Raw genomic sequence first — 57,671 nt, forward strand, 5'->3', positions numbered from 1 at the left:
GAGAAAGTTTGTCAGAACCTCACGTCTTATTCCAAGAAATTTCCGACAAAAAAACGTTCTGCGCGAAAGCACAGAGCATCCGTCCCAATGCCAAGCCACGCCCGCTTGGAAGCGTATGGTAATTACGAACTCCCTCTCCTTACAAGACCTCTTCCTGTCGCCCACACTTTCGCTTAGACTAGCGATTAGCCCAGAAGATAGACGGAAAACCGTTGGAGTTTGTCGGACGATTATGTCCACACGACAAAAAAAACGTCCACTTTTCAGCTTGATTGCCCTGCTTTTTCTTCAACAAATCTTGAATATCATAAAACGCATGCAAGATTACAGTCAGATGGATCTCCCACGCTCCCATCGCCCTGCACGTATTTCAACTATTGTCGGCAGAACGCAAAAAAACCGTAGCAGTCTTTCGACTGTACGGTTTTCCGTGTATGGTTGATACGGTTGTCAAAGTGAATTAAACACGCTTCGCGCCGCGTCCTCCGCGTTTACCTTCGGTGTTCTTTTTCAGCGACGAAATGCGTTCCTCACTATCTTTCAGGAAGCGTGACATTTTATCCTCAAATGAAGGTTTACCCGGTGCAGGCTTGAACGAACGGCCTCCACGATCGCGGTTGAAACCACCGCCACCACCGCCTCCGCGTCCTTGACTTGGACCTGAACCTCCACCGCCGAAACGGTCGCCTCCGCCTGGTCCTCCTGTGCGCTCCGGTCTTGGAGCTCTTGGCGGACGGGCTTCACTTGCCGGCTTGTCAATCGTTTGCTTAATGGAAAGTCCGATTTTTCCGTCTTTGTCAACATTAATGACTTTCACCGTCACGACATCATTAATCTTCAGGTGATCGTTAACATCCTTAACGTAGTTATCGGCGATTTCCGAGATGTGAACGAGACCCGTGACACCTCCAGACAAATCCACAAATGCTCCAAAATGCGTGATGCCTGTCACTTTGCCCTCTAACTTGGTGCCCACTTCAATTGCCATAGAATAAAATGATCCTCCCTTAAAATATACAACCGATTTTTTTGCAAAAAAATCCCGCTGTGGTGATTTGATTATACAAAATGGCGGAACCAAGGTCAACTAAGCATTGGCCCGATGATGCGCCTATTTTTGCTCCCCGATGATCGGCGTCTCTTCCGGTTTGTAAAGACCGTACTTGCTTCTGGCAATTTCTCCGATATACTCGGGGTCCTTGAGACGATTGACTTCAGTTTGGAGCTGTTGTTCCGTTTGTGTAGCAGCTTGCTTCTGTTTTTCCTTCTGGGTGAGCTGTTCACTTCGATCGGCCATAATCATACCTTGAGAAAAAAAGGTGAAAATAGCCCAACTACCAAAGGCGGCAAGCGATAGCAACCAAATCATGATTCGCCTGCGCCCGCCGGCGTTGGACTTGGACGTAGGAGACGAATGGCGATCTACAGACGAATTACGCATGATACTACCTCCTTCCAAACCATCTTTTTGCTGTGTTTTTCAGTCTGATGCCGATCTTCACAAGCAATTCTGGAGTCCTCCAGCGCGCTTTAAGCGGACCGATCAGCCAAACGAGCGGCTTCCAAACCGGCATCAGGATGTATATCAGCATCCTTCCCAGGAACACAATGAGTGCCCATGTCCATCCGACCAGCTTGCGTACCAGCCGATACAGCGCCAACACCGGATGAACAATCAGGATGCGCAGTATGCTGTTCACGATCAACGTCAGTCTGCGGACTATCTTTAATAACATTACCACAAAACGTTGGGTTGTAACACTAAAGGCCCAAAAATAGAGCCAAACCCCCAAAAGTAGTCCTAAAAAGACATAAAACCGCAGCTCACCGCGATTACTCGCGTACAGCACACGGAAAATAAACAGGGCCGAGGCCACCCAATACAGCACGTCCAACATATGAATGCTCCAACGGGCAAAATGAAAGCGGATGGACAGCACCCGGTAGCTGTCGAACACCACTCCCATGGCTATGCCCGACAGCAGCATCCACGTCAATGTCAGCCATTGTGTGTGAGGGTTCATTTGAAGAGCTTGCCGAATAGGCTTTTTCCGTTTTTGGCCGGGGCCCCGGGCTCCAGGTAGACGAGGGAAGTAATCAGACCTTCAATGGACAGCAGCCCCTCTTCCAGACTGAGATTTTTGATATGTAAATGCTGTCCGCGAATGGTGAGATGACCCAGCTCGGTCTGAAGCAGGAACTCTTCACTATCGAAGCTCTCCACATTGCTGACGCCTGAAATGTCGAGCTGCTTTCGGCTTTGCATGCGCAGGTCATGGTGCTTGGGCTTCCCTTGTTCAATCATGGCATGTACCCCTCCTTCTGTTCTTAGCTTATGAAGGGGACAACGGGATTTAGAACTGCACGAATAAGAAACTGCATAAGAAAAAGCATCCCTTCATGTAAATATGAAGGGATGCTTTAATGTACTGCATATTAGAAAGTCAGATCCAGTTACCAGTTCAAACCATTGTCTCTGGCAATGGGCTCTTCCTTCACTAATGTGTACATACTTGCAGCCTCGTCCTTGCGTGTAGTGTCGGCGAGCCGTTCCACTCGCACAGTCACCAGCTTCTGGCCAAACTGGACGGTAATTTCATCGCCTACTTTGACCGCACTGCTCGGCTTGGCTTCGCGTCCGTTCACCACGACTCTCCCCTGTTCGGAGACGTCCTTGGCTACCGTACGCCGCTTAATCAGCCGCGAGACTTTCAAGAATTTATCAAGACGCATTAGTTAACGGCTTCTTTAAGCTTATTACCGGCTTTAAAAGCAGGAACGGTCGATTCTGGAATCTCAATCGTGTTACCGGTTTGTGGATTGCGGCCTGTACGGCTGGAACGCTTGCGCGTTTCGAAAGTACCAAAGCCGATCAGTTGCACTTTGTCACCGCTGGCGAGTGCATCTGTAATTTCACCAAGAACGCCATTCAATACAGCTTCAACGTCACGTTTGCTCAAACCGCTTTTGCTGGAAATATTGTTGATCAGATCTGTCTTGTTCATAAGTTAAAAGCCTCCCAAATATCAAAAAATAATCATCGCGCTGCATGTCCATGAAATGGGGCAGACGTGAGGTCAAACTCCGGCCGAAGCCGCTCTGAACACAACTGGAATACGGTTGCCCGTAGAAAACAGTTATTTTCAGAATTACTACAAGTTATTCTGGCTTGGCCTTAAAAATCCTGCAATGGCAGTCGTTTTTTAATTCGACCCCAGTTAAGCCAACATCCTACTACAAAAGCCTCCCCATTGGCAAGTCTTCTCAAACCAACACGCTTCACAAGGGGATTTTCAGCCTTTACGGCCTAGTGTCTGCCAAGAGTCTTTTTCGCTTCCTGCCAGTACGTCTCCATCTCATCTACGCTGCTGTCCTCGGGACGTCGTCCCTGCTCGCGTAATCGTTCCTCAATGTACTGGAATCGGTCGACAAATTTGCGGTTGGTGGCCGACAGCGCCTCTTCCGGATCAACTCCCATAAAACGGGCTGCGTTCACGGCAACAAATAGCACGTCGCCCAACTCCAGCAACTGCGCATCCACGGAATGTCCCTCACGAACTGCTTCCTTCAGCTCAGCCACTTCTTCGTCCAATTTATCGAATACACCTTCAATGTTCTCCCAGTTAAAGCCTACTTTTGCCGCCTTTTTCTGGAGCTTGTACGACTTCATGAGAGCAGGCAAATCACGCGGGACACCATCCAGTACGGAAGGTTGTGCTGACGCTGTGCCTTTCATCCGTTTTTCCTCGGCTTTCATCTGTTCCCAGTTTTGCAGCGCCTCTTCCGCATCATTCGCCTGATTGTCTCCAAACACGTGCGGATGGCGGAATATCAGCTTGTCATTCAGCCCTTGAATCACATCATACACATTGAAGGTTCCGACTTCCTCTTCCATCTGGGCATGCAGCAAAATTTGCAGCAGCAGATCACCCAGCTCTTCCTTCATGTGCTCAGGGTCGTCCTCATCTATCGTTTCGATGACTTCATAGGTTTCCTCGATCAAATTTTTGCGGATCGACTGATGTGTCTGTTCCCGGTCCCATGGACAACCTTCCGGACTGCGTAAAATATCAACAATCTCATGCAGACGGTCAAAAGAACGCCGTTTCAGCGCCTCATTTTCACTGCGCGGTATGTACACCAGAGACAAGTTTCCGTAGCCCTCCACCCGATCCAGCTCGTACAGTGGCACTTTATGCACCGCTTCCTCGCCCTCCACACCAAGCGCATGACCTACATAGACCTCATAGTCGTCAGGATAGCGCTCCATTAAACACAGCTTCACATCCGAAGCCGTAAACGTGTCATATACTTGTCCGATCAGCGTGTGCAACTGAGGTTGAAGCCAGCTCGCATCCAGCGTACCTGCGTCCAACAACTGGAAACCTTCAATCGGGTCAAAACCCAGACGCACAAAAGCTTCATCCAGAAAACTTTCGCCGCCAAGGATGTTCAGTTTAATGTCCTGCGCAGGGCAACGCTCTTTGAGCAATTGTACCGCCGCTTCCGCTACCATCGGATGACCCGGAACGGCATAGACGATTTCGCTTCCGTCCGCTGCTTTAGCAGCTGCTATCAACTGACTGGTAATTTCCTCGTATACCTCTGGAAAAGATTCCTTTGTCTCATACACGGTGTCAAACGACTCGAAGGCCACTCCAAACTCATCCAGTACCTTAACTGCCGGGTGCTCCTTCGTCCGCAGATACAGCGCCGAAGCGCCCCGCATTTTGTTCAATATCCCTATCGTAAGCTGATCCGGGTCTCCCGAGCCTAATCCTACGACTGTTAGTACTGCGCTCATGTCCAATCCTCCGTTCCGCAGAAACGTGGCACACACTCCGTAAATATACGGTGCGTTGCCTGCTTCCGCTTCCTTTGCTTTGGCACTACTATACCACAAAGTATATACAGGCTCATAAAATGTCTACCCCACCGCTCAACCGCAAGCGGCATAGCCACAAGGCTACGCCAGCACGCGCAGTCTGCGCAGCAGGGCTGCCAGTGGGCGTCCGAGCTTGGGCACCGCCGCAAGCTCCGCCTCTGTGATCAGCCTCAAGCGTGCGAGGCCGATCACGAACACCACGGCGCCTGCGGCTACGCCCAGCAGGCTTTCCGCCGCCGCCGTGGCACGGCCTCCGGCGACCCACCCCAAGGCACCCAGCGCCGCGCTGGTGCCCCACATCGCCGCCGCAGCTGCGCAGGCCAAGGCGGCAAGCAGTGCCGCCGGCTTGAGCACGCTGGCGGACCAGCTCCAGCGCAGCCCCGCCAGGCGGGCGAGCAGCGCGATGTTGATCGCCGCCGCCAGCAGATAGGCGGCGGCTCCCGCGATGGCGGCGCCAGCCGTGCCCAGCGGCGGCACGAGCAGCCAGTTCAGCAACGCCTTGGCTGCGGCTGCGGCGAGCATCGCCAAGGCTGGGGCGCGAACTGCGCCCAGCCCTTGCAGTAGCGCCGCCGAGATGATGCTGAGCGTGCCGCCTACGGCAGTCAGCGCCATCCAGCGGATGACTCCGCTACCGGTGTCATCCGCGTACAACATCACATTGACGGGTACCGCCAGCACAATTAAGCCTGTCGCGGCGGCTAGTCCCAACAGCCAGAACCAGCGCAGCGATTGCTCACACTGGCGGCGCGCCAGCTCCGTGCCGCCCGTTACCCGGGCTTCCGCCAACGACGGAATGAACAGTGCCGACAGCGTGGTGGCAAACATCATCACCAGTTGTACAAGCGGTAGTCCTCGGTTATAGACACCGAAGGCCACCATAACTCCTGTATCGTCCAATCCCTCCTGCTTTAACAAGCGAGGCACAGTAAAGGTGTCTACCAAACTAATCAGCGGAACCGCCAGCGCTCCCAGGCAAACAGGCAGGGCATAACGAAGCAATGCTTTTAGCAAAGCACCGTAGCTCTCCGTCCGGTGGGCTTCTCCAGCCCGTTCCTGCGCTGTCCCGGCTGCACTCTCTAGCACACCTGATACGACAGCACGACTGCCACTCACCAAATCGTCCGTCGTTCTCTCTATGACGCCAGAACGTCCAGACGCAGTCTCCTGTATGCCCATCTGTTCTGTCTTCCCAGCGACCCGCAAAGCCTGCTCAGACAGCCTCCCTTGCCTTCTGAGCTTCTTCCTGTGGTTGCGCCAGAATAGCACCATGACGACCAGACCCGCTGCCCCGCCAGCCGCAGAACCAAAAACAGCCCCGGCAGCAATCATATCGGGTCCGGCTCCTTGCGACAGCATGAGCAGCAACAGCATGATCATCACACCCACTCGTACCGTCTGCTCCGTCACTTGGGAAACAGCGGTCGGGATCATATTTTGCAAACCCTGAAAATATCCCCTTAGCCCCGCCATAACCGGCACGAACAAAAAGGCAAAGGCCGCCGCCCTCACCGAGGGAATGACATGAGCATTGTCGATCCACTGACCGATCAGCGGTGCGCACGTATACATCAGCACACCCAGAATCACACCAAACATGCCCAATACAAGGGAAGATAACCGGGCTACACGTTGCCCTGCGGCTCGGTTTCCCACCGCCTCATACTCTGCTACAAATTTGGATATCGCTGCCGGAAATCCAGCAGCAGCAATGGTAATCAACAGCGTATAGAAAGGATAAACCGTATTATAAATACCGAAAACGCCGTCACCGCCGATATTTTGCAGCGGGATTTTTTGCAATGTGCCGATCAGCTTGCTCGCTACCGCCGCCAGTGTCAAAATGACAGCACCCCGTAGCAGCCGCGATGCGGCGCGATTTTCCTGCATCGTCCGTTCCCCACTCCTACCTGAAATATGCATCTTTCACGAGTCCTATTATACCGCCTCTTTCTCCGGAAAGAAAAAAACCCTGCAAGACGACAGACGGCTTTCGCCATTCAATACGTCTTACAGGGTCGGAACGGGGGATTACTGTTCCATTTGTTTGCCGAGGAAACCAGCGGCTGTTTCAGCCATTTTGATCTCCATTTCGGCCATCTTCACGTTTTCGTCCTTGTTCAGCAACACAACGGAACCAATAGGATCACCACCCGAAACAATGGGAGCCGCCACAAAGGACGAAAGTGTTTCTTCGTGGTCTCGGGTCAGCTCATAGGAGCCGCTGGCTGTTTCCAGTACCGTTTTGCGATTATCCATACTGCCTTCGATAATGCTGCCGACCGGCTTGTCCAGAAACTCTTTTTTGGAGCCTCCGGCCACCGTAATAATGGTGTCGCGGTCGGTGATCATCGTAATATGGCCTGTGCTTTCAAACAGGGACTCAGCGTATTCTTTGGCGAAATCACCAAGTTCACCGATAGGTGAATACTTTTTCAAAATGACTTCTCCGTCACGATCCACAAAAATTTCAAGCGGATCTCCTTCACGAATTCTCAAGGTGCGGCGAATTTCCTTAGGAATAACTACCCGCCCCAGATCATCAATACGGCGAACTATACCAGTAGCTTTCATTTCACATGTTGCCCCACTTTCTCAAGAAGAATTTAGTCAACTACTGACGGTATCGAAAGACGCTTCCGCTCCCCCGGAAGCGGTCACGAAGAACGTCACGGTCATGGTGTTTATGGTGATATCTGACCATAGTATTCATCTGTTCCCAATTCCTTATGCATGTTCAGTTATTTACCTTCGGTTGTAGCTCCGTCCTTGGTTGTTCCTGCTTTGGTATCACTGGTACCACTTGTTGTGCCTCCAGGCGCAGTTGTGCTGCCAGTGCCCGATGTGGTGCCACTTTTCTCTTGCGTAGCAGGTACTTTCGGCAGGTTGATTTTCAAATCAAGCTTCGCCAAATCTTTTTCGGTAAAGTTTTGAATACTTTCACCAGCCAGCTTGTTTTTCAGAGCAGCCTTTTCGTTGTCCTTCAATTTATCAAACGTAGGCTCATTGCGGGATTCCACCTTGATGACGTGATATCCGTATTCCGTTTCCACCGGATCACCGATTTTATTGATCTGCTGCTTCTCGGCTGCTTCTTTGAAAGCAGGCACCCATTGGGCTACGGATGCATTCTCATACAAACCGCCATTGGAAGCCGAACCCGGATCTTCTGAGTATTTCTTGGCAATCGTCGCAAAATCAGCTCCGCCATCCAGCTTCGCCTTCACTTCTTTGGCCAGCTTGAGAGCATCTTCTTTCTTGCGTTCTTTTTTCGTTTTTGGATCCTGGAAATTAATCAGTACATGACGCACGGTTGCTGTCGTGAATTGATCTTTGTTTTTCTCAAATTCCTGTTTCAACTGATCGTCCGTCACTTTGTTCGTCTCACTGTTGATCACCGTCATCACACGGGTAAAGTAATCCTTCACACCCTGCTCAGTCAGTTTTTGATCACTTAAAAATGTCTTGAATTTAGCATCTCCAACCGACTTTTTATACTGCTCCAGTTGTTCGGTTCCTTCTTTGGCGCCCTGTTCCTTGGACTTATCGTCTGCTTTTTCAGCCAGAAGCTTGTACACCACTTCTTGCTTGGCAATTTGCTCCCGCACCTGATCCGAAGCAAGCATCGCTCCATATTCCGGATACAGGAATTTCATCATACTGATTTCCTGGTTAAACTCATTTTCCGTAATGGTTCCGCCAGTGTAGGTCACGACAACCTTACTACTGTCCTTCGGTTGGTCCTTGACCTTACTCTCCTCGGCTTGCTTCGTACATGCCGCCAGCACCGATATAGCCAGCACCGCGGCAATGGCCACCGATAGCATTCTCCAAGGTTTTCTTTTATTTGGTTGTGACATTTTGCAGTTCCTCCTTCAATGTGAATGCATCTTTTAGTGCACTCAAAAATTGCTCCAGCAGCTCTAGTATCTGTGGATCATCCAGACCTCTGCCTTTGATGCGTGCACTCATAGGAGTGCCCTGTTCAAATTGTACACGTCTTTCAAAGCGATTGCCAATCTCCGCAAGTTTGGCGGTCTGTACCGCCTGCTGGCGCCCTTCGTGGAATTTCAACACGATGTTGTCATCCCGCTGGACAATGGACTCAATGCCATACATGCGTCCGTACACCTTGAGACGGGCCACAGCCAGCAAATGACGCACAGCCTCCGGCAAGTCGCCAAAGCGGTCGACCAGCTCATCCTCCAGCTCCATAGCCTCGTCAAACGTGCTGACTGCCGCGACCTTTTTATAAATCTCAATCTTCTGAATACTGTCGTAAATATAATCTCCTGGCAGGTAAGCATCCACGCCCAAATCAATGGACGTACTCCAATTTCGATTCGACAGATCTTCTTCTCCAAGTACGCTAACCTTACGTTTATTAATTTCCTCAGCCAGCATTTGCGAGTAAAGGTCAAAACCGACGGATGCAATGAATCCGTGCTGCTCTGCACCGAGCAAATTCCCCGCTCCGCGAATCGACAAATCGCGCATCGCGATCTTGAACCCGGAGCCCAACTCCGTAAACTCCTTGATCGACTGAAGGCGCTTCTCTGCCACTTCCGTCAACACCTTATCCCGCTGGTACGTAAAATAAGCATAGGCAATCCGGTTGGAACGGCCTACACGCCCACGCAGCTGATAAAGCTGGGACAACCCCATTTTATCGGCATCATGCACGATGAGTGTATTCACATTCGGAATATCTACCCCCGTCTCAATAATGCTGGTGCTGACCAGTACATCGTATTCACCGTCCAGGAAGTCCAAAATGGTCTTCTCCAGCTCGGATTCGGACATCTGACCATGACCCACGCCCACCTTGGCATCCGGCACAAGCGCATTGATCTCGGCAGCCATTTCCTGAATACCCTGTACGCGATTATACAGGTAGTACACCTGTCCTCCGCGTGCCATCTCGCGTTCAATCGCCTCACGCACCAACGTCTGGCTGTGCTCGACAACATAAGTCTGCACGGGAAAACGGTTTTCCGGCGGTGTCTCAATGACCGACAAATCGCGAACCCCGAGCATAGACATATGTAGCGTACGCGGGATAGGCGTAGCCGTTAACGTCAGCACGTCCACATTCGTTTTCAGCTTTTTCAGCTTTTCCTTATGCGTCACGCCAAACCGCTGCTCCTCATCGACAATGAGCATCCCCAGATCCTTAAACACCAGATCCTGCGACAACAAGCGATGGGTGCCAATGACAATATCGACCGTCCCCTGACGAACCCCTTTAATCGTCTCATTCTGCTCCTTGCGCGAACGGAAACGGCTCAACACCTGAATGTTGAACGGATACCCGGAAAAGCGCTCACGGAACGTCTCATAATGCTGCTGTGCCAAAATCGTCGTCGGTACTAACACGGCCACCTGCTTGCCCTCAATAGCCGACTTAAACGCAGCGCGGATGGCAACCTCTGTCTTGCCGTAGCCCACATCACCACACAGCAAACGATCCATCGGACGGCTCTGCTCCATGTCCTTCTTGATCTCTTCAATTGCCCGAATCTGGTCACGTGTCTCTTCATACGGGAACATATCCTCAAATTCCTGCTGTTCCGGTGAATCCTTTTCAAAAGCAAAACCCGGCGCTGACTGCCGTTCTGCGTACAGCTTGATCAAATCATCAGCAATGTCCTGAACCGAGCTGCGAACCTTGCTCTTCACCCGTATCCATTCATTTCCGCCCAGCTTGTAAATCTTAGGTTCCTTGTCCTCTGAGCCGACATACTTCTGAATTAGGTCAATCTGCTCAATCGGTACAGACAGCTTATCGCCGCCCGCATAGAGAATGTGCATGTAATCCTTATGGATACCGCCAACCTCCAGCGTACCGATCCCCATGTACTTCCCGATCCCGTGATTCTGGTGTACGACATAGTCGCCCACCTTCAGCTCGCTATAGCTCTTAATCCGCTCTGCGTTGTCCACATGGCGGCCCTGCTTGCGTGCTTTGCGCTGCTTTTGCGAGAACATTTCGCCCTCGGTAATCACTGCCAAATGAATAGATGGCATCTCAAAACCACTTTGCAAATTGCCGATAGCCATCGTTGGCTCATCAATACCGTAATCCTGAAGCACCCGGCGCATCCGATCCAGCCGCTCGTCCCCACTCGCCAGCATCATAACCTGTGTGCCCGCCTTGCGCCAGCGATCCATTTCCGCCTTGAGCACATTCATTTGACCGTGGAAATCCTGCATGCCCCGGCAGATGAAATTCAAAATATTTTGCGGCTGTGTATGCGGAACCTGACGGAGGAAGATCGACAGGAACAACGTTTGGAATCTCCGGTTATACAGCAGATTGTCCGCGTTATCCGACAGCTCTAGCTGCGGTAACGTTTTACCGTTTTGAAGCAAATGCAAATTCCACTCGGACTCATCCCGTTCAAGCTGCTTGGCTGTTTCCAGCATCCGCGCCGGCTCGTCAATGATCAGAATGGTGTCTTCCGGCATGTAATCTGCCAAGGTTTTGCGTTCGGGATACAACAACGAGATATATTTATAGATTTCGTCAAAATACACATGCTCACGCAGCAGCTCAATTTCGCGGTGAATCTCCTCTTTCAGATGCAGCTTGGCCTGACGGTCTGTCATTTTGCCGAGCTGCTCCTCCAACAGAATCGCAGCGGCATCTGCCGCCTGATCCATACGAGCACTATCCGCGATGACTTCCTTACACGGCGTTACGATAACTTCCTGTACCTTTTCCACCGAACGCTGATCTTGCGGGTCGAACATACGGATGGAGTCAATTTCATCATCGAACAGCTCCACGCGGTAGCCCCAACGGGTTGTCATCGGATAAAAATCGATAATCCCGCCACGGACACTCATCTCTCCACGTGACTCTACACGCTCCACCCGCTGGTACCCCATCTCGACCATATGCAGCAAAAATGTCTCCAGTTGGATCGTTTCGCCTTCTTTTAGCTCGATTCGGGCTTCACGCCACGTCTCTGGAAGCGGCAGCAAACGCCGGACACCAGAAAACGGCACGACAACAATCCCACGAAAACCCTGGGCGCATCGTATCAATACTTCAATTCGTTGGGATAGCGTCTCCGGGCTGGATATGGCGGCTTCAGCAGCCACCAGCTCATTCGAGGGGTACAACAAAACCCGTTCAGGAGGAAGCGCTTCCTGCAAATCATCTGCTATTTTTTGAGCGGCAAACATGTTGTGCGTCATGACCAGGATCGGTCGTCCGGTATCTTCGGCAAGCGCGGCCATCAGTACCTGTCGGGAAGAGCCCGACAAACCAGATATGAGCTGTTCCTTCATGCCTGATGATATACCTGCTGCAATGGATGCATAATCAGCATCCTTGGTAAAAGCCTGAATAAGTGCTTGTAACAAAAAAGGCACCCCTTTATGCTTATAAATAGTTGCATGTAAATTTATTCACAATAACGGCATGTAACTGAATAGCAACAGGTATTACACGCTTACTCTGGGGAAAGCAGCAAACCGAAAAAGAAGCCTCAGCAATGCTGCCAAGGCTCCATAAGCGGGATTGCCGCTTCACCTCTCAAGCTGGTACATGAGACCAGTTGAATACCTGTTATTGGAGCGGATTTACGAGCAGGCTTAGCTCCGGATTATTTTCCAGCGCCTGGTTGCAATGCTCGCAAATGACTTTGACGGTCACTTCACCGCCCGAATTATACGCTATTATATCTCTACGTTCGGCAGGGGTCAAGGAATGGAAGCCCAACCTTTCTTCGGTTATTGCAGCGGAATCAATCCGTCCCAAGAAAGTTCGACAATGTCTGCATACATAATTCACAATCATGTAATGTATATGCCTCCTGAAAGTTATCTATACCTTTCAGTATGTCCAACAAACTCCCATTTAAGCCCATCCTGCCTGTTCCAGACCTTACTTATTGAATTCAGCCATGGTCCGTTCAAAAGGATGATCCAAGCTGTATTCCAAAGCATCACACGTGTCCTCTATCATTCCAGCCAGCAATTCCTTCTCCTTCTTAGGAAAGGTTCCCAGAACGTAGTCCACAATGGCGTATCCAGGCTCAGGGCGGGAAATACCCATACGAACCCGATTAAAGGATTGTGTGCCGGTATGCTGGATAATCGACTTGATCCCGTTATGCCCGCCTGCACTACCTTGATAGCGGAGTCTTATTTTGCCGACTTCTGTATCCAAATCATCGTAAACCACGACCAAATCATCCATATCCGCTTTGTAATAGTCCATATAAGCACGCAGAGACTCGCCCGAGAGATTCATATAGGTCATCGGCTTGATCAGCACGGTTTTTACTCCGCCAATATGTCCTTCTCCAATCAATGCCTTGCATTTGCTTTGGTTAATCTGGATGTTATGACGGGCGGCCAGAGCATCCAGCGCCATAAATCCAACATTATGTCTCGTTTTTTCGTATTGGGGACCGGGGTTGCCCAATCCTACAATCCACTTCATAAACCGTGACACCCTCTTTCGAAGTCCTGATTTTTTGGTAAAATAGTTATACTGAACAGGAAGGTGCGTGCTGGTATGCTCAATCAGGGTGATATCCTCTTATATGACAGCCATTTTCTATATCATTTAAAACATTCGGTTCCTGTCCAAGTCTATGACGGGAATGTACATATCCAGATTGGCATCATTGCGCGTTTTAACGAGCATTTTGTCGAAATGGAAGACACGCTATACAATCGTCAGTGCTTCACGTTTATATCCAGACCGGGCTTTTAGCCTGACATGCTGATAGGGGTTACCTTTTCCAGTTGGAAGAGGCAACCCCTTTTTTTAATGAGCCAGCGCTTATTCGATTTCAAACAGTTTGCTGATTGACAATTCCTCATGCACACGGATAATGGCTTCTCCCATTAATGGGGCCACAGATAATACCTTCAGCTTGCTTGTCGGATTGGGGTGAACGATTGGAATGGTATCCGTCACGACCACCTCTTTTAACGGTGAATTCTCCAGTCTTTCCATAGCAGGCCCGGAGAGCACGGCATGCGTACAGCACGCATACACGTCCGTTACGCCGCCTTCCTTGAGCGCATTCGCGCCCAGCACGATGGTTCCCGCTGTATCAATAATGTCATCAATCAGAATAGCAGTTTTACCCTCAATATTTCCGATGATGTTCATTACTTCACTTACGTTCGGCTCAGGACGACGTTTGTCGATAATAGCCAGCGGAGCATTCAGGAAATCCGCTAACTTCCGCGCACGCACAACACCACCGTGGTCAGGGGAAACGACAACCGGATTTTCAATCTGCTTCGAACGGAAATACTGGGCCAGAATTGGCGCGCCGAACATGTGATCCACCGGAATATCAAAGAATCCCTGAATTTGCATCGCATGCAAATCCATACTAATTACACGGTGAGCACCCGCTTTTTCAATCAGGTTAGCGACAAGCTTCGCCGTGATCGGATCACGCGAACGTGCTTTCCGATCCTGACGGGCATAGCCGTAATATGGCATAACGACATTAATGCTTTTGGCGGAAGCCCGCTTGAGTGCATCAATCATAACCAGTAACTCCATCAAGTTGTCGTTAACTGGCAGACAAGTCGACTGCACAATGTATACGTGGCAACCACGCACACTTTCAGACAGCTTGATTTGAATTTCACCGTCACTAAACGATGTGGTATGGGATTCCCCCATTGGAATTCCGATATAGTCCGCAATCTGGTGGGCCAACTTCGGATTGGAGTTACAAGTAAATATTTTGAGTTTGGAATCGCAATAAGTCATTTATAGAAACCCTCCGTGCTGATTCATTCATTACAGATTCAACGGCTTGCTGATTAAGGTTATTCCGATCTTTTCTTCTTCGCTTTGGCACGCGCGCGGATTTTATCCGCATATCCGGCTTTGTTCTCTTGACGTGGTCTGGCAATAGCCAGATCGTTATCAGGGACAGCATGTGTTACGGTGGAGCCTGCTACGACATAAGCACCTTTTCCGATCTTAATCGGGGCGATCAGATTCACATTGCTGCCAATAAAGGCATCGTCTTCAATTTCTGTAATAGATTTATTATATCCATCATAATTAACCGTTATTGCCCCGCAACCGATATTAACATTTGTACCGACCTTGGCATCACCGACATAACTCAAATGAGACACCTTGGAATGATCACCAATAGTCGCATTTTTCACCTCAACAAAATCACCAATCTTCACATGCTCGCCCAGCTTCGCACCTGGACGCAGGTAGGCAAATGGACCCACAGATGTGCTGCTGCCCACTTCGGCTTCGTTCAACACCGAATGCTTCACCGTTGCGCCCGAATGAATCAGGGTGTCCTGAATTTCAGTCTGCGGACCAATCACACAATCTTCGCCGATTTGCGTTCGGCCGCGCAGCCATGTGTTCGGGTATAGCACGGTATCGGAGCCAATGACAACCTCACTCTCGATGTAGGTAGAGGATGGGTCAATGATGGTCACACCGTTCAGCATATGCTTGCGCACAATGCGTTCCTGCATGTATCCCTCAGCAACTGATAAAGCAACCCTGTCGTTCACACCGATGGATTCCGACATATCATCTGTTAAATATGCCTCAACCTTCTCGCCTTCGCCATGCAAAATACCAATGACATCTGTCAGGTAGTATTCCTGCTGTGCATTGGTGTTGGTTACTTTGTCCAACGCTGCGAACAGCTTGGCATTATCAAAGCAATACGTTCCCGTGTTGATTTCCCGAACAGCATCTTCCTCAGGTGAGCAATCCTTCTGCTCCACGATCTTGAGCACTGCTCCCGCAGCATCACGGATGACCCGGCCGTACCCCTTAGGGTCGTCCAGCTCAGCGGTCAGAATCGTTGCGGCAGCTCCCCGACTCTCATGTAGCTGCACCAAGCCCTCCAGCGTTTCCGCTGTGATCAAGGGGGTGTCTCCACAGATGACGATGGTCGTACCTTTCTCCTGACCGAGCAAGTCTTTGGCCTGCTTGACAGCATGCCCCGTTCCCAACTGCTCTGCCTGAAGCGCATATTCTGCCGCCGGTCCCAAATAAGACTGTACCGCTTCCGCACCGTGACCCACGATCACCACACTGCGGGACACTCCGATTTCACGAACCGTGTCGAGTACATGACCGACCATCGGTTTCCCGCATACCGGATGCAGAACTTTATATAATTTGGATTTCATACGTTTTCCCTGCCCTGCGGCAAGAATGACTGCCAACCTTTCCAACAAGTCCAACCTCCTATCCTGAAAATAACAATTTCCCTTTGGCTAAAACGTTAATTTCCAGATCAGATTTTTCTTACCTTTTCACAATCCTCCTGAAAAATAACGGCGAACCTTTAGTTAATGGCTATTTTTTCAGGCCAGCTTGTGCTGGACATTCATCCCCCGGGACGCATTGCTGCTCGATCCCTGTCTTATGAAAAAGTCGCTTCGGCAGCCCGGATGGCTCCAAGTTGCCTTAAAACTGACTGTTAACTCATTAAAGAATATATCTCATTCCAGACAAAAAGAAAAGAGAGCCACAGTTTGTGGCTCTCTTTTTCTTTTGTACCCCAATCTTGCTTTAGGCGAATTAAGCGCCTTCTTCAATAGCTACTCCTTCATCCACCGCCGCGCGTTCGTACTCAGTAAGTACAGCAGCCTGGATCTTCTCCCGGGTTCCTGAAGATATTGGATGAGCGATATCGCGAAACTCTCCGTCCGGGGTTCGTTTGCTAGGCATAGCCACGAACATCCCGTTATTACCGTCGATAACCCGAATGTCATGAACAACAAACTCGTTATCAATCGTAATGGATGCAATCGCCTTCATTCTTCCTTCTGAGTTCACTCGGCGGAGTCTGACATCCGTAATCTGCATGTGTGTTTCACCACCTTTTTCCAAATAGGACTTGGTGTATACATTCCACACAGCATTTCGAATTCCTTCTTTTTTTGGACAAATGGTATCCTAAATTCAGGTAATTTTTTTGAAAAGATTTCTTTTCGACATATTTAGGTATTTTTTGATGAATTGTGACATTTTACTGACCTGTAGACTCATCAAAATAATTCCCCAGCTTGACTGTAATTTGCTTGCTTCGGGAATCGACCGTGGTCAGATTCGCCAGTGAAATATAATCGTGCAGCAAGCGCTCTTCGTTCTCCACCTCGCCTGATTCTACCAGCACACCTACTCCAGCTACCTCAGCATCAAATTCAGCCAGCAAGTCGACCATCCCCTGAATCGTACCGCCTGCCTTCATAAAATCATCCACGATGAGTACACGTGATTTCTCGCGCATAGCACGTCTGGACAATGACATCGTATGCAGGCTCTTTTGTGATCCTGAGACGTAATTAATACTCACTGCCGAGCCCTCCGTCACCTGATGGTCACGCCGTACGAGGACAACTGGCAAGTTTAGCTGTGCTCCGGTAGCATATGCAAGCGGAATGCCTTTGGTTTCCACCGTCATAACCACATCGATCTGTCTGTTGGCAAATGCAGTAGCGAATATTTTACCCGCCTCATTCATCATCGCCGGTTGGCCCAGCAGATCCGACAGATACAAATACCCTCCGGGTAAGATGCGATCCGGTTGCTCCAACTGAGCACACAGATCATTCGCAAATGTGAGCGCATGTTCCTTGGATAGTCTTGGGATCAGCTTAACGCCCCCTGCCGCTCCCGCCAACGTCAGAAGCTCACCAATACCTTCATCCTCAAATACTTCCTTGATAATGGCCAGGTCTTCGCTTATGGACGATTTAGCCGCCCCATAACGATCCGCAAAATGCGTAAGAGGCACCAGCGTATGCGGCCGTGACAGCAAAAATTGTGTCATTTCCACCAATCGTGAGCTTCTTTTAAGTTTTTTCACAACAATTCCTCGCGATCTATTCTTCTCCTGCCGCCCGCTTCGTACAGTAAAAGCACCGGCGGACTGGCCGGCTGCTGGCGGAATGTAAGTGATATAGTAAAATCCGAATATTTAATAGTAAATATATCATCTTCGTACGTATTTGTACAACAAATACCACTAAAATTAGAAATAAATAACCAAAATCAGGTCAAAAGTCGTACTGCGTATACATCCTTGCAAAATCCTCTGAGTCCGTTATAGATGCGCGGTACTTTGGCTTCCTTCGACACCAGCCCGAACACCGTAGGACCACTGCCTGACATCAGCACCCCATCCGCTCCCAGTCGGATCATGGAGTTTTTAAGATGCTCCACCTCCGGATGCAGCTTGAGTGTGACATCCTCCAGTACATTCCCGAGCGCATTACACACATCGGTAAAAGAAGCGTTAAGGATCGCTTGCTCCATCTGCCGGGCAGACGGATGATGCGTGATCTGATCCGCTTTGACGCGTCCGTACACTTCAGCCGTCGATACATTGATCGGCAGCTTCGCGAGAATCACCCAGCATTGGGGCGGGTTCGGAAGTGGCTTAAGCAATTCCCCGCGCCCGCTCGCTAAAGCTGTACCGCCTGTAATACAGAAGGGCACGTCAGAGCCAAGCTCTGCGCCCAGTACTCTTAATTCAGCATCCGAGATGCCAAGCTTCCACAGCTTGTTCAGCCCACGCAGCGCTGCCGCGGCATCACTGCTTCCGCCTGCCAATCCTGCGGCTACCGGGATATGCTTGTCCAGATGGATATGCACGCCCGTAGAGACATCATAACGTTCCTTAATCAGACGCGCGGCCTGAAAAGCCAGATTTTTCTCATCTAGCGGTATGTACCCGGCCTGGCTTGAAATAATAATCGTATCACGCGGTAGCTCAGACATCGTCAAACGATCGGACAGATCGACCATGGTCATAATCATTTCGACCTCGTGATACCCATCATCCCGCTTACGTAATACATCAAGCATTAAATTGATTTTCGCCGGTGCTTTTTCGTATATTTTCAAGGCGTTCACCCACCTTCAACTTTTCCCTCAAGACAGCTTAACATATTATATCAGACTCAGCCTGTCAAGTCATGAGGTTCAAAAAAGCGGAGATCACCCGGTATGAACCGGATATCCCCGCTTTTTCGTCAGCACCGCCGATGGCTACGATTTGCGGGAAGCTGCCTGCTCTGCAAGCTGAATGGCCCGCTTGACCATATTGCCCGCATCCTTGGCTTTAATGCCTCCCCAGCCCTCTTCCTTGACCGTATCGTAAAATCCAAGATCCTTGGCCAGCTCATACTTAAGCTCTTCCGACATGACACTTCGTCTTCTTCGACTCATGCATACGCCTCCTTCGGCAGTGGAATAAGGAAGATCATTCCCGCCTTAGTATGCGCAGAGACGCGATGCTTCATCCTGCCCTATAAATACAAAACGGCCTCGTCATTTGAACTGACGAAGCCGCCTTTAAACCTGCAAAGCCGGTATAGATTACATAAAATCAATTAAGGTGTGTCAAAATATTCGACACTTGTATGGGAGTCGGGATCATATACAGTAACTTCCACCGACTCAGTAAGAATGTCAGCATAGCTGTAGGAGACACGTTTGAACGTTTGTTGCTCCTGATCCAGCTTGACGATAAAAACAGAAGGGTACGTTTCTTCCAAGACACCAGTTCGTTCGACGGTCTTACGGCGTCCGCCGTTAGCCCGCAGCAAAATTTTTTGCCCTACATGTGCGTCGAGACTGCGTTTGATTTCCAACAGCGTATTTTTAGCCATTGCCTAACGACCACCTCTTTCCTTGTCCATTATAACGAATTTTAGAGACAATGTCAAATCAAGCTAAATATTATAGCAACACGAAAAATAATTTGTCAATTTAATTTTTTGCGAACAGGAATATGCGTATAAAAATGCCAAAAAGCCCCTGCAACCAGAGGCTTTTTATCCACGCAAATCCTATTCAACAGGTTTAAACCCTAGATTGCAGAAGGCGTTACTTTAAGAGTCGACAAATTTTCGAGCTTGGGCAGACCGATACGATAGCTTCCCCGGGTTTCGATACCGCCCACGCCACGGCTGCCACTGATCGTCTGATGAAACAAGTCACCCATGTTGACCGTATCACGAATCGACGTAAAGGCTGCCTTGGCAGCCACATATACCGGGTCCAGCGCGTGAATCAGAATGCGCCCTGGCGAACTGGCAAAATTCGCTCCTGCACGCAGCAGCGCTTCAAAATGGGACTGACATGCTCCCGCCACAATCGTCAATGAATCCAGATGACGCTCATATTGTCTCGCTACCTGGATCGCCGCCACAAAATTTTGCGAATTTTTATAGCTTTTCAGGCTATATAAATCATAAGGCTGCGGATGCTTCAATACCCCGTCGTGTCCGGTAATGACTACGATATCCGGGCGAATACGGGGAAGCAGCCGATACAACGTGTCGGCCATTGCTGATTCATGTACATGATGCCCCTCCGCAGGAACGCGGAGTTCCTCATATAGGCTGAGACATTTTCTCAAATAGCCGGCATCCCCATCCAGATGAAGTACCTTGCCGGGCATTTCAAAATACGTCGACTCCACCGGATCACTCCACTCCCCGATCAAAGCCGCCTGACTGCGGGCAGCTTGCTTCTGCCGTGCCTGCTGCAACAGATGGAGAGACTCATCCGCCTTAATATGGGCTTGCCGTGTCTTCCCGCTAATCTGGTCAGCAGGCACCTTGACCAGATCGTTCACGGGGGAATCGGCAAGCAGCCGAAATTCCGTCCCTTTAATGATCACTTTATCCCGCTGGATGTCCTCAACGCGAAACGTGACATCTCCGCCGTACGATTTTCGAACGACCAAGTCTCCTAAAATCATCACACTGTATCACCCCTCCCATATCGTATGGGTGAATGCACAGTTTGGTTCCTTATCCATGCTCAGGAGCTTATACAAGCCAGCCACAACCGTGCAAAGCGCAACCAGACGCCCTCTGACTGCTGCTAAGCGATCACTTGTGCGTCAGATTAGGAAATCCCGGCCTCCAGCAGCACAGCGCTCAGACGCGCAAATTCCTCGATGCTCAGCGTCTCGCCCCGACGGGAAGGCTCTATGCCTGCCTGAAGCAACAGCGGCTCCAGCGTGTCCCTGTTCTCTTTGGTAAAGAAGCGGCTTTTCAGGTTATTCGAAATGGTCTTGCGACGTTGAGCAAAGGAAGCATGAACGACTTCGAAGAAATGCTGCTCGTCCACCACCTTTACCGGAGGCACTTCCCGCACACGCAGACGGATGACCGCCGATTCTACATTCGGTTGAGGAATAAACACCGTATTCGGTACGATGCAGACCAGTTCAGGCTCGCTGTAATATTGCACTGCAATACTCAAACTGCCGTAGTCTTTCGTCCCAGGAGACGCAGCCATACGCTCAGCCACTTCCTTTTGGATCATGACGACGATATTCTCCAGAGGGAGCTTGTCCTCCAGCAGCCTCATCAGAATCGGTGTAGTGACGTAGTACGGCAGATTAGCGACGACGCTCACTTTACTGACCCCGGCGAAATCGGAAGCGAATACCTCGCGCAAATCCAGCTTCAGCACATCTCCGTGGCGTACCTTCACATGCTCATAAGGGGCCAGTACCTCTTCGAGAATAGGTAAGAGCCGCTGGTCAATCTCGACAGCAGTAACTACCTTGGCTGATTGCGCCAGCTTCTCAGTCAAAGCGCCAATCCCCGGACCGATCTCAAGTGCACCCTTCGTATCGTCCAGTCCCGCAGCATTCACGATCTTGTTCAGAATATTTTGATCAATCAGAAAATTTTGTCCCAAACTCTTTTTGAACGAAAACCCGTGCCGCTGAATAATCTCCTTCGTGCGCCGCGGTGTTGCTATATCTTGAATCCCTGTCATACGGATATCACAATCCTTCACTTTCAATTTGTGCCAGCGCACCGGCAAATTCCTCACGGCTGATCTGGAACACAGCGAGCCGTTTATGTAGCTGCTTACCGTTACAGTAACCAATACCCAGCACATTACCCAAAGCCATACGCCGTGCAGCAGCATTTGGGTGGGTGATAAGTCCGGCGTCAATCAGATCGGCCCAATCGATTAGAGGATCAGCCCCTTCCACCGTCGTATGCACCCGTGCGAGAGCGTGTCTGATCGCTTCAGGCGAGGCATTCTCTACGCCAATATCCCCTTTGCGCGTCGCTTCCGCCTCTGGTATAAAGGCCTGCTTGCAACCGGGCACCTTGGAGGCGATAATTTTGCGGATGCGCTCCCCTGCATGATCGGGATCGGTCAAAATAATGACACCCCGCCGCTCCTGTGCCAACGCAATTTTGCGCAACGTCATTTTATTGATGGCGGAGCCGCCCGTTTCTATCGTATCCGCCTCGACAGCACGGCGAATAGCCACCGTATCATCCCGGCCCTCTACCACGATCACTTCCTTGATCATTTGCGTTTCCCTCCACTACTACACAGTAAGCTATATTCATCTTTCCCTGCTTTTGAAAACAAAATAAGAAGAGGATATCCTCTTCTTAGCATGGCATAACTATGATGTTAATAGTATCGCATTGACCCAAACATATACAACACGTTTTTAGTTCATTTCAGGCTTCACTGGTCCAATCACATATACGGTTTTTCCGTGCTTCCGACCAAACTGATTGGCTTGACTCAAACTCTCATAATACACATCGATTTTGTGGCCTTTAATCGCGCCACCGGTATCCTCCGCACGGCGGAAGCCCACCCCTTCAATATACACCCACCAGCCGATTGGAATCACACTTGGATCGACAGCAATGGTGCGCCCTTCCGTGACACGCGTGCCGGATGCGGTACGTGTACCGATACCTGACTCCTGTGAGGAATACGCCGTCATGGAGACGTTTTGTAATACTTTACTGTATTTGAAATTCACACCTGCTTTACGGACAGCATTGCCCGAACTAACCCGTGTTGCCTTAACGGCATCTTCGGGACCGACGGAAGCAGCCAGAACGACCGGTTTTTTCTTCGTTCCTACCGCAATCACCTTATCCACACGATTTTGCGCGACTTCCTTGTTTACCAGTTGCTTGGATACCAATTTTCCGTCATGGTATACCTTTTGAACATGCTGGACCACAACACCCGTTTTACCGCTTTGGATGACCCGATTATCGCCTTTATAGAGACTCGGATCGGCCGTTTTGATGACCTGATAAGGCACCTGTTGCTTCTGTTCGACCTGCTGTTTCTTCACACGGACGATTTTTATGTCCATGTTAGACGAAACAGAGGCATCCAGAGCAGGGTAAACTTTATCATTTGACGATAATTTATAGCCCGAGGTGCGAATGGCACCCTCTACTGTATTTTCTGTTGTGTACAACTTTTTCGTCTCATTGCCTGAGGATACTTTGACCTGATTGGCACGTTTGATAACTACGCGATCCCCATCCTGAACTGCTCCGTTCAGCGGCATCGAAACCGTATCATGCGGCTGAAGTGAAATCGAATGCTCTTTGAGCAAATCTTGGAGCTGGGATTCCCGGGTTTCTACCGCAGATGCCTTACCGTCGATGACAAAAAAGACCTGTTTTTTAGATTGAGTGTACACCAGAATTGAAATCATAATCGTTAGTGCGATTAGAAAAATAGCAACCAAAGCAGCCTGGCGCACATTTTCTTGCTTCCAACGCAATACGTAAGACATGCTGGATGAGCGTGACTCATGGGTCTCCTGTTTTTGGAAAATGCCCATTTCCTCCGTCCTCCTTACATAGCCCGCCGTCTGGAGTAAGACATAGTTGAGATTGACGTGACTATAACAGATTTTCTACAAGACAAGCCCGTACTGCGACTGTCCTGCACCATGTACCCGTCTTCGCGGCATGCTGTCCTCCCCTGTTTAATCACAGTATGATGACAGATTTTCTTTTATTCACAACAAAAAAAGCCAGAGAAAGAGACTAGAGAGCTCTTTCGTGGCTTCCGACATGTGCGAATATGCGGAAAAATCATGCACGAGATGGCTTCTCTCTTGTTACGCTTACGGGGTTAGCTGTCGGGTTCGGACGTAGAGAGACGCCCTAGCTTGGGTCAACCGCTCATGGCGGTCGCCTTCACATTCACCCCGAAGACCCAGAAAGAAATCGAAATACGGCCCCTCCACCTGTTCAATCCCATCCGGGAAAGGAATCTAGGTCGAGCCGGCTGGCGGAAGAGACGCTCCCTTCTTGCCCATACACCGGACGTACTGTAAGCCATATCGGTTCCCCCGTTCCCTGTAAAAGGGACTCAGCGAGACTGGTTCATGAAATGAGCTGTTGGTGTTTACATTCAAACAACAATTCACTGAAAAGATGATATCCTGTTTCTATGCATGTTGTAAAGCAGGTTTCAAGTACATTTTCTACAATATTAGGTTAAAATATTGTAATATTCTCGAGTTTCCTGCAACAAATTCATGATTAGCTTCGTCTATCTCATTATTTTGATTGATTTCTTCACTTTTTTACTTAATGTCAAATCGTTCCAAGGCATTTTGGGTCGTTATTGACACTAATTCCTCCACCGCTATTCCCTTGATTTGGGCTGCGGCCTCTGCGACCAGTCCCACATGTGCGGACTCATTTCGCTTCCCGCGGAACGGATGCGGTGTCAGGTAGGGCGCGTCCGTTTCAATGAGCAGACGTTCCAGCGGCACCTGTGCCAGTACCTCCTTTGGCTGCTTGGCATTTTTGAACGTTATCGGCCCGCCAAAGGAGAGGTGAAAGCCCATATCCAGCACCATTTTAGCCGTCTCCCAGCTCCCGGAAAAGGAGTGCATCACTCCGCCTACCTCACTCGCTTTTTCTTCACGCAAAATCTTAACAATATCTTCATGCGCATCCCGGTTATGGATGACAATAGGCATGTTCAGCTCACGAGCCAGTCCAATCTGGTTGCGTAGCACCCGATGCTGTACATCCTTCGGCGACGTGTCCCAATAATAATCCAGGCCAATCTCTCCGATCGCCACGACTTTTTTATGACTGCATAACGATGCAATCCATTCCAGATCCCCCTCCTGCATCGTGATCGCATCCTGTGGATGCCATCCAATTGCCGCATAAATAAAATCATACGTTTCGGCCAATTTCATGGTAGACGGAATGGTCTCACGGTTAAATCCGATATTAATCATTCGGGTCACTCCCGATTCGACAGCGCGTGCTATAACTTCTTCGCGGTCTTCGTCAAATTGCGGCGCATCCAAATGAGTGTGAGTGTCGAATAAATTCAAGTTTTTTTGTCTCCTTTATTACTTTATTTGGCATATAATTGTCTATTGTTTGACAAAATAATTCCTTATTTCGGCAGGAAGCTTGTCCTTTACCCCATCCAATTTGTTTTGGGGATAATACATGTGATATTTTCCCCGGTGAATGCCGCTAATGGAGCGCACAATTTCCGACACTTCGGAAATTTCTCTCACTTCTCCTTTACGTCCCAGCAGTAAAATCTGGTTGTCCGTCGAGCCACCCTGCCGAAACACATCATAAGGAAGATCCGTCGGAAAATCAATTTCCAGATCATATTCCGGATGCAGACCAGCCAGCTCCAGCGCTGTCCGAATGTTGTCAATGGTATCTGTATCCATATTTTCGATCTCTACATATTTATACAGCTTGCGATCCATAAAACGGGCACTCAAATCGCTTAAAATCTCGTCCTTTTCCCGTTTCCACTGACTGAACACTGTCTGAATCAAAGACTCGTCGAGCATCAGATATTGTTCCACCGTAAGCTCTCCCCGAAAGAGGTCCGGCAACGGCTCCAGCAGAAAACTAAACTCATATCCGTTTCTAAATAGCTCCTTCGCCCGCTTGAAAATTTTACGTAATAAAATTTCCGAGCTGCGTGTCACAGGATGAAAATAAATTTGCCAATACATCTGATAGCGCGACATCAGATAATCCTCTACCGCATGCATGCCTGACTCCTTCACAACAATTCTTCCATTATGAGGACGCAGCAACCGTAAAATACGATCCAAATCTATGGTGCCATAATTGACGCCTGTTGAGTGCGCATCCCGCAGCAAATAATCCATACGGTCCGCATCCAGTGGGCTTGTGACCAGGTTTACGACAATCGGCTTGTCGTACGTTTTGGCAATTACCGCAGCCACCTTCGCAGGAAGCTCCTCATCGACTTGCCGCAGCACAGCGTTAATCTCTGTATTCCCCAATACAATCCGGCATGTCCAATCCTCGTGATTCATATGAAAGGCTTCTTCTATAGAATGGGAAAACGGGCCATGCCCCACATCGTGCAACAAAGCTGCACACAGCGCGACTAAACTTTCTTCCTTCGGCCAATCGGAAAATTCATCGCGTTCAAATTGGGAAATAATACGCCGTGTAATTTCGTACACACCTAGCGAATGCGAAAATCGACTATGCTCCGCTCCATGAAACGTAAGATAAGATGTACCCAACTGCCGAATACGACGCAAGCGTTGGAACTCTGGAGTATTGATCAAACGCCATATCACTGTATCCTGAACATGGATATAGTTATGTACCGGGTCCTTAAAAACTTTTTCTTCACTGAGTGGCTGGTGCAAGATATCAACTCCTTTAATATTCTGAATAATGGATTAAGATACAATAAAATCCTAAACGATTCCCTTCATTCGACATTGTTTGTCGTAATATGTCGAATTATAGATTTTCGGCATTTCCAAATCGACAAATGGCTTAAATCATCAATAAAATAAGGTAATACACACGCATCATGCTCTTTATTCTAAATACTTTTGCATAATTAATCTGTTAGCTCATTTTTAAGGTTGACTGTTTTGGGAATCGTTGGTATAGTAAATATCAGAAAAGAGAAAAATTTGTCGAATCATGACACTTATATTATTTTGAACGGCGAGAGGAGCCTGATTTATTATGATGAAATCCACTGGTATTGTAAGAAAAGTTGACGAGCTCGGACGTGTTGTTATTCCAATCGAATTGCGCCGCACATTGGGTATTGGCGAAAAAGACGCTTTGGAAATTTATGTTGATGGCGAACGCATTATGCTCAAAAAATACGAGCCTGCTTGTATCTTCTGCGGCAACGCCGAGAACGTAATTTACTTCAAAGGTAAAATTGTTTGCCAAGATTGCATCTCAGAAATTCCAACACCTGTGACAAACTAAGATTTTTAGTATATAATAGACTTATAAGAGATTGTTAATTCTAACCTTTTTCATATATACTCCTTGTTGCCTTCCACGGTTTGAACCCAACCGTTGGAAGGCCCTTTTTTTGTTTCGGGAAGTTTTCATAAAAGCGCGTTATATACATCCCTTTTGGAAATGGAGCGGTCGGTAGCTGTACACTTCATAGCGTCCTTGCGTGTCAGCCCTTCTGTCTCATAATGCGCAACGTGGGCCTCCAAAGATAAGGACTGCCACCATGCCTGACGCTCCTCTTCCTCTTCTGCTTCGTTTTTCCCTTCAACTACCAGGCAATATTCACCAAGCGGTGGATGCTCCTCCAGTCTGGCAAGGCATTGCTCCGCCGTTCCTCGTATCCATTCCTCATGCAGCTTGGTCAACTCACGTGCAAGCACCACTCTGCGTTCCCCCAGTGTTTCCTTCAATACCGTCAATGTCCGTGCAATACGATGAGGGGATTCATAAAACAGGATCGTGCCGTGAGATACCTGAAATGACTGTAGCAGCTTCTCCAGATCCTTTTTCTCCCGTGGAGGGAATCCGGCAAATGTAAATCTTTCCGTTTTCAGTCCGGAGGCAATCAAAGCTGATAAGGCTGCGTTCGCCCCAGGAATAGGAATAACGCTAATTCCCACTTCCAACGCCAGCTTGACCAGATCCGAACCCGGGTCCGAAATGGCCGGCAGACCTGCATCGCTAACCAATGCTAAATTTTTTCCCTCCATTATATAACGTATCAGCTCAGGCCCACTGGCAGCTTTATTATGTTCATGATAGCTGAATAGCATTTCCGGCGTGATGTCAAAATGTGTGAGCAGTTTGCGCGTCTGCCGCGTGTCCTCCGCCGCTATAATACTGCACGATTTTAAGGTGCTAACCGCCCTAAAGGTCATATCATCCAGATTACCAATCGGTGTCGCAACGAGATACAGCTTGCCCCGTTCTTCTCCGCTGGTTATAAAACTTTTTTGCACCGCTGCCTTCACAGTAAATCCCCCTTGCTTACTTCTCCATAGATATCCCTTATTTCCTGAGTATAATTCCCATTCTCCTGATATACAATGAGCGGGGGCAACAGACGAACCTCCGGCTTACCATCACATAGCGCCTCGATGAGCACCATATTCGCCTCCATATGAGCTCGTGGGTGGACAAACCGAATCCGTTTCGGCTCCAATCTGTTGGCACGCATCAGTGTTATAATCTCACCTAGCCGTTGCGGGCGATGAACCATCGACACTTTTCCACCATTACGGACAAGCCGTGTACACGCCTGAATGACCTCTTCCAGTGTACAATGCACCTCATGGCGCGCAATCGCCTGATGAGGGTTTAACTTGATATCACTGCCGTTTAGCGGCATATAGGGGGGATTTACCGTAATTGCATCATATACACCATGCCCCGTGATTTGAACCAGCTCGCGCAGATCCCCTTCCCGAATCTGAATCGCTGCCTCCAGTCCATTCAGACTGACGCTGCGTCTAGCCATATCAGCCAAGCGCGGTTGAATCTCAATTCCTTCGATAGCCGCTTTAGTTCGTGTCGTTAGCAGCAGGGGGACGACCCCGTTGCCTGTACACAGATCCAAAATTTTCCCACGCTGCGGAATACCGGCAAACCGCGCCAGCAAAACCGCATCCATGGAAAAGCTGAACACCTCATCACTTTGGATAATACGCAAATTATGTGACAATAGATCGTCAATTCGTTCAGACTTCTGTTCATTTTCGTACATAGCGGTCTCCCATCCTTTTACCCCAAATCGTTCTGAAACCATACTTCCTTACAAAAAAGCCGTAGGCACCTTGCTCCTACGGCTTGTTTTTATTTATTCAAAAATGACAGACAGAAAAGGCAATCGCCTTCCGTTCGCAAATGTCCGTAATACACGTTGCATATATGAAATCCTTCATGATACAGCCTTGCCAGATTGTCGTGGCCTTCGCCCACAACCTCACCCGTTTCCTCTTCATCCTTAATGACGATCGGAGGAGAAAGTTTCGGCCTTTTTGCCGTCTTTTCTTCTCTGGAGGTTTCACGTTTGAGCATCTTGCGCACCTGTTCGTTTTCAATCGTTAGTCGTTGATTTTCCTCCAGCAGCTCTTTTACTGCCAGTTTCAATTCACCCAGATCGCTATGCAACTGTCCCATTTGGGTTTCCATTTCGTGAATACGCGCAAAAACATTTAATTTATCCAAGTTTCCACCCCGAAGCAACCTAATGGTTTACTTGACGACTACATCGTCCATTGGAAGTTCCTTGACCTTGCTAATCTCAAACAGTTGAACATGCACTGTACGATGGCCAGCATTTACGCCTACAACTTTGCCTTCTCCGAGAGAGGTGACGACCATCTTGCCAACCTGCGGCAATTCTTCCCTCATACTCTCGTAGTTATCATGTTCGAACTTGAGACAGCACATCAATCTTCCACACAACCCGGAAATCTTCGTCGGATTCAGCGACAAGCTCTGATCCTTCGCCATCTTAATGGATACCGGTTCAAAATCTCCCAGCCATGAAGAGCAACACAGGATACGTCCGCAAGGACCGATCCCGCCCAGCATTTTAGCCTCATCCCGTACTCCGATCTGCCGCAGCTCAATCCGTGTACGAAAAATACTGGCTAAATCCTTTACAAGCTCCCGAAAATCCACGCGGCCCTCTGCCGTAAAATAAAAAATGATCTTATTGCGGTCAAATGTAAATTCCACATCTACCAGCTTCATTTTAAGGCCATGGTCTTTGATTTTATTTAAACACGTACCGAATGCATCCTTGGCCGCCAGTTTATTCTCTTCTACAACAAGAGCATCATCATCTCCGGCAATACGGATGACTTTCTTTAAGGGCAGGACAACGTCCGAATCATTTACTTCTTTTTTGCCCACCACAACCTTGCCATATTCAATACCGCGTGCGGTTTCTACAATAACGCAGTTTTCTTTCTCCACCGGAAGGTCCAGTGGATCAAAATAATAAGTCTTGCCCGCCTTCTTGAAACGGACACCCACTACACTATACAAAAATTAACCCCCTTGTATGCCACTAAACCTCATTTGAAGCCGACATGTACGAATGGCCGCAATTGAAGTCTCACTGTCGCACAAACCGGGAACCTGGCGTCGCGGATTGTGCAGAGTGGAACAAGCGCGCCTTTCTGTTAGCCGGTGATGGAACCGCTTGTATCGGACAACCCAATCAGAAGCTGCTCTACGCACAATTGACCATTGACGTGAAAACGGAGCTTCTTCCTGCAATTCGCGGCCAAATCCATATAAGAGACCCATTGTTCTGTGCTGCGGGTGATTGCCAATTTGGAGACGGACTCCAAATGATCTATGAAAACAATGCTTTCGTGCCTTCCGTAACGGAAATGAAGCATATCCTTGAACCACAAATGAAACAGATGAAACAGAATATCCAGGTGTTCAGAAAGTCCAGTTTTAAAAATCTTCTGTTGAGCGAGAATAATGGACGAGCTTCCCCGGCTCATGGACTCCTTCACTAATTGTAACACTACGTTTCTAATTTCTGCAAACCAATTCTGCTGGAGAATTTCTCTACATGATTCCAGTCCCGAGGCAATATGAACCGCCGACCGGACAAGTCCTGCCGTATAGCCTTCCCCGATCAAGGCCTGCATCATCACTTCAGGCTGTAAAGCATGAAAAGGAACCTGCTGCGTACGTGATCGGATCGTGGGCAGCAATGCCTGTCCATTTTCCGAAATGAGTATGCCCACCACAGGCACCTGGGGCTCCTCCAAAAATTTAAGCAGGCTGTTTGCAGCTTGCACTGTCATGGTATCCGCCTGCTGGATAATATATACCTTCGGATTGGCACTTTCCGATTTATAAGAGAATATGCGCTGAAGTCCGCGAATCTGGTCAATTTTGATCGTAGCTCCATCCGGCTCTACGATAAACAGATCCGGGTGATTGCCGTGCTCTACCTTACGGCAGGACAGACACTCGCCACATGCATCATCCGTCATTCGTTCACAAAATAATGCCTTGGCAAAGGTCTGCGCCATCTTGATCTGTCCGCTTCCCGGCGGTCCGCTAAATACATAAGCATGGTTGACCGCCTCATTCCGAAGTGCGCTTTGCAGCATTTTTTTAGCTATATCCTGCCCCATTATATTTTGGAAAGACATATTTCCTCACCTTCTCTCCTGAAAACAACTGTTATCTATCAGTAAATAGTTGTCCTTCAGGGCAGCTTTGCTGCTATTATCCCATATTTCCAACCGTTGCCTACCTGAATATAGTCAAAAATAATCTGCCAGCATCATCAGCAAGCAGATTATTCCTTCGTGGCGACAGCCCGTTTGTATTCGTTTATGGCAGAAGTCTACATTTAAAACGAGAGATTAATCAGCAGCCCTCTAATTTCACCGACTCCTTGCAAAAGCTCAATCTTGCCTTGCTCAGTTTCGAGCAGATCATCTGCCATCTTGAGCAACAGCTCATCCACTTCATCAATCAGCTTATACCGCTTGCTGCGTCCCCGGCGATCCCAGCCCTTTGTGTCCTTCATCGACACGCCTCGCCGAACCGTATCCTCCAGAAACCGTTTAACCAGCATTTTATAAGCCTTCAGCTCACGAATCGTCATCGAGCGTACCAGACGGTCTCCCTGCATCTGAATTTCCTTGAAGCGACGGCTTAGTTCCTCCTGCGAAGCCTGCTGCCCATTTTGCTGCATGACATCGGAAAAGCTCTTGGACTGGATCGGCTTCGTATTCATTTCATTGGTAGATAACGTACTCTGTAAAGGGCGATAGCCCGGATTTATTTTCATATAAACCTGCTTTCCCCCCGAATACTTCCGCTTTTTCCCTTCAAAAACAGTTCAACATGGAACTGAGGGAATTCAGCGGCCTTCCAGGGACCGCGCCTTGGCGCTACCGTTATAGTGGATCTGTTCCTCATTCCCATGATACGGGCAAGAAACAGGTAATTCCCCTATCATATCGGCAGAATAGGTCCTATTGTGTAGATTCAGAAGTGCTCAAAACGGTCTACAGGCATCACGAACACCGTCGCTCCGCCCACCTGTACTTCAACAGGCAAAGGCAGATAGGAGTCAGTCGTACCGCTCATAGGGGTAACGGGCGTGACCAGCTGTTCACGTACCTTGCAACTGCTGCGAATGACATTCATCAACGAGTCCACCTGATTGTCATCGACACCGATCATAAATGTCGTATTCCCTGCTCGCAAAAATCCGCCTGTACTCGCCAGCTTGGTAGCACGGAAATTAGCTTTCACCAGTCCGCTGGATAATCTGTTACTATCCTTGTCCTGCACAATCGCAATAATCAGCTTCATCCTGTATTCCTCCTTCAAGCCATATTAGGAACAAGCTAGTCCCTAGCTCAATTTTACCGTATATCCTTCGACAATTACATGCTAAAGTTTTGAATAAACCGCTTTTTCAGCAAATCCTTCAAAACTTGCTCTACCTGCTCCGGTGCGGGAGATGCATCCACAATCGTAATTCGCTCCGGAAATTTGTGGGCCAGCTCCAGATACGCCTCACGTACCTTGTGGTGAAAGGATATACTCTCCATATCGAGGCGATCCATTCCCTCTCCCCGGGATGCATTAATTCTGGCCAATCCCAACTCAGGCTCGATATCCAGATAAAATGTAGCATCCGGCTCCCAATCATCTACCGCAAAACGATTAATCGAAGCCACTTCCTCAATTCCAATGCCTCTCGCAAATCCCTGATAGACCAAGCTGCTATCCACAAAACGATCACATAATACGATAGCTCCCTTTTCAATAGCCGGCTTTACCTTCTCCACCAGATGCTGACGCCGGGCTGCCGCATATAGAAGCGCCTCTGTCCGGGCATCCATACTTGTATGGGCAGGGTCCAAAATGATAGAGCGGATCTTTTCCGAAATTTCGATACCACCCGGTTCTCTCGTCGTAATAACTGGATAGCCTTCTTCCTCCATAAACTTAGCCAGCCGTTGGATCATCGTTGTTTTACCGGAGCCGTCTCCCCCCTCCAGCGTAATAAAAATTCCTTTGCGATTCATGCCATTCCCTGCTTTCCAGCCTGAAAAATAAGAGTCACCTACAGGCTCGTATGCTTCTTTTATTCAGTCTTCTTTATTGGTTAAGTCTCCAACATCTAATCTTTATTTTAAACGGAATACCCGAATTGTAAGCAACCTATCATCTGCTGCCCCTTGCCATTTGGCTCCCAGCTCACGGAGACGTCTCATTCGTTTAACTATTGATTCCGTGATTGTTTCTCCTGCGTATAACAGTGGAATACCTGGAGGATACGGGATAATCATTTCCGCAGCCACCCTGCCCGCGGAGTCCTCAACAGCTACTACCTCCATCTGATCCGGTTTAACCGGTTGAAGCCCAAACTGCACCGGACTAGAATAAACCATCGCACCATCATTGTTCCACGTGGAAAAATCTAAATCCAGTCCACATTGCTCCTTCTGCATAGAACCCGGCCCACCAGCCGTCTCCTTAAACCGTATATCATCATTTATATGCACAAGAGCCTGCAACAGGTGATTAGCATCTTTAATCATGGAGCCTAACGTAAACAATAAAACAACATGTTTTTCGTCACTCATCTCCGGAATACAGCCATACGCTTCCAACTCACGCTTTAAGCCAAAGCCATCCAGTACACCAAATGTATCATACAGCACCATTTTAAAAGGGTCATGGATCGAATACCCGTCTGCTTCTCCCTCATCCCCCTCCAAGCGCTCAGAAATGCCCTCTTGGGCTTCATTCTCCTGATGTGCTAGCTGAATAGGCTCTACGAGTCGAAAGCGTGGAAGCTGCTTCAGACCTTTTCTAAAAGCATCTGCTGCCGCCAAACCTTCCGTAAAGGCATTCGTCCCATGAACAGCAATATGCCGCCTTGCCAAATCCAGAGAAGCCATGAGCGGGTACGAAGGGCTGGAGCTTTGTACCATTGCCAGCCGCTGACGAAGTAGCTCCCGATTGATCCGTCCTCCCTGCGCATGAAGCATGGCTCCCATAGTCATGGCTGGTAGCATCTTATGTGTCGATTGAACGACCACATCAGCCCCACAGGACAAAGCAGAAGCCGGCAAACGGGGATGCAGGCCGTAATGGGCACCATGCGCCTCATCTACCAGCAGGGGCACATGGGCCGCATGACAAGCCTTAGCTGTCGCTGTCAGGTCATGTCCCATCCCGTAGTAGTTAGGCATGGTAATCAGTACACCTTTGGCGGAAGGATAGGCTTTTAATGCGGTCTGTATCGTATCCGCCGATGGAGCAACCGCAAGCCCGCTGGTCGTATCTATTTTCGGCTCCAGAAATACCGCAGAAGCCCCAGACAGCATAAGACCATTCAGGACTGACTTGTGTACGTTTCTCTGTACCAGCAGTAAATCCCCCGGTTTCGTACACACGGTCAAAATCATTGCCAAATTACCGACTGTACTTCCTCCAATCAACCAAAAGCTTTCCTCTGCACCAAAGCACATCGCTGCCAGCTCCTGGCCCTCACGGATCACATCCTCAGGGTGATGCAAATCGTCCAGTCCGGTAATTTCGGTCGCATCAATAGACATTACATCTTTCAAGAGAGATGCAATATCTTCATTTTTATATACTTGTCCATTTTTATATACTTGTCCATTTTTGTGGCCAGGCACATGATAAGAAGCATTGTCCTGAGCCCGGTAACGTAATAGAGCTTCCATTAATGGTGCGTGTGAGGCCTTTTTCCCCATCATTCTGCAATCCTTCCGAAACAAAGCTTTATATCTACCCTATTTTATCGTAAAATCAAGCGGAATCCTACTTTTACTCACAGAAAAAAAGCCCGTACCGACAGGCCCTGGAATACTAACCCTTTAAAGACTAGCTGATAAAGGATATTATGCATTTTTCTGTACCCAAATTTGCTTTAGTTGATCAATAAAAAAATGATATTTGGCGTCTGTCGCATCCGTGCGCACCATTTCAGCCTCACACGCATCACAGATAAACTCGGAAACGATAAAGATGCCTTCATGCTTGTGTTGTCCGCATATAATGCAGCGGTGGCCGTCTTGATCATGCATATCCATCCCACCCTTGTATCTTTTACTATTAGTATGGGGCACTTTCTACTATTTTAAACCTTTTCATAGCCCAGATCGACGATATACTCTATATATATTCCATGTGAGCCCTTATGGTGTTTGTACCGACATGTTTAAAAAACAGCCTTCTATGCCGATATAATAAGAAAAGCTCCTACATATGGATACCCTTTCATTGGAGCCGTTGCATACTTCATTCGTGATAGCTTTTCCCTGTAATTATAGAAGAGGTTGGCTCACACGAGAAGCCGATCATTCTATGCCTTACCCAAGCGATTTAGTGCTTGTCAGAGCCGCATGAGCGCAGCACCGTCCCTTTTTCCGGCTGTGGGCGGTCGAGAAGCCACTTGTGATGCAGTAGATTAATGAAAGGACTGTTTGCATGACAGAGGAAACCGGAACCAAAGCTACCTACTATCACTACAAGCTCATTAAAAAAATCAGTATTCCGCGTCAGCTGATATGGAGTCACATCTCGTTGCCTGTTATTATGCTTCTTTTCCTGCTTCTTGCCTTTTCATGGACCAGCCTGTTTTTGTTTGCTTTAGCTTTTTTCCTGACCTTATGGGTACACTTCGTGATCTCCCGATCTGTACTGTTCATAAGCAAAACTGCCTTCCGCAAGCGCTGGGCTTTTCACCGCAAGCTGCCTTGGCTGGGCTATATGACAGACCAGTACATAGGCTACGGCCTCTTTCGCCGTGTGCATATACATACGCTATGGATCGGCATCTGCTTGTCCGCTGTATTCATTCTCTGGTCTCCGCCAGCCTTTACTGTATCCTTGCTCTTTTGGCATCTGTGGCTTATTGCGCCGCGCCTATACATCCTGAGCCGTCTTACAGGCGAAAGGAAAGACGGCATGTTGAAGTTCACCGACGAAGATGCCTCGTATTATCAGCAGTAGACTAGCCATTCATCTATCCATATAGATAGAAGCTTAATACCTGATCTGGCATATCTCCATGAGCTAGAACCCCATATCAAAAAAGGAGCAACCCCATAAGGTTGTTCCTTTTTATTCCCCTCACCATTCTACACTACCATCTTTAACACTCTCGTTGGATTGTCTAACCCTTATTCTTTATCCTACCCTTAGCTCCGAGCCAATCTGATATGCCAATATAAAAAAGGAAGCCCCATCTACTTAACAGCAGTTTTGAGTGCTTCCTGATATCCAGCTTTTTTATTCATTATGCACAGCATCTATCTGCTACATTTGAGGTCGTCTGTGACTTACTTAAACCAACCCCCTATGTCCGCAACCCCTGTATCCAGTGGGGAACCGTAACATCATTAATTAAGGTCCACACTTTTGCTTTTCGCAGCAGCTTTACCATCCTTCGGGACCAATACAGTAAAAGAACCATCATGCACAGATAAGTGCACCATATGTTTATTTTTCAGGAATACTTTCTGATTAAAGGTCGATAGATTCGGTTCTTCTGTCCAGCCCCAGGCTGCAATTTCCTCCAGATAGGGGGCTGGCAAGCTATCACTTTCCTTCAAAGCCGGTAAAGCATAGCGTACATAGTCCATATCCGAGTTGCTGCTGGCCCGATCGGTTTTACTCGCTTCTTTAGGGACCGGAAACGTTTTTTCATTCGCTGCCCCCTCAAACGATGTCCAAGAAGGCTCCTCTGTCCCGCACCCGGTAAGAATCGCGACAGCGACACTGAATAGCACCAAAAGAGCAAGCCATTTATTTCGCCGCATGATCTTCCCTCCTTACCAGCTTGATTCACTATACAAACCCTATTCGAGAATTTGCATAATTCTGCAAGAACGCAGCGCGTGTATATGGGATTCAGTACCTATATTATACCGGGTTTCTTCTAACATTCCGTAACAAAAATGTTACCTTCTTTTTGTAAGAACATTTCTAAAATATACGTACCAAAAAAAGAACCATAATCTCAAGGAGATCATGGTTCTTTTTCCTTTTGCTTGGCGACGTCCTACTCTCCCAGGACCCTGCGGTCCAAGTACCATCGGCGCTGGAGGGCTTAACGGTCGTGTTCGGGATGGGTACGTGTGGAACCCCTCCGCTATCGCCACCAAACATGAATTTACATCGTAAATTCGCCTATACGTATGTATCTTCTACATACCTTCAAGGTGTTACACCCTGAAAACTGGATCCGAAACTCCATTGCATTTTATTCTTTAGGATAAGCCCTCGACCGATTAGTATTGGTCAGCTCCATGCATTACTGCACTTCCACCCCCAACCTATCTACCTCGTCGTCTTCAAGGGGTCTTACTAATTGGGAAATCTCATCTTGAGGGGGCTTCACGCTTAGATGCTTTCAGCGCTTATCCCTTCCGTACATAGCTACCCAGCGGTGCTCCTGGCGGAACAACTGGTACACCAGCGGTACGTCCATCCCGGTCCTCTCGTACTAAGGACAGCTCCTCTCAAATTTCCTACGCCCACGACAGATAGGGACCGAACTGTCTCACGACGTTCTGAACCCAGCTCGCGTACCGCTTTAATGGGCGAACAGCCCAACCCTTGGGACCTACTTCAGCCCCAGGATGCGATGAGCCGACATCGAGGTGCCAAACCTCCCCGTCGATGTGGACTCTTGGGGGAGATAAGCCTGTTATCCCCAGGGTAGCTTTTATCCGTTGAGCGATGGCCCTTCCATGCGGTACCACCGGATCACTAAGCCCGACTTTCGTCCCTGCTCGACTTGTAGGTCTCGCAGTCAAGCTCCCTTCTGCCTTTGCACTCTTCGAATGATTTCCAACCATTCTGAGGGAACCTTGGGGCGCCTCCGTTACTCTTTAGGAGGCGACCGCCCCAGTCAAACTGCCCACCTGACACTGTCCTCGCACCGGATCACGGTACCAAGTTAGAACCTAGATACGATCAGGGTGGTATCCCAAGGATGCCTCCTCTCAAGCTGGCGCTCAAGTCTCTTAGGCTCCCACCTATCCTGTACAGATCGTACCCAAATTCAATATCAAGCTGCAGTAAAGCTCCATGGGGTCTTTCCGTCTTGTCGCGGGTAACCTGCATCTTCACAGGTATTAAAATTTCACCGGATCTCTCGTTGAGACAGCGCCCAAGTCGTTACGCCATTCGTGCGGGTCAGAATTTACCTGACAAGGAATTTCGCTACCTTAGGACCGTTATAGTTACGGCCGCCGTTTACTGGGGCTTCGGTTCATAGCTTCGCCCCGAAGGACTTACCACTCCCCTTAACCTTCCAGCACCGGGCAGGCGTCAGCCCGTATACTTCGCCTTGCGGCTTCGCACAGACCTGTGTTTTTGCTAAACAGTCGCTTGGGCCTTTTCACTGCGGCCCCCTCGGGCTATTCACCCTACCGAGGCACCCCTTCTCCCGAAGTTACGGGGTCATTTTGCCGAGTTCCTTAACGAGAGTTCTTCCGCGCGCCTTAGAATTCTCTTCTCGCCTACCTGTGTCGGTTTGCGGTACGGGCACCTTCTCCTGGCTAGAGGCTTTTCTTGGCAGTCTGAGATCATGACCTTCGCTACTGTAATTTTCGCTCCCCATCACAGCCCAGCCTTACGATGTGCGGATTTGCCTACACACCAGCCTCACTGCTTAGACGGACATCCATCAGTCCGCGTCACTACCCTACTGCGTCACCCCATCGCTCATAACGGATTACGGTGGTACAGGAATTTCGACCTGTTGTCCTTCGACTACGCCTATCGGCCTCGCCTTAGGTCCCGACTTACCCTGAGCGGACGAACCTTCCTCAGGAACCCTTAGGCTTTCGGCGGATCTGATTCTCACAGATCTTTTCGTTACTCATACCGGCATTCTCACTTGAATGCAGTCCAGCGCTCCTTACGGTACACCTTCAACCCGCATTCAACGCTCCCCTACCCCTGATGCATAGCATCAAGCCATAGCTTCGGTGGCGTGTTTAGCCCCGTTACATTTTCGGCGCAGAGTCACTCGACCAGTGAGCTATTACGCACTCTTTCAATGGTGGCTGCTTCTAAGCCAACATCCTGGTTGTCTGTGCAACTCCACATCCTTTCCCACTTAACACACACTTGGGGACCTTAGCTGATGGTCTGGGCTGTTTCCCTTTCGACAATGGATCTTAGCACTCACTGTCTGACTCCCGGAACTAAGTCTATGGCATTCGGAGTTTGACTGAGCTTGGTAACCCTTGCGGGCCCCGCACCCAATCAGTGCTCTACCTCCACGACTCTCTTTTCCGAGGCTAGCCCTAAAGCTATTTCGGGGAGAACCAGCTATCTCCGGGTTCGATTGGAATTTCTCCGCTACCCCCACCTCATCCCCGCATTTTTCAACATGCGTGGGTTCGGGCCTCCAGTGCGTGTTACCGCACCTTCACCCTGGACAGGGGTAGATCACCCGGTTTCGGGTCTACGTCCACGTACTCAAGTCGCCCTATTCAGACTCGCTTTCGCTGCGGCTTCAGCTCTTCACCTTAACCTTGCACGGGAACGTAACTCGCCGGTTCATTCTACAAAAGGCACGCCATCACCCATACATAGGGCTCTGACTTCTTGTAAGCACACGGTTTCAGGATCTATTTCACTCCCCTTCCGGGGTGCTTTTCACCTTTCCCTCACGGTACTGCTTCACTATCGGTCGCCAGGGAGTATTTAGCCTTGGCAGATGGTCCTGCCGGATTCATACGGGGTTTCACGTGCCCCGCACTACTCGGGATCCGTCTCGGAGGGAACAGGTTTTGAATTACAGGGCTTTTACCTTCTCTGGCGGGCCTTTCCAGACCTCTTCATCTAACCGGTTCCTTTGTAACTCCATGTGAGACGTCCCACAACCCCAAGGAGCAAGCTCCTTGGTTTGGGCTAATCCGCGTTCGCTCGCCGCTACTGACGGAATCACTATTGTTTTCTCTTCCTCAGGGTACTTAGATGTTTCAGTTCCCCTGGTATGCCTCTGTTCTGCCTATGTATTCAGCAGAAAGTGACTGTCGATGAAGACAGCCGGGTTTCCCCATTCGGACATCCCCGGATCAAAGCTTGCTTACAGCTCCCCGAGGCTTTATCGTTGTTCGCCACGTCCTTCGTCGGCTCCTGGCGCCTAGGCATCCTCCGTGTGCTCTTTGTAGCTTAACCTAGATTTTTCTTTCAAAGAAAGAAAATATCAATGTTCGATAAAGAATGATGTTTGCCAAAGGCAAAAGATCTTTCCTTACCTGCTACCTTTATTTCACTTGTTTACACAAGATCAGCGTAAAGGAATATTCTAAAACGCAATTTCGTTTCGGTATCCAGTTTTCAAGGTGCACTTTTCCGGTTTTTAAGACCGGATGAATATCATATCAAATTCCTCAACACTTGAATACAAGTATATGTTGGAAACGCTATGTGAGAGTTTGAACTCTCAAAACTGAGCAACGAGTGAGTAATTTTTTTGAAGCTTACGCTTCATATTTGAATGTTTCCGTTGCAGGAAACGATTCTCCATAGAAAGGAGGTGATCCAGCCGCACCTTCCGATACGGCTACCTTGTTACGACTTCACCCCAATCATCTACCCCACCTTCGGCGGCTGGCTCCCTTGCGGGTTACCCCACCGACTTCGGGTGTTGTAAACTCTCGTGGTGTGACGGGCGGTGTGTACAAGACCCGGGAACGTATTCACCGCGGCATGCTGATCCGCGATTACTAGCAATTCCGACTTCATGCAGGCGAGTTGCAGCCTGCAATCCGAACTGAGACCGGCTTTTCTAGGATTCGCTCCAGATCGCTCTTTCGCTTCCCGTTGTACCGGCCATTGTAGTACGTGTGTAGCCCAGGTCATAAGGGGCATGATGATTTGACGTCATCCCCACCTTCCTCCGGTTTGTCACCGGCAGTCTGCTTAGAGTGCCCAGCTTGACCTGCTGGCAACTAAGCATAAGGGTTGCGCTCGTTGCGGGACTTAACCCAACATCTCACGACACGAGCTGACGACAACCATGCACCACCTGTCTCCCCTGTCCCGAAGGAAAGGTCTATCTCTAGACCGGTCAGGGGGATGTCAAGACCTGGTAAGGTTCTTCGCGTTGCTTCGAATTAAACCACATACTCCACTGCTTGTGCGGGTCCCCGTCAATTCCTTTGAGTTTCAGTCTTGCGACCGTACTCCCCAGGCGGAATGCTTAATGTGTTAACTTCGGCACCAAGGGTATCGAAACCCCTAACACCTAGCATTCATCGTTTACGGCGTGGACTACCAGGGTATCTAATCCTGTTTGCTCCCCACGCTTTCGCGCCTCAGCGTCAGTTACAGCCCAGAGAGTCGCCTTCGCCACTGGTGTTCCTCCACATATCTACGCATTTCACCGCTACACGTGGAATTCCACTCTCCTCTTCTGCACTCAAGCTCCCCAGTTTCCAGTGCGACCCGAAGTTGAGCCTCGGGATTAAACACCAGACTTAAAGAGCCGCCTGCGCGCGCTTTACGCCCAATAATTCCGGACAACGCTTGCCCCCTACGTATTACCGCGGCTGCTGGCACGTAGTTAGCCGGGGCTTTCTTCTCAGGTACCGTCACTCTTGTAGCAGTTACTCTACAAGACGTTCTTCCCTGGCAACAGAGCTTTACGATCCGAAAACCTTCATCACTCACGCGGCGTTGCTCCGTCAGGCTTTCGCCCATTGCGGAAGATTCCCTACTGCTGCCTCCCGTAGGAGTCTGGGCCGTGTCTCAGTCCCAGTGTGGCCGATCACCCTCTCAGGTCGGCTACGCATCGTCGCCTTGGCAGGCCTTTACCCCACCAACTAGCTAATGCGCCGCAGGCCCATCCATCAGTGACAGATTGCTCCGTCTTTCCTCCTCTCCCCATGCAGGGAAAGGATGTATCCGGTATTAGCTACCGTTTCCGGTAGTTATCCCAGTCTGATAGGCAGGTTGCCTACGTGTTACTCACCCGTCCGCCGCTAGGTTGTTGTAGAAGCAAGCTTCTACAACAACCCCGCTCGACTTGCATGTATTAGGCACGCCGCCAGCGTTCGTCCTGAGCCAGGATCAAACTCTCCATTAAAGACCAACTGAAGTTGGTATATAGAAAGAGCGATTCGCTCATTTTGAAACTGACGAGATAAAAATATCTCTTTTACACTCCGATTTCATACAACCTCGCGGTATATACCGAAATCTTCGTGGTTGATTTTGCGAACAAAATCATTTACTCACTCGTTGTTCAGTTTTCAAAGATCAAACATTTCTTTTTGTTAACTCAGGGTTTCTTTCATCCCCTCAGCAACTTTTATAGTATATCATGTATCTCTCAGTTGTGTCAACACTTTTTTTCAAAAGTGTTTTTCGCTCTACTTGATAACACTTGAAGCGACAAGAAATAATATATCATACTTTTATTATATTACGCAACTGTTTTTTCAAAAAAACTTACTTAAGTAACAATACACTCGATATATAGCTCTCTTTGAAGCATTAAGTTAATGATTTCCCCGTTTACCTGCACCAGCGGACGAGTCGGATGGTCTCGATCGGCAAATATAATTTCCCCTGTACGGTTATCATTGAGACGCACCTTGGTTCCATTATTGAATTGAGTGAGCTTTTGAATGAAAACCTGTACAACACCCGGGTCCAGCTTACCAAATGATTCTGATTTGATTTGCTCCAGTACCAGATATGGGGATTGTGCTGGTCGGTAGGTCTTCTCCAATGTCATGGCGTGGAATACATCAGCCACTCCAACAATTTTAGCGTAAATATGGATTTGCTCCCCTTTGAGTCGCAACGGATATCCTGTACCATCCACTTTCTCATGATGCTGAAGAGCTGCCAAACGTACGCCTTCATTAATGGCCTTCACATTTTTGAGCAACTGGTAGCCTAATGACGTGTGCTGACGAATTTCTTCCTGCTCCTCCCACGTTAATTTAGAGGGCTTGTACAGGATGGCCGGGTCCATTTTAGCATTACCAATATCATGGAGCAATCCGGCAAAGGCAACCTGCATCCAGTCCTTTTGGGGCAAGCCAATCCATTGGGCAATAGAATACGAAGTCAGAGAGGTTAGTACCGCATTGTGAAAAATATAATCAACTTCAATCATGGCACGCGGAGTAGACGTCATTACATTATAGCGCTGGATGTATACCAGTAAGGCTTCCAACTGTCCCCGCAACTCATATATGGATAGATTAGATACGAGTACCGATTGGAATGCATTTTTCACGAGCATCACCATTTTGTCGTACTCTTCCTGGAATAAAACGGACTCATCCCGCTCCTCTAACGAAGGGGATTGCGATTCAGGCGCTCCAACTCGAACAGTAGCATGATCTCCACCAGCTTTTGCCGAACCATCAGGCCCCACTTCTACTTGCTGGATCAGGAACGCTTGTAAAATCTCCAAATCACGCGGTAGCAGAATACGGCCCTTCGGAAGTAGCAAGCTGCCCATTTCAGTAAATACGTCGCTTTGCAATCTAAGTCCTGCTTTTAATTCGGATACGGGTACTGTTGTCATGGTCAACCTCTCTGTTCTCGTAACAGCAGCTCTAGCTGCCAGTTTTTATTATGTCATTATATTACTTGAACCTGTTCCTGTACATTCATTTTATATGATTTGCATCATACTTGCTGTATTTATCTGTCAGCAATAGAAAAAGACTCCCTGACCCAATGGCCAAGGAGTCTTCCCCGTCATTTAAAAACCAATACCACTGTTTATTTTGGTGGATTGTTATTCGTCTTCAGAAGGCTCCGAATCGTTACCTTCTGCATTTTTTACATCCGTGCCAAGAACTGAATCAACTGGTGAATGAGATTCACCCTCACCGACTTCTTGGTTAGCATCCTGCTCCTCGAGCAGTTCATCAAGCAATTCATCCTGCTCCTCATTCTTGTTTGCCCGACAAACAGTAGCAACTGAATCATCTTCGCGGATGTTGATCAACCTTACCCCTTGTGTATTCCGACCCATCGTGGAAATTTCCTCCATGCTGGTCCGAATCAAGGTTCCGCTGGCTGTAATGATCATTAGATCCTCTTCGGTTTTTACAACCTTGAGGCCGACAACCGGGCCATTTTTATCTGTGACGTTAATCGTCTTGATCCCCTTACCTCCACGGCCTTGGATACGGTAATCCACTACAGGAGTACGTTTGCCATAGCCTTTGGCCGTTACGATCAGGATATCCAGGCTGGTATCAACAATATCCATGCCTATTACAGCATCACTCTTATCAAGAGTAATACCTTTAACCCCGGTAGCACTACGGCCCATGGAGCGTACATCGCTCTCAGGAAAGCGAATCGACATGCCTTGCGCCGTACCGATGATCATTTCTTGCTGTCCATCGGTCAGCTTCACTTCGATCAGGGCATCATCTTCACGCAAGTTGATAGCGATCAGGCCACCCTTGCGGATATTAGCATAGTTATCAAGCGGTGTTTTCTTGATAATCCCTTGCTGAGTAGCAAAGAACAGATAGCTGTCCTCTACAAATTCCTCAATTGGAATGACCGCATTGATCGACTCGCCCTGCTCAATCTGAATCAGGTTAATGATCGGTGTCCCACGGGCTGTCCGGCTTAGATCAGGAATCTCGTAAGCCTTAATCCGATATACCTTACCCTTGTCGGTGAAGAATAACAAATGATGATGTGAATTCGTAATGAATAGATGCTCTACGAAATCCTCATTCTTGGTGTCCATCCCCACTACACCACGACCGCCGCGTTTTTGACTACGATAAGTAGTCACGGGAAGACGTTTAATATATCCGGTATGGGTTACAGTAATGATAACATCCTCACGCGGAATAAGATCCTCATCCAGAATGCTCTCTTCACCCACTGTGATTTCAGTACGGCGCTCATCTGCAAAACGTCCTCTCAGTTCATTAAGCTCATCGCTGATAATGCTGAGTACCAGATGCTCGTTGGCCAAAATTTCACGGTATTCCGCAATTTTTTGCAGCAACTCATTATATTCGTTCTCAATCTTCTCACGCTCCAAGCCGGTCAGGCGTTGCAGACGCATATCAAGAATCGCCTGAGCCTGTTCCAGAGACAGCGAGAAGCGCTCAATTAATCCTTCGCGTGCCGCTTCGGCAGTTTGTGAGGAACGAATCAGTGAAATAACCTCATCCAGATGGTCGAGGGCAATACGCAAGCCTTCCAGAATATGTGCTCTGGCCTCAGCCTTTTTCAGATCAAATTCTGTCCGACGACGAATAACTTCAACCTGATGCTTGAGATAATGATACAGAATATCTTTGAGGTTCAGAATCTTCGGCTCGTTATTTACAATCGCGAGCATATTGATGCCGAAAGTGGACTGCATTGCCGTATGCTTGAACAAATTGTTCAGAACAACGTTCGGGTTCACATCCCTGCGCAACTCGATAACGACACGCATACCCGTACGGTCCGATTCATCCCGCAGATCGGTAATGCCTTCAATACGCTTCTCGCGTACTAATTCAGCAATCTTTTCGACCAGACGAGCCTTATTGACTTGGTAAGGCAACTCATGCACGATAATCCGTGCTTTATTGCCAATCTCTTCTATAGTAGTCTTGGCACGCATGGTCACAGATCCGCGACCAGTCTGGTACGCCTGACGAATGCCCGACCGCCCTAAGATATAACCTGCTGTCGGGAAATCGGGCCCTTGAATATAATCCATCAGTTCCATTGGCGTAATGTCAGGGTTTTCGATTAGTGCTTGTACACCATCGATAACCTCTCCCAAGTTATGGGGAGGAATATTGGTTGCCATTCCGACTGCAATCCCGCCGACACCGTTCACCAACAGATTAGGATAACGTGCAGGCAACACGACTGGCTCGCTCTCTTCACCATCGTAGTTTGGCATGAAATCAACGGTCTCTTTGTTCAGATCACGCAGCATTTCCATTGCAATCTTCGATAATCGTGCTTCGGTGTAACGCATCGCAGCCGCCATGTCTCCATCAACGGAACCGAAATTACCGTGTCCGTCCACGAGCATATAACGCAAGGAAAAATCTTGCGCCATCCGAACCATCGTATCGTAAACGGCCGTATCACCATGTGGGTGATATTTACCGATAACTTCACCGACGATTCTTGCTGATTTTTTGTAAGGCTTGTCTGGCGACATGCCCAGCTCGGACATCGCGTACAAAATACGACGGTGTACCGGCTTCAGTCCGTCCCGCACATCAGGCAAGGCACGGCTGACAATAATACTCATGGCATAATCCATAAAGGATTCGCGCATTTCCACTCCGATATCCCTATTGATGATTTGCGAGTTATTTTGATCCGCCATGCTGGTCCTCCTTCTCGTCCTTCATTCATTGCTCTCTATGTGAAAAGCCTAACAAGATACTGCCTATATACTCCGCTCTGTAAGCAGGATTTTGGCTGAAATCCTCATCTGTATAATTATATTACTTTCACAAAAAGAGCACAATTAAACGCATCTGTCCGCTTTACAGCGTAAATCTCTCAGAGATTGCCCTTCTGTGAGCAGCAGAATGACCCACGCATCTTACGGCTCACAGGTCCTGATCATGACAAATTCCCCCGAATTGGGGATTAGCCCCCACCCTGAAGGCCTTTTCCACATACAATACGTATACGGTCAGGGTTAACTGAGTACAATTCCGAAAAAACGCCGTATTTCTCTATTATATCATTGTTTTACGCACTTGTCCTTTAGTTTCCCTTGTTTTGTTCAAGCGTCGTGAATTCCATGAACGTGACTTACATTTCCAAAAGAAAGGGATGAGAATACTTGTCAATTCAACGAGTATCCAGTAAGTGGACCAAAACAAATATCATTCTCCCCAATCCGTTGTTGTCCGCTTATATACCGGAAACACGTTTGTATGCCATGGAACATTTGAATGAAATGCTGGCAGTGTACGGAACCGTCTATATTAAGCCGGATAACGGTACTTATGGGAAAGGGGTTATGCGTGCAGAGAGACTCACTGAACCGCTTCCGCCAACTGAAGAGGGGATCATCGGGGAGAGAACGTGGTATATCCTTCGTTATGAGGTAGAGACCCACACCTTCGAAAATCTGGAAGACCTGCATAAGGCAGTTTCTCACCGCATACGGAAGCGTCCTTATCTAATTCAACGAGGAATCCCTCTTCTTCATCATGATGGGTGTCCCTTTGATTTACGGGTATTAACACAGATGAACTTGAGAAAGCAATGGGAGACGACGCTCATCATAGGACGCGTAGCTGCTCCTGACAAAGTCGTCACTAATCACCACAGCGGGGGCACAGTGCGCTTTTTCAATGAACTGGTAGCTTCATATCTGGATGTAAAGGAAGCCGTACGGCTGGAGCAAAAATTATCGAAAATGGGCGAGCGGGTAGCTTGGCAACTGCAAAAAAGATATCCCCGTTTGAGGGAAATTGGTTTGGATATAGGTCTGGATCAGCAAGTCTATCCGTGGATTTTGGAGGTAAATACAAGACCAGCGATTAAAGTGTTCTCTTCCCTGCCCAACAAAAGCCTGTATCATAAAATATTCAGATATGCTGTAGGCTACGGCCGTTACACAGCATCCACGGGTAAGCCTGCAAGCGCTAAGAAAAAGGCGTAAGTGTTTGATATTAAATATTCAAATTCTCCGCGACGGGTTAATGACAAGAAAAGGGACGCTCATCTGAGCGCCCCTTGGTGAATTCTTTCAAATTAAAAATCAAGATTTTTCACGTACTTGGCGTGCTCCTGAATAAAGTCGCGACGCGGTTCAACATTATCGCCCATCAGGGTATCGAACAGCGTATCAGCCAGCATGGCATCACTGATGGTAACTTGAAGCATTGTACGGCTCTCAGGGTCCATAGTCGTTTCCCACAACTGGGTCGCGTTCATTTCACCCAAACCTTTATAACGCTGTACGTTGTACTTCGCATTTTCTCCGAATTCGCTGATGATAGCATCACGTTCCGCTTCAGAGTTTGCATAACGTACGACCTTATTGCGCTCTACCTTAAACAGCGGCGGCTGAGCAATGTAGATATAGCCGGCGTCAATAATTTTACGCAAGTACCGATAGAAAAATGTCAGCAACAGCGTCCGAATATGGGCTCCGTCGACGTCCGCATCGGTCATGATAATGACCTTGTGATAACGAGCTTTAGCAATATCGAAATCGTCGCCAATCCCCGTTCCCATAGCCGTTACCATTGACCGAATTTCATCACTGGACAAAATACGATCCAAACGTGCCTTCTCGACGTTCAGAATTTTACCGCGAATCGGCAAAATAGCCTGAAAGTGACGATCACGGCCTTGCTTGGCTGATCCGCCCGCTGAATCGCCTTCGACGATGTACAGTTCGCTAATCGACGCATCCTTGGAAGAACAGTCTGCCAGCTTACCTGGGAGGGAACTGATTTCCAGCGCACTTTTACGGCGAGTCAGCTCACGCGCTTTACGTGCAGCCTCACGAGCACGGGCTGCTTGTAATGATTTATCAACAACGCGGCGGGAGACAGACGGATTTTCCTCAAGAAATTCCTGAAGTTTCTCTGCGAACAGGGATTCGACAATCCCGCGTACCTCACTGTTACCCAGCTTGGTTTTGGTCTGACCTTCAAACTGTGGCTCCGGGATTTTGACAGAAATAATGGCTGTCAGTCCTTCACGCACATCGTCACCCGTCAAGTTGGCGGTGTTGTCCTTGATAAAGCCATTTTTACGCGCATAATCGTTAATAATCCGTGTCAATGCGCTCTTGAAGCCGGATTCATGCGTTCCACCTTCGTGGGTATTGATGTTGTTGGCGAAAGAATAAATATTTTCGGTATAGCTGTCGTTATATTGCAGCGCAACTTCGACTTGAATCATATCGCGCGAGCCTTCGACATAAATCGGCTGCTCATGTAGCGCTTCTCTTTTCTGATTCAAAAATTGCACGTATTCACTAATTCCGCCCTCGTAGTGGAACGTATCACTGGTGCCAGTCCGTTCATCGGTCAAACTAATCGCAATTCCTTTGTTCAGGAAGGCCAGTTCGCGAATCCGCGTTTGGAGCGTATCATAGTCATATATGGTCGTTTCTGTAAAAATTTGATCGTCCGGGTAGAACGTCGTTTGGGTACCGGTTTCGTCCGTGTCGCCAATGACTCTGACATCATACTGCGGAACACCGCGGTGGTATTCCTGCTCGTACAGATGTCCATCCCGTTTGACATGAACGATCATTTTGCTGGAGAGGGCGTTTACTACGGATACACCAACACCGTGCAGACCGCCGGATACCTTGTACCCTCCGCCTCCGAATTTACCACCTGCGTGAAGTACAGTCATAACTACTTCCAGCGCAGATTTTTTCATTTTGGCGTGTTCGCTTACCGGAATACCACGTCCGTTATCTGTAACGGTAACGCTGTTATCTTCGTGAACGACAACTTGAATGCTGTCACAATAACCTGCCAGCGCTTCGTCAATGCTGTTGTCCACAACTTCCCAGACCAGATGATGGAGCCCTTTGGCACTGGTGGAGCCGATATACATCCCGGGACGTTTCCGAACCGCCTCCAGGCCCTCCAGGACCTGAATCTCACCCGCATCATAAGACGGTTGATTCATAGACATGCCTTTCACCTACTTCTATAGATTCTATGGTTAAGCATTGGCAACAAACTGGTTTGCCCGCTTTTTGAGAGTTGTTGAGGAGATGGGGGAATAATACACCGTATTTTGAGTCACCACGATGGACTTGGCTTCCTCTTCACCAATCATCTCGACATGCTTTTGCTGTTGGGCGTGGTTCACGTACTGCTTGGAGATTTTAGAGGATTTTTTAATCGAGATATCGAAAATAGCCACAAGCTCTGACGAGCGGATGATTTTTTCTCCACCCAGATGAATATACATAGCAGTCACTCACTCCTTAGTGTTCCACATGCCCGTCGTGGACGTGATAAATGCTGGCATCCTTGAGTCGTTCTGCATTCAAGGTCTCAATGCCGGTTGCCGTGATAAAGGTTTGTACCTTGCTCTGGAAGGTCTCGATCAGTTGGGTCTGACGGTAGGGGTCCAGTTCGGATAGAACATCATCCAGAAGCAGGACAGGATATTCACCAATTTCCTCATGGATTAATTCAATTTCAGCCAGCTTCAAGGACAGGGCCGTCGTCCGCTGCTGCCCCTGAGAGCCATACGTATGCACTTCCCTGCCATTAATGGCAAAGACCAAATCATCACGATGGGGCCCCGCCAAAGTCATACCACGGCGGATTTCCTGTTCCCTCATTTGGGATAACTTTATCATAAATCGCTCCAATAAGACAGCTTCATCTTCTTCCTCCGGCTCACTGAAGGAGGGAACATAAGTTAATTTTAACTCTTCAGTACCTCCTGCGATCCCTTCATGAATGGCCTGAGCCCACTTTTGCAGCTTTGTTATAAATTGTTTCCGCTTTTTAACAATTTTAACACCGTGCTCAACAAGTTGCTCATTCCATACCTCCAGCATGAGCTGTACGGAAGCCATATCTTTGCCCCAAGCTTGCTTGAGCAGGTTGTTACGCTGGACCAGCACTTTCTGGTATTGCTGCAAATGGTACAGATATCCCGGTGCAACCTGTCCAATTTCCATGTCAAGAAACCGACGGCGTACCCCCGGTGTTCCTTTGACGATTTCCAAATCCTCAGGTGCAAACATAACGACATTCAGCGAACCAATAAAATCGCTCAGCTTTCGCTGCTCCAGCCCGTTGATCTTCGCTTTTTTACCTTGTGTGGATAACGACAGATCCAGCCTGATTTTTCCGTATTTTTTATCCACATCCGCAGCCAGATGAGTGGAGGTAGCCCCGAAAGAGATTAACTCCTTGTCGCGCGACGTCCGGTGGCTTTTGGTCAAAGCCAGGACAAAAATCGCCTCTACCAGGTTCGTTTTGCCCTGCGCATTTTGTCCGATCAGCAAATTAACGGGCCCAAATTCATTCAGCTCCAGCTGTTCATAGTTCCGGTATTGCTGCAAAACAATATTGTTCACAAACACATAGGGTCCCCCTTGTTACTCCGCACCTAAAAGGAGTCCTTGCCAACCAGGCGATCATGCTCCTGCTGTGATCTCGAAACTTCCGTTGTCCTCTACTTCTACGATATCGCCCGGGTACAGTTTTCTTCCGCGTCGTTCTTCCTGCTCACCGTTGACACGAACTTGTCCCTCCTGCAACAGAGCTTTGGCCATTCCCCCTGTAGGAACACAATCGGCTAATTTTAAAAATTGATCCAGCTTGATGTATTCGGTCTGTATAGATATCTGTTTCAAGGCTTGTTCATCCTTTCGCTTGCTCTTAATGAGTGACGCTAGACGTTAGTTGGTGGTGCGATATGGCAGGATGATGTACAGCGCATTGCTGGAGTCCGCCGGTTTTAAAATGATCGGGCTCATAATGCCGGTAAAAGCAATCGTCAGCTGCTCGCTGTCAATCACTTTCAGCACATCAAGCATATATTTCGAGTTGAACGAGATTTTGAGCGGCTCTCCCTCAAATTTGGAGACTGTGACTTCCTCACGCACTTTACCCAGCTCGGAGGAGCTGGAGGAAATCTCCAGGCCACCGTTTTCCAGCGACTGCATTTTTACAATATTCGTTTTTTCCTCACGAGACAGCAAATAAGCACGGTCGATGGATTCGCTCAAACTTTTTGTATCCACAATCAGTTCTGTTTTGTAGGAGGTTGGAATAATTCTAGAAGTATCCGGATACGTTCCGTCCAAAATGCGGGAATAAAACAGAACCCGGTCAATTTTGAATAGTACCTGGTTGTCTGCTACGACGATATCCACAAGCATATTTTGATCCGGAATAATTTTGCTCAGTTCGTTCAACGTTTTACCTGCAATGACAACATTGCTGAAGCGCAAGCCTTCGGACGTTTCCAAACGGGCGCTGCGGGTGGCGAGGCGGTGGCGGTCGGTTGCTACAAATTTTAATTCGCCCTCAGCCAAATTCCACAATACCCCTGTCAAAATAGGTGTCGTTTCGTGAGTGGAAATGGAGAAAACGGTCTGTTTGATCATGTTTTTGAGCAAATCACCTGGTACAGAGATAACCTGATTTTCTTCAATGCTTGGAAGCACCGGGAATTCCTCAGGGTCCAGACCCACAATCTGAATTTCGGTTGCACCGGATGAGATGAAGGTTTGGAAATGGTCTTTTACCTCCATGCGGATCTCCTGAGACGGCAGCTTCTTGATAATTTCGACAAAGAACTTGGCTGGCAGTACAACACTTCCCGGTTGTTCGACCTGAACGACGGTTTGGTCACCATCCTCCATCGGAATAAAGGATTGAATGGAGATGTCAGTATCGCTGGCAGTCAACGTTACTCCCTGATGATTCACATCCAGCTTAATACCGCTCAAAATCGGAATCGTGGTCCGGCTTGATATGGCCTTGGATACATGTTGTATAGCCTCGTTCAATACGTTTTTCAAAATGCTGATCTTCATAAGTTCCTCCTACGGGTTTTAATCCTTCAAGCACGCGTTGACGCGGGCCTTATTTAGGTGATGTATATCTTTAAAATCTATTAGTAATAGTAATAGGCGCACTGAATATGTGGATAAGTCGGTGTAAGCCTAATAAAATCAAGCCTATCCACATGTGTATAAGTTGTGTATAGGCTCTGAACTTGTTCAGGTTGGATTTTTGATTTTTTCGATTAGGCTGTTGATAACTTTGAACAGCTCCTGATCCACTTGAATGGCTTTGGAGATTTTTTCGTGCGCATGAATGACAGTTGTGTGGTCGCGTCCGCCAAAGGCTTCTCCGATTTTCGGCAAGGAATAGTCGGTTAGCTCGCGGGACAGGTACATAGCGATCTGCCGTGGAAAAGCAACAGCCTTCGTCCGCTTGCGTGCTTTGAAATCCTCCAGGCGCAGATTGTAAAATTCCCCGACTTGGTGCTGTATATCCTGAATGGTAATCATTTTGGGACGACTGGAAGGAATAATGTCCTTTAACGCCTCGGCCGCGAGATGACTTGTCACATCCTGATTGGTCAGGGAGGAATAGGCGACAACGCGAATCAGTGCCCCTTCCAGCTCTCGGATGTTCGTATCAATCTGGTTAGCGATATACATCATGGCTTCATTGGGAATATCCAGGTTTTCCGCTCTTGCCTTTTTCCGAAGAATTGCGATTCGCGTTTCCAGATCCGGCGGCTGAATATCCGTAATCAATCCCCACTCAAAGCGGGAACGCAGCCGTTCCTCCAGCGTTGGAATCTCTTTAGGCGGACGATCGCTTGAGATAATAATTTGTTTGCGTTCCTCATGAAGTGCATTGAACGTGTGAAAAAATTCCTCCTGCGTCGACTCCTTGCCTGCAATAAACTGAATATCATCAATGAGCAAAATATCAATATTGCGATATTTGTTCCGGAAACTTTCCCCGCGGTTGTCCCGAATAGCATTAATAAATTCGTTAGTAAACTTCTCCGACGACAAATACACGACCTTACTGGCCGGGTTGTGTTCCAAAATATAATGTCCGATGGCGTGCATCAGATGCGTTTTGCCCAGGCCTACGCCGCCGTATAGAAACAGCGGGTTGTAAGCTTTGGCCGGCGCCTCGGCGACGGCCAGCGATGCTGCATGGGCAAAACGGTTCCCCGATCCGATGACGAACGTATCGAATGTATATTTGGGATTCAGCATATGGGAAACGGCTTCTTCATGTACGACCGGCTGCTGCTGAGGTTGTTGCTGAAGGTCGAACTCAGCTGGCTTGTTCTCTTCAATGACGAACTTGACCTCCAGCTGCTTGCCCAAAATTTCATAAACCGTTGCCCCGACTAGCTTGGTATAGCGGCTTTCAAGCCATTCCACGGCAAAAGTTGTTGGTGCGGAAATCACAATGGAGTGGTCATTCAGTTTCGCTGCCTTGGTAGCCTTAAACCAAGTGTCGTAACTCGGCTTACTTAGCTTGGTTTGTATGATGGATAGAATTTGCTGCCATAGTTCAGAGGTATGGCTGTCCACAGACGTCACTCCTTTTAAATCCTGACATTTTGCCGTTTAAGCTGCAGAGAGCTGCTCCCGGCGCTTCGGCAAAACGCCTAAAATCCCAAAAATGTTGTTGAAGGCCATAAAAAGACATACCGCCGCCTGAATCATGCGGCAGTGTGGTGAGAGAACGCAGCACAAAATGGTCCTGAAAAATAGCTAATGGAAAAATCCGCTGCTGATCGGCAGAAGAAGGCGATATTTCTCAGGAGGGAATGTGCGGCACGATCCGTTCTCTTGATCCCGCAGGCCAAAACGGGACTTCAATATGTCGAAATCAAATGAAAAATGTAGAATATATCCCCAGAATCCCGAATCCGCACAAAAATAAAAAGATGGATAAATTGAACTTGTTCACAACTTTATCCACAGGGTGTTGATAATATGGAGGGTAAAACAACATATTCACATTCAAAAGTAATATCATCATAGCAAAAGAAGCCTTGTATTTCAATGACTCGTGGTTATTTATCCACAAATTCAATCTGTTGTGTACAATTTTTATTCACAACACAAGATATTGTTTATAATTTGTTCAGTTTTCGACAATAACTCTTTTTCGTCTCAAAATGTTATGCACAGGTTATGACCATTTAAATCACAATTCAGCTCTTTTTGTGGATCTGTGCATAACAGCCGTTGCCTTTTGGTCACAGAGGTTGTTTTTTCTGTTGAAAATTTCCGGTAACGTTTCCGACAATATTTTTAATGATCCGATTACGGTGCTTGGAAATATGCCGATCACAAAATAAAAGACGGTGTAAAGAAATTAGGAAGGAAGACCGAACCGTAAGGAACAGGAGTGGTGGAAGGAACGCAAAATGTAGACAAGCTGATATTGAAGGAGGAAGGTCGAAGAAAATTCACGATAAAAAAGAGCAAAAGAGCGTGGAATAAGTGAACTGGATGAAAGAGCAAAATCTCTGGGCGTAAAAAAAGAGGGAGAAGATTGCATGATTTTGGGGGAGGGGATTAAGCTGTACATTGACTTTGGCCGCTATTTATGGTTAAATGTACAAAGGTGTTTTTTGTGGAGATTGCTATGTTAGGTATATTCCATATAAAACGTATTCCTTGTAAGGAGGTGCAGTACAATGAGACCGACTTTCAGACCGAATGTCAGCAAACGTAAAAAAGTCCACGGCTTCCGTAAAAGAATGAGCACAAAGAATGGCCGTAAAGTTTTGGCAGCTCGTCGCCAAAAAGGCAGAAAAGTATTGAGTGCGTAATGCGTGCATAAAGACCACTACGGTGGTCTTTTTTTTTCATAATGAAGGTATTCATGGGCCGGATCGCTTTCCCTACGTCTGTAGAAATGCAGTGAAAAAAGAGGGAGAAGCACCGCGTCCTGCTCTATATTAGATGAAGCTTTTGAAAATGAATGTAAAATAAGCGAGATTACCATGGCGGAATGTTGTCCATACTTCTTACTACATAAGGGGTAAGGATTGGCTTGCCGGCATGTGTAAAAGAGATGAGCAAGGAGAAGCGCCGTGCAAAAAAAATTGCGTCTACGAAACCGGGCGGACTTTGGGCGCGTATACCGCCATGGCAAATCTTTTGCCAACCATCAGTTTGTGGTGTACTGGTTCCGCCGCAGAGAGGTAGAGCAGTTCCGCGTTGGAATTTCGGCCAGCAAGAAGATCGGCAACGCCGTAGTCCGTAACCGGATGCGCAGAATTGTCAAGGAAATTGTGCGTCATCATGAGCATGAATTGGTGGAGCAAATTGATCTGATTTTTATCGTCCGCAAGGGAGCGGTTACAATGTCGTATCAGGAGCTGGAGAAAAGCGTGCTGCACGTTCTGCGCAAAGCCTCGCTGCTCAAGTCTTCACGTCGATAGTCAGTATCTTTGTCCTACAGGATATGGTATGATTTACGTTGGAATGGATTGGTTAAGAAAGGGGTTATGAAGTGTCGCGTTTGAAGACTCAACGGGGGAAATGGTTCCTCCTGATTGCCTTATTGGCACTTGTTGCTGTGCTGTCGGGATGTGCCCAGACGGCCCACAATTCTTACACGACGGCAGACTTGGCCAATGGATCAGTTTGGCAAAGATATGTCGTTTACTGGTTTTCGTATGCGCTGGATACATTTGCCCAATGGTTCTCTGGAGAGTATGGCCTGGCCGTACTGGTTCTGGTGATTATCGTGCGAACCATTATTTTGCCGCTTACACTCAAGCAAGTACGCAGTTCTAAAGCTATGCAGGCCATTCAGCCGCAATTAAAAGAAATTCAAGCGAAATACAAGGATACGCCTGAGAAAGTCCAGCAAGAGACGATGAGGCTGTTCCAGGAAAACAAGGTCAACCCGATGGCGGGCTGTCTTCCTTTGGTTGTTCAGATGCCTATTTTTATCGCGCTCTATAATGCCATTTACTATAACTCGGCATTGCGGGATCATGATTTCTTGTGGCTCCAGTTAGGTAAACCGGATCACTTCTTTATCCTGCCAATTCTGGCAGCAATCACAACATTCATCCAAACCTGGATGATGATGAAAATGAATCCGACTCCGCAGCAGGGACCCATGCAATTTTTGCTGTACGTCTATCCGGTGTTGATTCTGTTCATGTCGTATAACTTCCCATCTGCTTTGCCGTTATACTGGTTCTACAGTAATATTTACACGATTATTCAAAACTATTTCCTTTATCGGAATAAGGATAAAGAAGTTGCGCTGGCAAATGTGAAAACAGCCAGTCTTACGAAAACAGGTTCCTCCAATAGCAATAACAAGAGAAAAGGTGGCAGAAACTCGAAGGGGGCTAAAAAGTCGAGATGACCAAAGTCGTGACTTCAGGAAAAACCGTTGAAGATGCTGTAAAACAAGGACTCTCCCAGTTGGGAGTAAGCCGTGAACGGGTAACCGTAAACGTGTTGGAACAGCCGTCAAAAGGATTCCTGGGGTGGCTGGGGGTCAAAAAGGCGAAGGTAGAGCTTACGCTGCTATCTGATCCGTCTCCCGAAACCACACACGCGGCTGAACATCATGTATCGGCTCAAGCGCCTGCCGTGGGACAGACTGTTGTTCCGGAAATGGAATCTGTTATCCAGGAAGTACGTACGAGTAAGGAAGCCTCCACGGAACATGCAGACCCTTATAAAGAAGCTGTACGTTTTATCCACGAAACAGCAGCCGGAATGGGACTGGATGTGGAAGTGGATGTCCGTCACCGCAAGGATGAGAGCATACTGGATATATCCGGTCCGTCGCTCGGCATGCTGATCGGCCGCCGGGGACAGACGCTGGATGCATTGCAGTACCTGACGAATATCGTTGCCAACCGTCATTCTGACAAATTCATCCGGATTGTGCTGGATGCCGAGCAATTTCGCGCACGTCGGCAAAGAACATTGGAAGATTTGGCAGATCGGCTGGCAAACCAGGCTATTCGTTACGGCAAGGAAGTAGTGCTGGAGCCAATGCCGTCACAGGAGCGAAAGCTGATTCACGCCAAGCTTCAACAGCATGCGCTGGTTAGAACATACAGCAAGGGGGACGAGCCGAATCGGCGCGTCGTCATTGCAAAAAAATAATCCGACGCAATGGCTCTCTGCAAGGTGCAGAAGCCATTGCTTTTTATA

The 57,671-nt window shown here is 48.3% G+C and carries 53 protein-coding genes, 3 rRNA genes and 1 riboswitch; of the genes, 8 read left to right on the top strand and 48 right to left on the bottom strand.

Annotated elements, in window-relative coordinates:
* Nucleotides 1–460: 460 nt before the first annotated feature.
* From ASL14_RS11875 to pth, 13 genes are all read right to left on the bottom strand, one after another.
* Nucleotides 461–988, bottom strand: a complete 528-nt coding sequence (locus ASL14_RS11875; protein WP_025683065.1) for a S1 domain-containing RNA-binding protein — start codon at nt 986–988, stop codon at nt 461–463.
* A 123-nt stretch (nt 989–1,111) separates the two neighbouring features.
* Complete coding sequence (locus tag ASL14_RS11880; RefSeq protein ID WP_044646042.1) at nt 1,112–1,441, bottom strand: FtsB family cell division protein; 330 nt, start codon at nt 1,439–1,441, stop codon at nt 1,112–1,114.
* Nucleotides 1,442–1,445: 4 nt separating this feature from the next.
* On the bottom strand, nt 1,446–2,024 hold the full coding sequence (yabQ, locus tag ASL14_RS11885) for a spore cortex biosynthesis protein YabQ (RefSeq protein ID WP_134911732.1): 579 nt from the start codon (nt 2,022–2,024) through the stop codon (nt 1,446–1,448).
* Complete coding sequence (gene yabP, locus ASL14_RS11890) at nt 2,021–2,305, bottom strand: sporulation protein YabP (RefSeq protein ID WP_014279048.1); 285 nt, start codon at nt 2,303–2,305, stop codon at nt 2,021–2,023. The genes yabQ and yabP overlap by 4 nt, the downstream gene beginning before the upstream one ends.
* 149 nt (nt 2,306–2,454) lie before the next feature.
* The gene (locus tag ASL14_RS11895; RefSeq protein ID WP_014599342.1) at nt 2,455–2,733 is read right to left on the bottom strand and encodes an RNA-binding S4 domain-containing protein; all 279 of its coding nucleotides are present in this window, start codon (nt 2,731–2,733) and stop codon (nt 2,455–2,457) included.
* Nucleotides 2,733–3,005: an HU family DNA-binding protein gene (locus tag ASL14_RS11900; RefSeq protein WP_007428028.1), complete on the bottom strand. Its 273-nt coding sequence runs from the start codon at nt 3,003–3,005 to the stop codon at nt 2,733–2,735. Before ASL14_RS11900 ends, ASL14_RS11895 begins: the two co-directional genes overlap by 1 nt.
* Nucleotides 3,006–3,307: 302 nt before the next feature.
* Entirely contained in the window at nt 3,308–4,804 is a 1,497-nt protein-coding gene (gene mazG, locus ASL14_RS11905) for a bifunctional methyltransferase/pyrophosphohydrolase YabN (RefSeq protein WP_134911733.1), read from the bottom strand.
* A 162-nt stretch (nt 4,805–4,966) separates the two neighbouring features.
* Nucleotides 4,967–6,772, bottom strand: coding sequence for a putative polysaccharide biosynthesis protein (locus ASL14_RS11910; RefSeq protein ID WP_134911734.1), 1,806 nt, complete (start codon nt 6,770–6,772; stop codon nt 4,967–4,969).
* Nucleotides 6,773–6,913: 141 nt separating this feature from the next.
* On the bottom strand, nt 6,914–7,456 hold the full coding sequence (gene spoVT / locus ASL14_RS11915; RefSeq protein ID WP_134911735.1) for a stage V sporulation protein T: 543 nt from the start codon (nt 7,454–7,456) through the stop codon (nt 6,914–6,916).
* 167 nt (nt 7,457–7,623) lie between these two features.
* Nucleotides 7,624–8,742 (bottom strand): peptidylprolyl isomerase, encoded by a 1,119-nt coding sequence (locus ASL14_RS11920; RefSeq protein ID WP_134911736.1) that lies wholly within the window; start codon nt 8,740–8,742, stop codon nt 7,624–7,626.
* Complete coding sequence (gene mfd / locus ASL14_RS11925) at nt 8,726–12,253, bottom strand: transcription-repair coupling factor (RefSeq protein ID WP_134911737.1); 3,528 nt, start codon at nt 12,251–12,253, stop codon at nt 8,726–8,728. Before mfd ends, ASL14_RS11920 begins: the two co-directional genes overlap by 17 nt.
* A gap of 205 nt (nt 12,254–12,458) precedes the next feature.
* Nucleotides 12,459–12,689, bottom strand: a complete 231-nt coding sequence (locus ASL14_RS11930) for an anti-sigma-F factor Fin (RefSeq protein ID WP_025682476.1) — start codon at nt 12,687–12,689, stop codon at nt 12,459–12,461.
* A gap of 87 nt (nt 12,690–12,776) precedes the next feature.
* Complete coding sequence (gene pth, locus ASL14_RS11935) at nt 12,777–13,337, bottom strand: aminoacyl-tRNA hydrolase (RefSeq protein WP_134911738.1); 561 nt, start codon at nt 13,335–13,337, stop codon at nt 12,777–12,779.
* A gap of 75 nt (nt 13,338–13,412) precedes the next feature.
* Here pth and ASL14_RS11940 point away from each other — a divergent pair, with 75 nt between their 5' ends.
* Nucleotides 13,413–13,613: a hypothetical protein gene (locus ASL14_RS11940; protein ID WP_134911739.1), complete on the top strand. Its 201-nt coding sequence runs from the start codon at nt 13,413–13,415 to the stop codon at nt 13,611–13,613.
* A 69-nt stretch (nt 13,614–13,682) separates the two neighbouring features.
* Here the strand turns inward: ASL14_RS11940 and ASL14_RS11945 are convergent, their stop codons facing one another.
* From ASL14_RS11945 to ASL14_RS12005, 13 genes are all read right to left on the bottom strand, one after another.
* On the bottom strand, nt 13,683–14,636 hold the full coding sequence (locus tag ASL14_RS11945; protein ID WP_014279037.1) for a ribose-phosphate diphosphokinase: 954 nt from the start codon (nt 14,634–14,636) through the stop codon (nt 13,683–13,685).
* Between the two features lie 59 nt (nt 14,637–14,695).
* Nucleotides 14,696–16,093, bottom strand: a complete 1,398-nt coding sequence (gene glmU, locus ASL14_RS11950) for a bifunctional UDP-N-acetylglucosamine diphosphorylase/glucosamine-1-phosphate N-acetyltransferase GlmU (RefSeq protein ID WP_134911740.1) — start codon at nt 16,091–16,093, stop codon at nt 14,696–14,698.
* Nucleotides 16,094–16,439: 346 nt separating this feature from the next.
* Nucleotides 16,440–16,727 (bottom strand): septation regulator SpoVG, encoded by a 288-nt coding sequence (gene spoVG, locus ASL14_RS11955; protein WP_134911741.1) that lies wholly within the window; start codon nt 16,725–16,727, stop codon nt 16,440–16,442.
* Between the two features lie 163 nt (nt 16,728–16,890).
* Entirely contained in the window at nt 16,891–17,730 is an 840-nt protein-coding gene (gene purR, locus ASL14_RS11960) for a pur operon repressor (RefSeq protein ID WP_134911742.1), read from the bottom strand.
* A 185-nt stretch (nt 17,731–17,915) separates the two neighbouring features.
* Nucleotides 17,916–18,770, bottom strand: a complete 855-nt coding sequence (gene ispE / locus ASL14_RS11965; protein WP_134911743.1) for a 4-(cytidine 5'-diphospho)-2-C-methyl-D-erythritol kinase — start codon at nt 18,768–18,770, stop codon at nt 17,916–17,918.
* Nucleotides 18,771–18,914: 144 nt separating this feature from the next.
* Nucleotides 18,915–19,094, bottom strand: a complete 180-nt coding sequence (locus tag ASL14_RS11970; RefSeq protein WP_007428013.1) for a small, acid-soluble spore protein, alpha/beta type — start codon at nt 19,092–19,094, stop codon at nt 18,915–18,917.
* Nucleotides 19,095–19,258: 164 nt separating this feature from the next.
* Nucleotides 19,259–19,537, bottom strand: coding sequence for a biofilm formation stimulator Veg (veg, locus tag ASL14_RS11975; RefSeq protein ID WP_014279033.1), 279 nt, complete (start codon nt 19,535–19,537; stop codon nt 19,259–19,261).
* A gap of 200 nt (nt 19,538–19,737) precedes the next feature.
* Nucleotides 19,738–20,634: a sporulation peptidase YabG gene (gene yabG, locus ASL14_RS11980; RefSeq protein WP_134914525.1), complete on the bottom strand. Its 897-nt coding sequence runs from the start codon at nt 20,632–20,634 to the stop codon at nt 19,738–19,740.
* 149 nt (nt 20,635–20,783) lie between these two features.
* A complete protein-coding gene (gene rsmA / locus ASL14_RS11985; RefSeq protein ID WP_134914526.1) occupies nt 20,784–21,668 on the bottom strand; it encodes a 16S rRNA (adenine(1518)-N(6)/adenine(1519)-N(6))-dimethyltransferase RsmA in 885 nt (294 codons plus the stop codon).
* A 7-nt stretch (nt 21,669–21,675) separates the two neighbouring features.
* The gene (gene rnmV, locus ASL14_RS11990) at nt 21,676–22,221 is read right to left on the bottom strand and encodes a ribonuclease M5 (RefSeq protein WP_014279030.1); all 546 of its coding nucleotides are present in this window, start codon (nt 22,219–22,221) and stop codon (nt 21,676–21,678) included.
* Between the two features lie 147 nt (nt 22,222–22,368).
* A complete protein-coding gene (locus ASL14_RS11995; RefSeq protein WP_134911744.1) occupies nt 22,369–23,517 on the bottom strand; it encodes a resuscitation-promoting factor in 1,149 nt (382 codons plus the stop codon).
* Between the two features lie 269 nt (nt 23,518–23,786).
* Nucleotides 23,787–24,069: riboswitch (cyclic di-AMP (ydaO/yuaA leader) on the bottom strand.
* A gap of 201 nt (nt 24,070–24,270) precedes the next feature.
* A complete protein-coding gene (locus ASL14_RS12000; RefSeq protein WP_134911745.1) occupies nt 24,271–25,041 on the bottom strand; it encodes a TatD family hydrolase in 771 nt (256 codons plus the stop codon).
* Nucleotides 25,042–25,083: 42 nt separating this feature from the next.
* Nucleotides 25,084–26,367, bottom strand: coding sequence for an HD domain-containing protein (locus tag ASL14_RS12005; protein WP_134911746.1), 1,284 nt, complete (start codon nt 26,365–26,367; stop codon nt 25,084–25,086).
* A 331-nt stretch (nt 26,368–26,698) separates the two neighbouring features.
* Between ASL14_RS12005 and ASL14_RS12010 the strand changes: the two genes are divergently transcribed.
* Entirely contained in the window at nt 26,699–26,953 is a 255-nt protein-coding gene (locus ASL14_RS12010; protein WP_007428005.1) for an AbrB/MazE/SpoVT family DNA-binding domain-containing protein, read from the top strand.
* Between the two features lie 125 nt (nt 26,954–27,078).
* Here ASL14_RS12010 and rsmI read toward each other — a convergent pair whose 3' ends face one another.
* From rsmI to ASL14_RS12060, 10 genes are all read right to left on the bottom strand, one after another.
* Entirely contained in the window at nt 27,079–27,960 is an 882-nt protein-coding gene (rsmI, locus tag ASL14_RS12015) for a 16S rRNA (cytidine(1402)-2'-O)-methyltransferase (RefSeq protein WP_134911747.1), read from the bottom strand.
* Nucleotides 27,957–28,712 carry a tRNA1(Val) (adenine(37)-N6)-methyltransferase gene (locus ASL14_RS12020; RefSeq protein ID WP_134911748.1) on the bottom strand — a complete coding sequence of 252 codons (756 nt, stop codon included), beginning with the start codon at nt 28,710–28,712 and terminating at the stop codon, nt 27,957–27,959. The genes rsmI and ASL14_RS12020 overlap by 4 nt, the downstream gene beginning before the upstream one ends.
* 89 nt (nt 28,713–28,801) lie before the next feature.
* A complete protein-coding gene (gene yabA, locus ASL14_RS12025; protein WP_014279024.1) occupies nt 28,802–29,176 on the bottom strand; it encodes a DNA replication initiation control protein YabA in 375 nt (124 codons plus the stop codon).
* Between the two features lie 27 nt (nt 29,177–29,203).
* On the bottom strand, nt 29,204–30,004 hold the full coding sequence (locus ASL14_RS12030) for a PSP1 domain-containing protein (protein WP_134911749.1): 801 nt from the start codon (nt 30,002–30,004) through the stop codon (nt 29,204–29,206).
* A gap of 137 nt (nt 30,005–30,141) precedes the next feature.
* On the bottom strand, nt 30,142–31,137 hold the full coding sequence (gene holB / locus ASL14_RS12035) for a DNA polymerase III subunit delta' (protein ID WP_134911750.1): 996 nt from the start codon (nt 31,135–31,137) through the stop codon (nt 30,142–30,144).
* 203 nt (nt 31,138–31,340) lie between these two features.
* The gene (locus ASL14_RS12040) at nt 31,341–31,784 is read right to left on the bottom strand and encodes a YaaR family protein (protein ID WP_025682460.1); all 444 of its coding nucleotides are present in this window, start codon (nt 31,782–31,784) and stop codon (nt 31,341–31,343) included.
* 200 nt (nt 31,785–31,984) lie between these two features.
* The gene (locus tag ASL14_RS12045; protein WP_007427998.1) at nt 31,985–32,314 is read right to left on the bottom strand and encodes a cyclic-di-AMP receptor; all 330 of its coding nucleotides are present in this window, start codon (nt 32,312–32,314) and stop codon (nt 31,985–31,987) included.
* A 74-nt stretch (nt 32,315–32,388) separates the two neighbouring features.
* Nucleotides 32,389–33,036, bottom strand: coding sequence for a dTMP kinase (tmk, locus tag ASL14_RS12050; protein ID WP_134911751.1), 648 nt, complete (start codon nt 33,034–33,036; stop codon nt 32,389–32,391).
* Between the two features lie 102 nt (nt 33,037–33,138).
* Entirely contained in the window at nt 33,139–34,740 is a 1,602-nt protein-coding gene (locus ASL14_RS12055) for an aminotransferase class I/II-fold pyridoxal phosphate-dependent enzyme (RefSeq protein WP_134911752.1), read from the bottom strand.
* Between the two features lie 144 nt (nt 34,741–34,884).
* Nucleotides 34,885–35,070: a sigma factor G inhibitor Gin gene (locus tag ASL14_RS12060; protein WP_134911753.1), complete on the bottom strand. Its 186-nt coding sequence runs from the start codon at nt 35,068–35,070 to the stop codon at nt 34,885–34,887.
* A gap of 403 nt (nt 35,071–35,473) precedes the next feature.
* On the opposite strand from ASL14_RS12060, the gene ASL14_RS12065 reads away from it, so the two are divergent.
* Nucleotides 35,474–35,998, top strand: coding sequence for a hypothetical protein (locus ASL14_RS12065; RefSeq protein ID WP_025682456.1), 525 nt, complete (start codon nt 35,474–35,476; stop codon nt 35,996–35,998).
* Nucleotides 35,999–36,387: 389 nt separating this feature from the next.
* Here the strand turns inward: ASL14_RS12065 and ASL14_RS12070 are convergent, their stop codons facing one another.
* The 6 genes from ASL14_RS12070 to gyrA all read right to left on the bottom strand — a co-directional run bounded on the left by ASL14_RS12070 (nt 36,388) and on the right by gyrA (nt 46,349).
* Complete coding sequence (locus tag ASL14_RS12070) at nt 36,388–36,807, bottom strand: hypothetical protein (protein WP_025682455.1); 420 nt, start codon at nt 36,805–36,807, stop codon at nt 36,388–36,390.
* Nucleotides 36,808–37,036: 229 nt separating this feature from the next.
* A 5S ribosomal RNA gene (gene rrf, locus ASL14_RS12075) occupies nt 37,037–37,153 on the bottom strand.
* Between the two features lie 105 nt (nt 37,154–37,258).
* A 23S ribosomal RNA gene (locus ASL14_RS12080) occupies nt 37,259–40,186 on the bottom strand.
* Nucleotides 40,187–40,540: 354 nt separating this feature from the next.
* Nucleotides 40,541–42,098: ribosomal RNA gene (locus ASL14_RS12085) — 16S ribosomal RNA — on the bottom strand.
* Together the 16S, 23S and 5S rRNA genes form the textbook arrangement of a ribosomal RNA operon.
* A 369-nt stretch (nt 42,099–42,467) precedes the next feature.
* Entirely contained in the window at nt 42,468–43,556 is a 1,089-nt protein-coding gene (locus ASL14_RS12090; RefSeq protein ID WP_134911754.1) for an HD-GYP domain-containing protein, read from the bottom strand.
* A 216-nt stretch (nt 43,557–43,772) separates the two neighbouring features.
* The gene (gyrA, locus tag ASL14_RS12095; protein WP_134911755.1) at nt 43,773–46,349 is read right to left on the bottom strand and encodes a DNA gyrase subunit A; all 2,577 of its coding nucleotides are present in this window, start codon (nt 46,347–46,349) and stop codon (nt 43,773–43,775) included.
* A 468-nt stretch (nt 46,350–46,817) separates the two neighbouring features.
* On the opposite strand from gyrA, the gene ASL14_RS12100 reads away from it, so the two are divergent.
* Nucleotides 46,818–47,645, top strand: coding sequence for a YheC/YheD family protein (locus ASL14_RS12100; RefSeq protein ID WP_134911756.1), 828 nt, complete (start codon nt 46,818–46,820; stop codon nt 47,643–47,645).
* Between the two features lie 92 nt (nt 47,646–47,737).
* Here the strand turns inward: ASL14_RS12100 and gyrB are convergent, their stop codons facing one another.
* The 6 genes from gyrB to dnaA all read right to left on the bottom strand — a co-directional run bounded on the left by gyrB (nt 47,738) and on the right by dnaA (nt 54,056).
* A complete protein-coding gene (gyrB, locus tag ASL14_RS12105; protein ID WP_134911757.1) occupies nt 47,738–49,648 on the bottom strand; it encodes a DNA topoisomerase (ATP-hydrolyzing) subunit B in 1,911 nt (636 codons plus the stop codon).
* Nucleotides 49,649–49,678: 30 nt separating this feature from the next.
* Nucleotides 49,679–49,930: an extracellular matrix regulator RemB gene (gene remB / locus ASL14_RS12110; protein WP_025683679.1), complete on the bottom strand. Its 252-nt coding sequence runs from the start codon at nt 49,928–49,930 to the stop codon at nt 49,679–49,681.
* A gap of 16 nt (nt 49,931–49,946) precedes the next feature.
* A complete protein-coding gene (gene recF / locus ASL14_RS12115) occupies nt 49,947–51,062 on the bottom strand; it encodes a DNA replication/repair protein RecF (protein WP_134911758.1) in 1,116 nt (371 codons plus the stop codon).
* A gap of 54 nt (nt 51,063–51,116) precedes the next feature.
* The gene (gene yaaA, locus ASL14_RS12120; RefSeq protein WP_134911759.1) at nt 51,117–51,335 is read right to left on the bottom strand and encodes a S4 domain-containing protein YaaA; all 219 of its coding nucleotides are present in this window, start codon (nt 51,333–51,335) and stop codon (nt 51,117–51,119) included.
* Nucleotides 51,336–51,380: 45 nt separating this feature from the next.
* Nucleotides 51,381–52,523 carry a DNA polymerase III subunit beta gene (dnaN, locus tag ASL14_RS12125; protein ID WP_025683682.1) on the bottom strand — a complete coding sequence of 381 codons (1,143 nt, stop codon included), beginning with the start codon at nt 52,521–52,523 and terminating at the stop codon, nt 51,381–51,383.
* Between the two features lie 186 nt (nt 52,524–52,709).
* Nucleotides 52,710–54,056, bottom strand: a complete 1,347-nt coding sequence (dnaA, locus tag ASL14_RS12130; protein WP_134911760.1) for a chromosomal replication initiator protein DnaA — start codon at nt 54,054–54,056, stop codon at nt 52,710–52,712.
* A gap of 1,118 nt (nt 54,057–55,174) precedes the next feature.
* Here dnaA and rpmH point away from each other — a divergent pair.
* The 4 genes from rpmH (at nt 55,175) to jag (ending at nt 57,623) form a co-directional block, all read left to right on the top strand.
* Nucleotides 55,175–55,309 carry a 50S ribosomal protein L34 gene (rpmH, locus tag ASL14_RS12135; protein ID WP_007433250.1) on the top strand — a complete coding sequence of 45 codons (135 nt, stop codon included), beginning with the start codon at nt 55,175–55,177 and terminating at the stop codon, nt 55,307–55,309.
* 264 nt (nt 55,310–55,573) lie between these two features.
* On the top strand, nt 55,574–55,924 hold the full coding sequence (gene rnpA, locus ASL14_RS12140; RefSeq protein ID WP_013312817.1) for a ribonuclease P protein component: 351 nt from the start codon (nt 55,574–55,576) through the stop codon (nt 55,922–55,924).
* A 71-nt stretch (nt 55,925–55,995) separates the two neighbouring features.
* Complete coding sequence (locus ASL14_RS12145) at nt 55,996–56,868, top strand: YidC/Oxa1 family membrane protein insertase (RefSeq protein WP_134911761.1); 873 nt, start codon at nt 55,996–55,998, stop codon at nt 56,866–56,868.
* Complete coding sequence (jag, locus tag ASL14_RS12150; RefSeq protein ID WP_134911762.1) at nt 56,865–57,623, top strand: RNA-binding cell elongation regulator Jag/EloR; 759 nt, start codon at nt 56,865–56,867, stop codon at nt 57,621–57,623. Before ASL14_RS12145 ends, jag begins: the two co-directional genes overlap by 4 nt.
* Nucleotides 57,624–57,671: the final 48 nt, after the last annotated feature.

The sequence above is a fragment of the Paenibacillus sp. IHB B 3084 genome (assembly GCF_001447315.1).
Taxonomy (GTDB): Bacteria; Bacillota; Bacilli; order Paenibacillales; family Paenibacillaceae; genus Paenibacillus.

Coding starts and splice junctions, on each gene's coding strand:
- ASL14_RS11875 (WP_025683065.1), bottom strand. CDS start 988: ATGGCAATTGAAGTGGGCACCAAGTTAGAGGGCAAAGTGACAGGCATC.
- ASL14_RS11880 (WP_044646042.1), bottom strand. CDS start 1,441: ATGCGTAATTCGTCTGTAGATCGCCATTCGTCTCCTACGTCCAAGTCC.
- yabQ (WP_134911732.1), bottom strand. CDS start 2,024: ATGAACCCTCACACACAATGGCTGACATTGACGTGGATGCTGCTGTCG.
- yabP (WP_014279048.1), bottom strand. CDS start 2,305: ATGATTGAACAAGGGAAGCCCAAGCACCATGACCTGCGCATGCAAAGC.
- ASL14_RS11895 (WP_014599342.1), bottom strand. CDS start 2,733: ATGCGTCTTGATAAATTCTTGAAAGTCTCGCGGCTGATTAAGCGGCGT.
- ASL14_RS11900 (WP_007428028.1), bottom strand. CDS start 3,005: ATGAACAAGACAGATCTGATCAACAATATTTCCAGCAAAAGCGGTTTG.
- mazG (WP_134911733.1), bottom strand. CDS start 4,804: ATGAGCGCAGTACTAACAGTCGTAGGATTAGGCTCGGGAGACCCGGAT.
- ASL14_RS11910 (WP_134911734.1), bottom strand. CDS start 6,772: ATGCAGGAAAATCGCGCCGCATCGCGGCTGCTACGGGGTGCTGTCATT.
- spoVT (WP_134911735.1), bottom strand. CDS start 7,456: ATGAAAGCTACTGGTATAGTTCGCCGTATTGATGATCTGGGGCGGGTA.
- ASL14_RS11920 (WP_134911736.1), bottom strand. CDS start 8,742: ATGTCACAACCAAATAAAAGAAAACCTTGGAGAATGCTATCGGTGGCC.
- ASL14_RS11930 (WP_025682476.1), bottom strand. CDS start 12,689: ATGATTGTGAATTATGTATGCAGACATTGTCGAACTTTCTTGGGACGG.
- pth (WP_134911738.1), bottom strand. CDS start 13,337: ATGAAGTGGATTGTAGGATTGGGCAACCCCGGTCCCCAATACGAAAAA.
- ASL14_RS11940 (WP_134911739.1), top strand. CDS start 13,413: ATGCTCAATCAGGGTGATATCCTCTTATATGACAGCCATTTTCTATAT.
- ASL14_RS11945 (WP_014279037.1), bottom strand. CDS start 14,636: ATGACTTATTGCGATTCCAAACTCAAAATATTTACTTGTAACTCCAAT.
- spoVG (WP_134911741.1), bottom strand. CDS start 16,727: ATGCAGATTACGGATGTCAGACTCCGCCGAGTGAACTCAGAAGGAAGA.
- ASL14_RS11970 (WP_007428013.1), bottom strand. CDS start 19,094: ATGAGTCGAAGAAGACGAAGTGTCATGTCGGAAGAGCTTAAGTATGAG.
- veg (WP_014279033.1), bottom strand. CDS start 19,537: ATGGCTAAAAATACGCTGTTGGAAATCAAACGCAGTCTCGACGCACAT.
- yabG (WP_134914525.1), bottom strand. CDS start 20,634: ATGATTTTAGGAGACTTGGTCGTTCGAAAATCGTACGGCGGAGATGTC.
- rsmA (WP_134914526.1), bottom strand. CDS start 21,668: ATGACAGGGATTCAAGATATAGCAACACCGCGGCGCACGAAGGAGATT.
- rnmV (WP_014279030.1), bottom strand. CDS start 22,221: ATGATCAAGGAAGTGATCGTGGTAGAGGGCCGGGATGATACGGTGGCT.
- ASL14_RS11995 (WP_134911744.1), bottom strand. CDS start 23,517: ATGGGCATTTTCCAAAAACAGGAGACCCATGAGTCACGCTCATCCAGC.
- ASL14_RS12010 (WP_007428005.1), top strand. CDS start 26,699: ATGATGAAATCCACTGGTATTGTAAGAAAAGTTGACGAGCTCGGACGT.
- ASL14_RS12020 (WP_134911748.1), bottom strand. CDS start 28,712: ATGTACGAAAATGAACAGAAGTCTGAACGAATTGACGATCTATTGTCA.
- holB (WP_134911750.1), bottom strand. CDS start 31,137: ATGTCTTTCCAAAATATAATGGGGCAGGATATAGCTAAAAAAATGCTG.
- ASL14_RS12040 (WP_025682460.1), bottom strand. CDS start 31,784: ATGAAAATAAATCCGGGCTATCGCCCTTTACAGAGTACGTTATCTACC.
- ASL14_RS12045 (WP_007427998.1), bottom strand. CDS start 32,314: ATGAAGCTGATTATTGCGATTGTGCAGGACAAGGATAGTAACAGATTA.
- tmk (WP_134911751.1), bottom strand. CDS start 33,036: ATGAATCGCAAAGGAATTTTTATTACGCTGGAGGGGGGAGACGGCTCC.
- ASL14_RS12055 (WP_134911752.1), bottom strand. CDS start 34,740: ATGATGGGGAAAAAGGCCTCACACGCACCATTAATGGAAGCTCTATTA.
- ASL14_RS12060 (WP_134911753.1), bottom strand. CDS start 35,070: ATGCATGATCAAGACGGCCACCGCTGCATTATATGCGGACAACACAAG.
- ASL14_RS12065 (WP_025682456.1), top strand. CDS start 35,474: ATGACAGAGGAAACCGGAACCAAAGCTACCTACTATCACTACAAGCTC.
- ASL14_RS12070 (WP_025682455.1), bottom strand. CDS start 36,807: ATGCGGCGAAATAAATGGCTTGCTCTTTTGGTGCTATTCAGTGTCGCT.
- ASL14_RS12090 (WP_134911754.1), bottom strand. CDS start 43,556: ATGACAACAGTACCCGTATCCGAATTAAAAGCAGGACTTAGATTGCAA.
- gyrA (WP_134911755.1), bottom strand. CDS start 46,349: ATGGCGGATCAAAATAACTCGCAAATCATCAATAGGGATATCGGAGTG.
- gyrB (WP_134911757.1), bottom strand. CDS start 49,648: ATGTCTATGAATCAACCGTCTTATGATGCGGGTGAGATTCAGGTCCTG.
- remB (WP_025683679.1), bottom strand. CDS start 49,930: ATGTATATTCATCTGGGTGGAGAAAAAATCATCCGCTCGTCAGAGCTT.
- dnaN (WP_025683682.1), bottom strand. CDS start 52,523: ATGAAGATCAGCATTTTGAAAAACGTATTGAACGAGGCTATACAACAT.
- rpmH (WP_007433250.1), top strand. CDS start 55,175: ATGAGACCGACTTTCAGACCGAATGTCAGCAAACGTAAAAAAGTCCAC.
- jag (WP_134911762.1), top strand. CDS start 56,865: ATGACCAAAGTCGTGACTTCAGGAAAAACCGTTGAAGATGCTGTAAAA.